This window comes from Butyrivibrio sp., from assembly GCF_017433805.1.
Classification (GTDB): Bacteria; Bacillota; Clostridia; order Lachnospirales; family Lachnospiraceae; genus Butyrivibrio.
This window is the reverse complement of record NZ_JAFRGN010000073.1, coordinates 1-43,679: the sequence shown is the minus strand read 5'-3', so window position 1 is coordinate 43,679 and position 43,679 is coordinate 1. Positions and strand designations below refer to the sequence as shown.

General features: G+C 42.2%; 29 protein-coding genes and 1 pseudogene. 6 read left to right on the top strand and 24 right to left on the bottom strand.

Translation table 11 applies throughout. The features are described from left to right. Positions 1-185: 185 nt before the first annotated feature. The 8 genes from IJI01_RS14640 to fliY form a co-directional block, all read right to left on the bottom strand. Positions 186-743 (bottom strand): GtrA family protein, encoded by a 558-nt coding sequence (locus tag IJI01_RS14640; protein ID WP_292192047.1) that lies wholly within the window; start codon positions 741-743, stop codon positions 186-188. 273 nt (positions 744-1,016) lie between these two features. Further along, positions 1,017-3,437, bottom strand: a complete 2,421-nt coding sequence (locus IJI01_RS14635; RefSeq protein WP_292192045.1) for a glycoside hydrolase family 3 C-terminal domain-containing protein — start codon at positions 3,435-3,437, stop codon at positions 1,017-1,019. Between the two features lie 111 nt (positions 3,438-3,548). Then, positions 3,549-6,497, bottom strand: coding sequence for a glycoside hydrolase family 3 N-terminal domain-containing protein (locus IJI01_RS14630; protein ID WP_292192044.1), 2,949 nt, complete (start codon positions 6,495-6,497; stop codon positions 3,549-3,551). A gap of 185 nt (positions 6,498-6,682) precedes the next feature. Then, positions 6,683-7,810: a GGDEF domain-containing protein gene (locus tag IJI01_RS14625; protein ID WP_292192043.1), complete on the bottom strand. Its 1,128-nt coding sequence runs from the start codon at positions 7,808-7,810 to the stop codon at positions 6,683-6,685. Beyond that, positions 7,807-9,117, bottom strand: coding sequence for an ATP-binding protein (locus tag IJI01_RS14620; protein WP_292192042.1), 1,311 nt, complete (start codon positions 9,115-9,117; stop codon positions 7,807-7,809). Before IJI01_RS14620 ends, IJI01_RS14625 begins: the two co-directional genes overlap by 4 nt. An 11-nt stretch (positions 9,118-9,128) precedes the next feature. Beyond that, complete coding sequence (locus tag IJI01_RS14615) at positions 9,129-9,836, bottom strand: LytR/AlgR family response regulator transcription factor (protein ID WP_292192040.1); 708 nt, start codon at positions 9,834-9,836, stop codon at positions 9,129-9,131. 14 nt (positions 9,837-9,850) lie between these two features. Next, positions 9,851-10,987 carry a DUF4317 domain-containing protein gene (locus IJI01_RS14610; protein WP_292192039.1) on the bottom strand — a complete coding sequence of 379 codons (1,137 nt, stop codon included), beginning with the start codon at positions 10,985-10,987 and terminating at the stop codon, positions 9,851-9,853. An 11-nt stretch (positions 10,988-10,998) separates the two neighbouring features. After that, the gene (gene fliY / locus IJI01_RS14605; RefSeq protein WP_292192038.1) at positions 10,999-11,601 is read right to left on the bottom strand and encodes a flagellar motor switch phosphatase FliY; all 603 of its coding nucleotides are present in this window, start codon (positions 11,599-11,601) and stop codon (positions 10,999-11,001) included. Between the two features lie 340 nt (positions 11,602-11,941). Here fliY and IJI01_RS14600 point away from each other — a divergent pair, with 340 nt between their 5' ends. From IJI01_RS14600 to ptsP, 5 genes are all read left to right on the top strand, one after another. Further along, the gene (locus tag IJI01_RS14600; RefSeq protein ID WP_292192037.1) at positions 11,942-12,703 is read left to right on the top strand and encodes a DeoR/GlpR family DNA-binding transcription regulator; all 762 of its coding nucleotides are present in this window, start codon (positions 11,942-11,944) and stop codon (positions 12,701-12,703) included. Next, positions 12,700-13,605: a 1-phosphofructokinase gene (gene pfkB / locus IJI01_RS14595; RefSeq protein ID WP_292192035.1), complete on the top strand. Its 906-nt coding sequence runs from the start codon at positions 12,700-12,702 to the stop codon at positions 13,603-13,605. Before IJI01_RS14600 ends, pfkB begins: the two co-directional genes overlap by 4 nt. A 93-nt stretch (positions 13,606-13,698) precedes the next feature. After that, on the top strand, positions 13,699-15,627 hold the full coding sequence (locus IJI01_RS14590) for a PTS fructose transporter subunit IIABC (RefSeq protein ID WP_292192033.1): 1,929 nt from the start codon (positions 13,699-13,701) through the stop codon (positions 15,625-15,627). A gap of 18 nt (positions 15,628-15,645) precedes the next feature. Next, complete coding sequence (locus tag IJI01_RS14585; protein WP_029233236.1) at positions 15,646-15,909, top strand: HPr family phosphocarrier protein; 264 nt, start codon at positions 15,646-15,648, stop codon at positions 15,907-15,909. A gap of 21 nt (positions 15,910-15,930) precedes the next feature. After that, positions 15,931-17,637, top strand: a complete 1,707-nt coding sequence (gene ptsP / locus IJI01_RS14580; protein WP_292192029.1) for a phosphoenolpyruvate--protein phosphotransferase — start codon at positions 15,931-15,933, stop codon at positions 17,635-17,637. A 74-nt stretch (positions 17,638-17,711) separates the two neighbouring features. Here the strand turns inward: ptsP and IJI01_RS14575 are convergent, their stop codons facing one another. The 3 genes from IJI01_RS14575 to IJI01_RS14565 form a co-directional block, all read right to left on the bottom strand. After that, the gene (locus tag IJI01_RS14575; protein ID WP_292192027.1) at positions 17,712-17,876 is read right to left on the bottom strand and encodes a hypothetical protein; all 165 of its coding nucleotides are present in this window, start codon (positions 17,874-17,876) and stop codon (positions 17,712-17,714) included. Positions 17,877-18,084: 208 nt separating this feature from the next. Next, positions 18,085-21,192, bottom strand: coding sequence for a hypothetical protein (locus IJI01_RS14570; RefSeq protein ID WP_292192025.1), 3,108 nt, complete (start codon positions 21,190-21,192; stop codon positions 18,085-18,087). A gap of 86 nt (positions 21,193-21,278) precedes the next feature. Beyond that, entirely contained in the window at positions 21,279-23,405 is a 2,127-nt protein-coding gene (locus tag IJI01_RS14565) for an efflux RND transporter permease subunit (protein ID WP_292192023.1), read from the bottom strand. Between the two features lie 251 nt (positions 23,406-23,656). Here IJI01_RS14565 and IJI01_RS14560 point away from each other — a divergent pair, with 251 nt between their 5' ends. Beyond that, positions 23,657-24,259 carry a TetR/AcrR family transcriptional regulator gene (locus tag IJI01_RS14560; protein WP_292192021.1) on the top strand — a complete coding sequence of 201 codons (603 nt, stop codon included), beginning with the start codon at positions 23,657-23,659 and terminating at the stop codon, positions 24,257-24,259. A 6-nt stretch (positions 24,260-24,265) separates the two neighbouring features. Here IJI01_RS14560 and IJI01_RS14555 read toward each other — a convergent pair whose 3' ends face one another. From IJI01_RS14555 to IJI01_RS14495, 13 genes and pseudogenes are all read right to left on the bottom strand, one after another. Next, positions 24,266-26,110: a CHASE2 domain-containing protein gene (locus IJI01_RS14555; RefSeq protein WP_292192019.1), complete on the bottom strand. Its 1,845-nt coding sequence runs from the start codon at positions 26,108-26,110 to the stop codon at positions 24,266-24,268. Between the two features lie 25 nt (positions 26,111-26,135). Further along, positions 26,136-27,602, bottom strand: a complete 1,467-nt coding sequence (locus tag IJI01_RS14550) for a FecR family protein (protein ID WP_292192017.1) — start codon at positions 27,600-27,602, stop codon at positions 26,136-26,138. A gap of 57 nt (positions 27,603-27,659) precedes the next feature. Continuing rightward, positions 27,660-29,105 carry an HD domain-containing phosphohydrolase gene (locus IJI01_RS14545; protein ID WP_292192015.1) on the bottom strand — a complete coding sequence of 482 codons (1,446 nt, stop codon included), beginning with the start codon at positions 29,103-29,105 and terminating at the stop codon, positions 27,660-27,662. Beyond that, the gene (locus IJI01_RS14540) at positions 29,102-29,911 is read right to left on the bottom strand and encodes an MBL fold metallo-hydrolase (RefSeq protein ID WP_292192013.1); all 810 of its coding nucleotides are present in this window, start codon (positions 29,909-29,911) and stop codon (positions 29,102-29,104) included. The genes IJI01_RS14545 and IJI01_RS14540 overlap by 4 nt, the downstream gene beginning before the upstream one ends. A gap of 335 nt (positions 29,912-30,246) precedes the next feature. After that, positions 30,247-31,254 carry a substrate-binding domain-containing protein gene (locus tag IJI01_RS14535; protein WP_292192011.1) on the bottom strand — a complete coding sequence of 336 codons (1,008 nt, stop codon included), beginning with the start codon at positions 31,252-31,254 and terminating at the stop codon, positions 30,247-30,249. 102 nt (positions 31,255-31,356) lie between these two features. After that, a complete protein-coding gene (locus IJI01_RS14530) occupies positions 31,357-33,375 on the bottom strand; it encodes a methyl-accepting chemotaxis protein (protein WP_292192009.1) in 2,019 nt (672 codons plus the stop codon). 217 nt (positions 33,376-33,592) lie between these two features. After that, the gene (locus tag IJI01_RS14525; RefSeq protein ID WP_292192007.1) at positions 33,593-35,902 is read right to left on the bottom strand and encodes a glycogen/starch/alpha-glucan phosphorylase; all 2,310 of its coding nucleotides are present in this window, start codon (positions 35,900-35,902) and stop codon (positions 33,593-33,595) included. Positions 35,903-36,037: 135 nt separating this feature from the next. Further along, a complete protein-coding gene (locus tag IJI01_RS14520; protein WP_292192005.1) occupies positions 36,038-37,027 on the bottom strand; it encodes a LacI family DNA-binding transcriptional regulator in 990 nt (329 codons plus the stop codon). A gap of 72 nt (positions 37,028-37,099) precedes the next feature. Beyond that, positions 37,100-38,557, bottom strand: coding sequence for a sensor domain-containing diguanylate cyclase (locus IJI01_RS14515; protein ID WP_292192003.1), 1,458 nt, complete (start codon positions 38,555-38,557; stop codon positions 37,100-37,102). A 249-nt stretch (positions 38,558-38,806) separates the two neighbouring features. Next, the gene (locus IJI01_RS14510; protein WP_292192001.1) at positions 38,807-39,736 is read right to left on the bottom strand and encodes an SGNH/GDSL hydrolase family protein; all 930 of its coding nucleotides are present in this window, start codon (positions 39,734-39,736) and stop codon (positions 38,807-38,809) included. 52 nt (positions 39,737-39,788) lie between these two features. Next, positions 39,789-40,733: an ABC transporter permease gene (locus IJI01_RS14505; protein WP_292191998.1), complete on the bottom strand. Its 945-nt coding sequence runs from the start codon at positions 40,731-40,733 to the stop codon at positions 39,789-39,791. Positions 40,734-40,738: 5 nt separating this feature from the next. Further along, on the bottom strand, positions 40,739-42,058 hold the full coding sequence (locus tag IJI01_RS14500) for an ATP-binding cassette domain-containing protein (protein ID WP_292191996.1): 1,320 nt from the start codon (positions 42,056-42,058) through the stop codon (positions 40,739-40,741). 118 nt (positions 42,059-42,176) lie between these two features. Beyond that, a pseudogene (locus IJI01_RS14495) lies at positions 42,177-43,679 on the bottom strand (hypothetical protein); the annotation flags it as partial.

Sequence of the window (43,679 nt, the reverse complement as noted above, 5' to 3'; positions counted from 1 at the left end):
TCGCTACCTCTAAATATAATCAGTAGCGAAAGCGGCCACACTTTTCAGCCCTACTGTCAACTGTTTTTTCAGAAAAAAAGACCCCTATACCATTTCTGGTATAAGAGTCTTATTGTCGTCGCCCTTAACTTAATGACATTGCTCATAAGCGAGCAATGGCTTTAAAGCTACCGAATTCGGTAAGTTTATTTTTCTTCCTTATTTACTGTCTCAGGGAAGATGATCTTATTAACAAAGAAGAATACAACCATGCTGACACCACCGTTAAGAACTGTTGTACCAATGTTATAAACAAAAGCAGGTACGAACTTGCCTGCAACTGCAACCCAGATGCAGTTGATTGAGTTAACGATGCAGGTGATCACGATGAATGCTACTACATACCAGGCAATCTGTTTGCCAGGCTTATCGTGGTTTCGGAATACGAAAAGCTTCTGAATTGGGAAGTTGATGCACTCACCAATTACCATAGCGATCATGTAAGCTGTGAAGTATGCAAGACCACCATGCGCCTGATCGTATCCAAGGATGTTCCAGTCAAAAGTCTCTCCTGCGATTGTAAGAGGGATTCCTGGCCATCCAAAAGATCTGTCTCCAAGGAAAGCAAAGGCTGCAGGAAGGAAAGTAAGAAGCAGGTACTTAAATACAGTAATCAAATTACTAACGATTACAAAAAGACCTCCTTCTCTCACCCACTTCGCAATAGCAGGGTGCTTTTCTGCAAAACTGTTCCACCATTTCATAATTAAAAATTCCTCCAATCAAATATCAAAATATATGTTTTAAGTCTATCTAGCCATAACCAGCCATAATTCATCTTATATGGCGTCCAGTTTGTCATATACAGATATCTTGCTTTGAATATACAAATAGGAGCGATTTTAGTTCTATGGAGATGAGACAATACCATTGTATTGGCTCATCGTAATGTCCAGAACTACGAGCGACGTTGTATATTCTATGCAAGATATCGTCCTATTACCAATGTACAGCCATATATAAATTATGGCGTCCTATTATTTCTTGATGCGACTTTCGTACTGCTTGTTCAGCTTACTATTACGGAAATAGCCGCCGATGATCTTACCAAGACCGCCGAAGAACTTACCATTAACAAGCTCTACGATTCCATCTACCATATCCATGCTCACAGCGCCGGCTGTCATCTTGGCCATTGCTCTAAATGGCATATTGTAGATGAACAGGATATTAAGATCTGGTTTGCCGCTCTCGTCAGCCTTTTTCTTCATAGCTGTAAGGCGCTTATATGCGAATCTTGCAAGACCGCTCCTAGCATAGTAGAGCTGGCAGATAGCGTCGTTACTTGTGAGCTGTCCGCTCCACTTTCCATCAGGAATAGGTCTTCCAAGGAGTTTCTCAAACTCTGCATCCTCTACACTCTGAATCTTGCCACTGTAATATGCAGGAAGCTCAGCCTCGTTATAAGGAAGCTCAGCTGTTGTAGCTTCTCTTGTAACCTTACCTTCAAGTCTGATATCTGCGCTGCTGGCGCCGATTCTGATCACGTACTCTCCGCCTTCAACTTCCCACTTATTAGTCTTAACATTCCAGTAACGGAAGGTCTTGTCGTCAAAAGCAATCTCAACCTTCTTGGTCTCGCCGGCTTTGAGTGATACCTTGGCAAAGCCCTTGAGCTCCTTCTTTGGTCTGAACACCTTAGCTCCAGGAAGTGAAACATAGAGCTGTGCTACTTCTTTTCCTTCCATCTCGCCAGTATTCTTAACATCGAAGCTTACGCCTGTATCTGTTACAGTCAGATTGCTGTACTCAAACTTGGTATAAGAAAGTCCGAAGCCAAATGGATAAAGGACAGGGATTTCAGCTGTATCGTAGTATCTATAGCCTACATAAAGGCTCTCTCTATACTCAGAGGTTCTCTGAGAGCTTGGATAATAACGGTATGCAGGAGTATCCTCGTGACGTCTTGGGATAGTCTCTGAAAGCTTACCGGATGGGTTAACTCCACCTGTGAGAATATCCATAGCAGCGCCTGCTCCAGCCTGTCCATTGAGGTAGCAGTGAAGGATTGCCTTGAAATAGTGATGCCATGGCATCTCAATAGCAGAACCTGCGCTGATAACACCTACAAGGTTCTTGTTAACCTGTCCAAGCTCCTGAAGGAGATTGATCTGATTCTGAGGAATTCTCATGTGTGTTCTGTCCATACCTTCAGACTCGCTGTCCTCATTAAGTCCGAAGAAGAAAAGAACTATATCAGCTCTTGATGCGATATCAAGGGCTTCCTTCTTGGTTGCAGCATCCTCTTCACCATTACGTGAATAGCCTCTGGAAGAACCAATAACCTGAAGATCATAGTTACCGATAACTTCAGATATTGTCTCTATCTTAGTAGGATTAACAAGTGATGAGCCTGCTCCCTGATATCTTGGAACAAATGCAAAATCACCAATAATAGCCACCTTTGAGCCTGGCTTAAGAGGAAGAATCTTATCTTCATTCTTGAGAAGTACTGTACTCTCTGCAGCAGCCTTTCTTGCAACAGCGTGATGCGCTGGCTTATCAAAGTCAGTTGGCTTATTCTGAGCGTTAACATAAAGAGTCATAACAGCATCAAGAAGCTCATCAACTCTTGCATCTACATCAGCCATACTGATCTTGCCACTCTCTACAGCTGCGATCAGCTCTCTCGCAGAGTCAAGACCAGGGTTAGGCATTTCAAGGTTAGAGCCTGCAGCCACACCAAGGGCATGGTCATTAGAAGCGCCCCAGTCAGTGATAACAATACCGTCAAAGCCCCAGTCGTCTCTCAGGATATCAGTCAAAAGATGCTTATTTTCGTTGGCATATGTGCCGTTGACCTCATTGTACGCAGACATGATAGTCTTGGCCTTACCTTCTTTTACAGCAATTTCAAAACCAGTCAGATATATCTCTCTTAAGGTACGTTCATCAAGAACTGAGTTCATAGCCATACGACGAAGCTCCTGAGAGTTCACCGCAAAGTGCTTGGGACATGCATAAACGCCCTGGGACTGAATACCCTTAACGTAAGATGCAGCCATTTTACCTGCAAGATATGGATCCTCTGAAAAATACTCAAAATTTCTTCCGCAAAGAGGACTTCTTTTGATATTAAGGCCAGGTCCAAGTAAAACATTGACACCCTCTGCCATAGCCTCTTCACCGAGAGTTTTACCTAGTTCTTCGCCAAGCTCTTTATTCCAGCTGTTGGCGATTGTTGCTGCTGTAGGGAAGCATGTTGCAGGAACTGACTCGTTAAGTCCAAGATGGTCTCCTGCTCCAGCCTGCTTTCTGATACCGTGAGGGCCATCAGAACAGAATATTGAAGGAATTCCAAGTCTCTCAAAATCCCTGGTCTGCCATTCACCCTTACCACTTAAAAAAGCAGCCTTCTCTTCGATTGTCATCTTCTCAATGATATCTTGATATTTCATTTTTTCCCTCGCATTACCTTTATTTACAATATGGAATCTTAGGCAGGCGAGAACCTTCCCACCGCCTAAGATTCCTGCATTAAATTTATTGTTTATTCAGTAGCTGAATAATTACTGCTGTGCTGTCTCAGCTGCTGCCTCTTTTTCTCTGTTCTTCTTGAAGTTCTTGCAGAATACAGCCATAAGGCAAACCATAAGTGCGCCGAATACAACATCAAGTACGATCATGAGAACCTTCCATGAAGCCATACCTTCCTTGAGATTCTCAGGTGCATAAGCACGGCTGTTAACTACAGTGTAGAGAATGTTCTTGGTAGCCTCACGCATAGCCTGCTGAGCTCCGTTTGTATCTCTGAACTGTACATTGTTTGTAGCTGTTGGATAGTTAACAAGCATACAGTCTGTACCATTTCTGATAGCCTGGTCAGATGACATGTAGCCATATACTCCGAAGTAGTCAGTAAGAACGAAGCCATTGAAGCCCCACTCATCTCTGAGGACTGTCTTAAGAAGTGAGCTGCTACCACCTGCCCAACGGTTTCCAATGTAGTTGAAGGAAGACATAACTGCTGTCATCTCAACATTCTTAACTGAGATTTCGAAAGGCTTGAGGTAAATCTCACGCATAGCCTGCTCATTTGTCCATGTGCAGAGCATGTCGCATCTGTTGCCTTCCTGATCGTTAAGAGCAAAGTGCTTAACATAAGCGTAAACTCCGTTAGCCCATGAGCCCTTAGTAGCCTCAGAAGCGATCTTACCAGAGAGAACACCGTCCTCTGAATAGTACTCGAAGTTACGTCCAGCAAATGCTGTTCTGTGAATGTTCATAGCTGGTGCATACCAACCAGATACATCCATCTCGTTAGCCATCTTACCGATGTAATCACCGAATGAATAAGCGAGATCCTTGTTGAATGTAGCTGCAATTGTAACACCTACAGGGAATCCAAGTGATCCAACGCCTGTGAAGTTATTGTTGATAGAAGCAGGGCCGTCACAGTCATTTGTACGAACCTTACCGATTGACTCAACTGAGTTTGTCTGGTATCCGCCAAGAGAAATAAGAGCATTCATATCATCAAGTGACATTGAGTTAAGAAGCTCATCCCACTTAGCATCATCCTTAGCTACGCCACGAAGATCCTTAAGTGTAAGGCTTGTAGCTGCACCTGTTGTAACTGCTGCTGCGTTTGCATCTTCATCAGCCGCTGTAACCTCAGGTGTGAGGTAGTTGCTGATGTTGTAGAATGTAGCCTTAGCATCTGCAGGCATATCATAGCTTGCTGGAGCTGCTGTAGCCTTAGCATAGTTAGCAAAACCATCTGCTCTTGAGAGGTACTCAAGACCACCGTTTGCATAATCAAATGCATTAGTAACAGTAACCTTATCGCTTGCTCTCTTGTTTGATCCGTCATAAGTAACAGTTGTTCCAACTGAGTATGTCTTAGAATCAATTACATTGTGAGAATCCTTGTTGATAGAAATCTCATAGTCACCAGCGTCAAGAACATAAGCCTTAGCGTTCTGATAATCATAGGAAGCCATATCTTCTACTGCAAAAGAGATTGTGATAGTCTCTGAAGCACCTGGCTCAAGCTTGGAAGTCTTAGCAAACTCTACAAGGTTAGCTGTTGCCTTCTCAATTCCACCGTTCTCATAAGGAGGATTGTAATAAACTTCTACAACGTCCTTACCAGCTACTGCGCCAGTGTTTGTAACTGTAACATCAAAAGTGATGTTTCCATCAGCCTCTGTGATGTCACCCATTGTCTGCTCAAATGTTGTGTATGATAGTCCATATCCAAATGGATACTGAACCATTTCATCATAGTTGATGAGACCTTCTACTGCTGCTGTCTCATAGAACTTGTAGCCAACGTAGATACCTTCTACATAGTTGATAAAACTTACGTCTGCTCTTGACTCAGCGCCTGTCATGAAGTTTGTTGAGATATAAGCAAACTCATCCATATTTGCATAGTTGAAGTCACCAAAGTTATTCCACCATGGTGTTTCCTTCATGTTGTAAACATAAGTGTCGATTGTCTTACCAGATGGGTTAACCTCACCAGTTACGATCTCGCCGAGAGCCTGCATACCTACATGGCCCATACCAGCAGCCCAAAGAACTGACTTGATCTGTGGGTGATCCTCAACAAAACCAAGCTCGAAAGCATTAGCGCCGTTGTAAACAAGGATAACCTTATCGAAATTAGCACAAACGAGGTCGATCATCTCTTCCTCTCTGTTTGTAAGCTGAAGATAGTGATCACCAGCATCCCAGTCATTACCCTCGTTAAGAGTATCATCGTAAACACCAGCTGTATAAGTTGTGCCATCCTGGAATGATCCGTCAACAACTGCAGGCATATTAGCTGGAAGGTCAGCACCCTCACCGCCTGAACGGCTGATAACGATCATAGCTGTATCAGAATAAGCTTTTGCATTTGAAATAAGTGAATCTGTATAAAGAGATACGTTAGGTTCTGGAAGTGTCCAGTCCTGATTCCACATTCCAACTACAGGTCTGTCTGCCTTGTAGTCTGTGTAGAACTTAGTAAGCTCTTCGTTTGTTTCGATTCCAGCACTCTTAAGTGACTGAAGAAGATCGATAGTAGCATAAGCCTCGTTAAGAGCACCTGAACCTGCACCACCGAGGATAGGATTTGTTGAAGCCCATCCAAAAACATTAAGTTTGCTTCCAGAAGCTACTGGAAGTGTATTACCTTCGTTTTCAAGAAGTACGATACCTTCTCTTGCGATGTCCTGAGCAAGAGTAGTTGCTTCATCTGAAGTAGCCTTAGAAATAGTTCCTTTTCCACTAACAAGATCAAGCATTGTGCTCATAGGTCCTGTAAGGATCATATTCACACAAACAACAATACCAGTAAGCATAGCAACAAGTGCTGTGCCTCTTACAAGCTTCTTGGTTGACTTCTTAAGCTTCATAACTGCGATCATGATTACGATAGCAACCGCAATTATCACACCAATAGCAATCAAGTAAGACTTGATAGAATTGATGACGTTCATAACGTCCGCCATGTTGATAGATAACATAGATTGAACCTCCCTTTTCATAATAGGAAATGGACTGGTCAGGACCATAACCCTTGTTTGACTGCCGCATGATACATTCGCAGCAGCGCTTACAATAAGAGGTTAACACGCAAAAATAAAGCGTGCCGTTTTTGTCATAAACGGTACGCTTTTTGTCATGAATGGTATGCAACTTAATCGTTTCACTATCGCTCAGAGTGTTTCTGTGTCTTTTCTTCGTACATGTTGTCATCCATGTGTCTGAAGAAACTATCCACGTCATCTTTTTCCGGATCAAAGAGTGTATAGCCTATAGAAAGAGAAAGCTTATAATGACGACCTTCCGTATCATTGAAAAGATCCAGCTCATCCCTGATGGCCTTGATAATCTTCTGCATTGATTCGTCTGTGCTGTCCTTCATAAGAAGAATAAACTCATCACCTGCAAATCTCACAACCAAAGCCTTGTCGGGCTTACTAAATCTAAGGACTCTTGCTACATCAATAAGAGCCTCGTCACCAACGGAATGTCCAAAGGTATCATTTATCTTTTTAAAATAATCCACGTCGATCATGATTCCACCAAGACGGCTGTTAGGATCCTTGGAATAGCCCTCCAGGATATAGTCCAGATAAGCTCTGTTATATAGCCCCGTCAAAGTGTCCAGATAAGAGAATTCATTCTGCATCGACATATATATAGAAGTAAGTCCGATCGCAAGAGATACCCAGATCAGTGACAGACCATAGAACATCAGCTGTAGAACACAGCCCAGAACTATAGGTCCCATCATCAACCAGATTGGGAAGAATCTCACCTTGCCATATCTTGATTCATAGGCCATAACTGTATAAATGCTATAAGCCATATAGAGGAATTCAAGAATAAAAAAAGCATAGCTAAGTGGAAGCCTGTGATATACATTAGATTCATCCAGATAAAAGGCCACTGGAACAAATAGATTCGCTAACGCAAGTATCATAAAGATGATACCTGGTATAGCAATATATCTGTATCTCTTCCTGATCCTGGAGCGGGACTTATAGAGTTTGAGTTCCGTGTACATGCACCAACCAATGGCAAAAAACGGATTGGTGAAAAAGCAGTAGGTATTGCCAACCAGATTGACAAACCTGAATACAGCCCCGCTCTTTCCGTCACAATAAAACATGAGCACGTCTACTACGCATGCTACTGCAGACATAAAGGCGATCACAGTAAATAACCTGTATTCATCTAACTTGGCAGATCTTCTTATATGGCTGCTGATAAGCATTGCTATCAGCAAGACAAAGCCAATATAATCAGCTACTGCTATGGCCAGCATGTTCATACATTGTTCCCCTTTGGAATCAACATCTTCAGCTCAAACCAGTTATCCTTCAAGTCAAAATTAAGTGTTCCATGATATTTTTCGACAGTATACCTGATACTCTTAAGTCCAAAGCCATGATTTCCTTTGTCAGCCTTGGTTGTAACAGGATAACCGTTCTTCATGGTGATTGTATTCTCGCAGTAATTATTTATCTGTATTAATATAAAGTTCTTTTTCTGAGAAAGAGATAAGTGGATCAGCCTCTTCTCAGGGTCATCTATAAGGGTAACGCTCTCAATGGCGTTATCAAGTGCGTTTCCAAAAATAGTACATATATCCGCAACATGCATGAAGTCCAAAATATCACCATCTGCAACGCAGGTAATCTTGATATTATTGGCTCTGCAGTTCATCATCTTACCTGCAATAAGTGTATCCAGAACGCTGTTGCCCGTCTCAAGCTCAGGGCTGTAGGATTCAAGCTCCTGCTCAAGTGAATCAATCCATCTCTTTCGCTCATCATCACTCATCTCTGCGCGAAGGCCTGCAATCTGGTGCTTGAGGTCATGGTACTTCATGTTGATGACTTCAAAGGTAGACTGGTAGTTCCTGTATTTGTCGTACTGAGCCTTGAGCATTGAGTGGATATTACGTAGCTCTTTTTCCGCAAGAAGCTCACAGATTCGGCTCTGGTACACATAAAGGATCATGATTCCTGCCAGATCCACGAGAGTTCTGATGTAAAAAATATCCGCAGCAATTCCACCGGAAAATGGCGTGTTACGAAATACAAAACTCAGATTACTAAAGGCAAACACCATAACCGCGATCAGAATCGCAGCCCACAGCTCGTGATTGTTGATCTCCAGCTGGAAGACGCCTCGCGTGATGCCGACTTCCATGTAATGAGCCCAGGTAAAGACAAGACCATATACTCCTATCAGGATCACAGCCTGAACCAGTATGGAATCTGTCATATTCCTAAAGAAGCAGGCAAGCTGCCACTCAAGTGATGCAGCAAGCTCCGCCAGAAGAAAGGCTCTTGCGCAGTAATATCCAATAACGTTTCTGCTGTTGTCGCAGGTAAATGCCATGTAGGCATACATTATTCCTACAGCAATCAGCATACAGGGAATCCAGAATACAACCGGAAGCCCTTTAGTCAGAACCAGAAACATGCTCTGCACTATAAGGCACAAAATGGTAACAAGAATAAAATCTTCATTCTTGATCTTGCGCTTCATGACCATACAGTAGGTCAGACACGCAAGCCATTCTGCAAGCGCAGTATATATTCTGGGAATATCCTGATAAATGTTCTCCATATTAAAACCATTTATGGCAACGAAGCCATATAATCCGTAAGCGCGCTCATGAAGTCGTTTTTCCTGGATCTGCTGATAAGAAGCTGCTTACCAGCTATAATACAGGAGCCATTTTCAACTCCATCAACATATTTAAGATTAACTAAATACCCTTTATTACTCCTGAAAAAAGAGTATGGTGAGAGCTGCTCTTCAAAATCGCCAATCTTGGCCCTGATAGTAAACTCTCCTCCTGTTGTATAGAAATTAAGGTTATGTCCTTCGCTTTCTATATAGAAGATATTGTCTATATCCAGCTTTTTGACTCCTGAAGGCATATCAACTGAAATAACCTTGGAAGAGGACTTCCTTATCTTGCTAATAGCCCTTCCAAGCTTCTGAGAGAAGGCAAAATAGCTGACTGGTTTGAGCACATAATCAAGCGCATCCACCTGATAGCCCCTTATAGCGTAATTAGTCATATTAGTAATGAACATTATGACCACTTCGCTATCAAGCTTCCTGATCTCCTCTGCGGCGGTCATACCATCCATAAGCTTCATCTCAATATCCATGAGGATAATATCGAACTGTCCCTTATAGCCATTGGTAATCTCATCACCATCAGTAAACCTGGTAATCTTGAAGTATTTACCACTCTCAGACTGGTACTGGTTAATATACTCCGTCAGCTGAGCTGCATATGAATCTTCATCCTCAACTATTGCCAGTTGGATCATCTTGTCTCCTTAATTTACTTGTTCATGAAAGTACGGACATTTATACCGTTGACTTCAATGTGATCATCAACCGCAATAACAAGGCACTGTCTGCCGTCTACGATTCTGGATTCTACAAGGTCTGTTCTGTCTGGCTTAACCTTGATCACAACATCAGGAGTCTCTATATCGAACTTCTTGGTGTTGGCAATATTGCTGGCTAAAAGAGGGAAATCCTCATTTCCAGCGCACTTCTCATAATTTGCATCAAAATACTCAAGACGTTCCTCTGCCACTCCGCTATCCTGAAGGAGCTGCTTAACATCCTTTTTGGTGAGCTCAAGTGGCTCAGGGTCGCCCTCGTGGTCCTCGATCATCTCGTTTAAGTTGTCATGAATATTCTTCATGATATCGTAATCAGCTTCCTCGCCGATTGTATTCTGAACTACCGCATCAAAAATGTCTTTCTGCTCAGGTGCGGAAATTGGAGCTCTTCCACCAAACATAGCCTCCACAAATTCAGGCTGCAGATCATCAGGCTTCTTGGTGAAATACAGCATGTTGTGAATATCCATATCTCTTTCTATGAAGGCTGGGAAAAGAAATCCCTTGGTAGGTCCTTCTACGATCCAGTCACGATATCTGTCCTCAATGGCATTCTTGGACTCGTTGTAGCCAAGGCCTGCTTTGGACAGCTTAACAGGACAGATACTGCAGAGAATATAGTCATAAATCTTCTCTGAAGCGTCCTCCATCTCAATACCGTCCTTGGTTATACCAGGAATATCGTATACTGCATGAACTACAATAATATAGTAGTTCTCTCCATTGATATAATTGGCGATGATCTTGTCGTAGAACTCATCCACAAGCTCATCGTCCTCAAGTCTGGAATCTCTTAAGGTCAAAAGAAAATCTTGAGTCCCTCCTGGCTGTTCCTGGTCTAGAGGGAACTCAAGACTAATTAGGTTCTTGCCAAAAGTACCTGCAAGTGTATGCTGGAAAATATCCAGATATTTGAACATTTCCTCCTCTGGAATCTGTCCAAAGGCTTTTCTAAATGTAAGTCTCTTGTTCTTTTCGTGATCAACATAGCATCCGCAAATGTGATCGATAGTGCATCTGTCTGGTGTAAACTGTTTCTTGATCTCTAATGTTTCTGCCTTATTCATTTTAAGTATTGTTATCCTTTGTTCATAAATTTTTGGCACATATCCACAGCGAACTGCACCGGATATAATTGTACCATGACGGAATCAATAAGGTCACCTATTGTCATCCTAAAAGCTATTTTAACAAACTTATCATAAGTAGTATCAAACATTTTTTCAAAAACTTTGATACTCTCTACATCAATCTGATTAACTATAGGAGTACTGATATCTGTAGGCACTCCAAGCATAGATGATAAAGATGTGGCACTAGTTCCCATCATCTGGTTCATGGCTTCTGAAGCAGCTGACAGATGAAGATCAGAAATATCACCTGCTGTATTTGTACCGTCTCCGCCCATCATAAGGTCGGTCATAACCTTAACGTCATGCTCCTTGAGCACCAACACGTTATTTCCCTCAAGTCCCTTAACATAATGAATCTGTACAAAGATACAGGTTTTCTCATAATCATCCAAGGCTTCACTTCTCTTAATCATCTTTACATTAGGAGTTGTGATATCAACCTTCTTGTTAACCATCATACTCAGAGTTGTTGCGGAATTACCCATACTAATATTAGCGATCTCACCGATGATATCTATATGCTCCTGGGTTAAGTTTAATTCTTCCAAAATCAGCACCTCCTAAGGCAATAATGTAGAAAAACTCTAATCTTATTTTAATATTCGAGTCGCCTTCTTGTAAAGAATATATACGCTATACAGATAAAGCTTTATTGTTTTTTAATACTTTTGTCGAATGGTTTATGAATAATTTGTGATTACTTAGTGTCCATTTCATGATTGATTATGATTGTTTTGTGAAGTATTGTGATTAATTGACAAATATCTCCGTGATTGTTTGTGATTATTTTTGATTGATTGTGAACCTTCATGATGTTATCATGCACTTAGATGGTCTACTATAATCATCTTTCTATTTTCTATTTCTTATGACAACGGGGTAACATACATGCTCACCAAAGAACGCCAGGATTTAATAGTTTCATATATAAATGAAAAAAATGCAGTTACAGTAGCTGAGCTCATGGAGGAATTCGGAGCTTCTGCAGCAACTATCAGAAGAGATCTTGCTGTGCTACATGACGAGAAGCGAATCATCAAGGTATTTGGAGGTGCTACTTCTATTTCAGACACTGACGTGAATACCTTTGAGCCTTCAGTATCAGCTAAGGCTGCTCTGAACATTCATGAAAAAGAGGCCATCAGCAAATATGCAGCTTCTCTCATCAATGATGATGATTTCGTATACATTGACTCAGGCACTACTACTCTGGAGATGATCAAATACATCACTAACACCAGAGCCAAGTACATCACAAACGGAATCGTTCACGCCAAGAAGCTGTTAGAAAAAGGCCTCAACACCATGATAATCGGCGGCAGATGCAAACCTACTACAGAGGCCATCATTGGTCCCGACTGCATTGAAGGCATCAGTAAATATCATTTCACCAAGGCATTCATGGGCACAAACGGAATATCACTCCACGCAGGCTACACTACTCCTGATGTGGATGAAGCTTTGGTCAAGCAGGAAGCAGTCAAACACGCTTATGTTTCATACATACTTGCTGACCACAGCAAATTTGGCAAGGTAAGTTCCGTAACCTTTGCCGAGATACCTAACTGCTGCATTATTACCGACAGTGAAGTTTCTAAGAACTACAGCAGTAAAACCATTATCAAAAATGTTAATGAGGAGAAAAAATGATCTACACAATTACCTTTAATCCCGCGATTGATTACGTTGTACGCATGGGAACAGAGCTTGCACCTGGAATGACTAATCGATCAGATTCCGAGGAGTGCTACTTTGGAGGAAAAGGAATCAATGTTTCTACCATCCTTCAGAATCTAGGCCTTGAGAATACTGCTCTTGGCTTTGTAGCCGGATTCACAGGAAAAGCCATTGCTGAAAGCGTTGACAAAAAGGGAATCAAGGCTGATTTCATTGAGCTTCCGGAAGGAATTTCAAGAATCAACGTCAAGATCAAGGGCGCTGCTGAGACAGAAATAAATGCCCAGGGACCAAATATCCCTCAGGAAGCCATCGACAAGCTCTTTAAACAGCTTGATGCTCTCAAGGATGGCGACACAATTATTCTGGCAGGAAGTATTCCAAACTCTCTTCCAAGTGACATCTATGAAAAGATACTTGAAAGACTGTCAGACAGAAAGATCAATACAGTTGTGGATGCAACCAAGGATCTACTTAAGAACGTATTAAAGTACCACCCATTCCTTATCAAGCCTAATAATCACGAACTTGGTGAGATGTTCGGAACAGTTCTTAAGACTGATGATGAAATTGAAGCACACGCCAAAAAGCTTCAGGAGATGGGTGCCAGAAACGTTCTGATCTCAATGGCAGGCGATGGCGCAATGCTCATTACAGAAACTGGTGAAAAACACAGAGTTGGCGTTCCTAAAGGTCAGGTTCGAAACTCAGTTGGAGCCGGCGATTCAATGGTTGCAGGTTTCGTGGCCGGATACATGAACAAGCACGACTACGCAGAAGCCCTCAAGATGGGAACTGCAGCAGGAAGTGCTACTGCTTTTTCAGATGATCTTGCTACAGGCGAAGCTATCAGAGAGTTATACGCCAGATTGTAAGGCACAGATATAAGTGAGTTTGTTTATCCAAGAACTCTTTATATATAGAAAAAAGGTACAAGTACTATGGGGCAATCCCGTAAAGGAGGGACTATGAAAATCACAGATTTACTCAAAAAAGACGGCATTAGTATCAATGCTTCAGCAGCTGACCAGAACGCTGTTATCGACGCTCTGATCGAGCTGCACGAGAAGGTTGGTAATCTCAACAACGCATCTGCCTTTAAGAAGGCAATCCTCGCAAGAGAGGAAAAAGGCTCTACAGCAATTGGAATGGGAATCGCTGTTCCACACGCTAAATCATTTGCTGTAGCAAATCCTGGTCTATCAGCTATGACAGTTCCAGCAGGTGTTGACTACAAGTCACTTGATGGCAACCCAAGTAAGTTATTCTTCATGATTGCTGCACCTGATACAGCTGCAGATACACATCTTGAAGTATTATCCAAGCTTATGACTCTTCTCATGGATCAGGCTTTTGCTTCTAAGCTTATCGCAGCTAAGACTCCAGAAGAGTTCCTTAGCATCATCGATGCCAAGGAAGCAGAAAAAGACAAGGAGGAAGCTGCTAAGAAAGCTGGCTCTGCTCCAGCAGCAAGTACAACTCCTAAAAAGCTTCTTGGCGTAACAGCTTGTCCTACAGGTATCGCTCATACCTTCATGGCTGCAGAAGCTCTTGAGCTCAAGGCTAAAGAGATGGGTCTTTCTATCAAGGTAGAAAAAGACGGCTCTGCAGGTGCAAAGGATGTTCTCACAGCATCTGAAATCGCAGAGGCTGATGCAATCATCATCGCGTGCGATAAGAATATCGATATGGGAAGATTTGATGGCAAGGAAGTAATCATTACTTCTACTAAGGAAGCCATCCACAATCCAGAAGACCTGATCAATAAGGCTGTTAAGGGCGAGACAAAGTCCTACAAGCACACAGGCGCTATCGCAAAAGCATCCGATGACTCTAACGAGACAGTTGGAAGAAAGCTTTACAAACACCTTATGAATGGTGTTTCACACATGCTTCCATTCGTTATTGGCGGCGGTATCCTCATTGCTATCGCATTCCTTTTGGATGACTATTCAATCGATCCTAGCAACTTCGGTTCTAACACACCAGTTGCTGCATGGTTTAAGACAATCGGCGGCGTTGCATTTGGATTCATGCTTCCTATCCTCGCCGGATTCATTGCTCAGAGTATTGCTGACCGTCCAGGTCTTGCAGTTGGTTTCGTAGGTGGTGCTCTTGCAAGCACTGGTGCAACCTTCGCTGCTCCTGGTGGAAACATTCCTTCAGCTTTCCTTGGTGCTCTCGTAGCCGGTTTTGCTGCAGGTTACATAGTTCTTTTCCTTGAGAGAATCTGTGACAAGCTTCCACAGGCCCTTGAAGGAATTAAGCCAGTTCTGATCTATCCTCTTTGCGGAATCCTGGTTATTGGTCTTGTAATGTGCGCTATCAACCCTATCGTTGGCGCTCTTAACGCATGGATCACAGGCATCCTTGAAGGCATGGGAACAGGCTCAATCGTAGCACTTGGTGTTCTCCTCGGCGCTATGATGGCAACAGATATGGGTGGCCCTCTTAACAAGGCTGCTTACGTATTTGGTACAGCTGCTCTTGCAAGCCAGAGCGAGACAGGCTACATGATCATGGCAGCTGTTATGGTAGGCGGAATGGTTCCTCCTATCGCTATTGCTCTTGCAACAATCTTCTTTAAGAATAAGTTCACACCAGCTGAGAGAAAGTCTGGCCCTGTTAACTTCATCATGGGTCTTTGCTTCATCACTGAGGGTGCTATCCCATTCGCAGCTGCTGATCCTATCAGAGTTATCCCATCACTTATGGTTGGCTCAGGACTTGCAGGCGCTCTTTCAATGGTATTCAGATGCACACTTATGGCTCCTCACGGCGGAATCTTCGTATTCCCTGTAGTTGGTAACGTAGCAATGTATCTCGTTGCTCTCCTTGCCGGATCAGCTGCTGGCTGTCTGATGCTTGGAATTCTTAAGAAAAAAGTAGACGATTAATGAAAGGAAATATAAAAAATGGTATCACAGAAAATTACAGTAACTAATGAACAGGGAATGCACATGCGTCCAGCAAGTCTCTTTTGCCAGACCGTTACCCCTTTTGCAAGCGATGTTAAGGTTGTATTCAATGGCACAACTTACGATGCTAAGAGCGTTATGATGCTCATGAGCGCTTGTATCAAGTGCGGAAGCGAAATCGAAATCGTATGCGATGGTCCAGATGAGGCAGATGCTCTCAAAAAGGCTATCGAGCTCGTTGAAAGTGGACTTGGCGACTGATATTAGCTGGAGGATTATTATATGTTCAAAGGAATAGCTGCATCCCGTGGTATTGGCATTGGAAGCATTTGTGTAATAGTCGAGCACGATCTAAGTTTCGAGAAGAAAAAGATTGAAGATACTGCTGCTGAAAAAGTGCGTTTTAGCGAGGCAGTAGAAGCTTTTAAGGCTGAAACTTCTGCTATGGCGGAGGACATCAGAAAGAGAATCGGTCCCAAAGAGGCTGAAATCCTCGAAGGTCACCTTGTGATGATTTCTGATCCTTCCATGGCTGGTGAAATGACCAAGATGATTGATGCAGGACAGTGCGCAGAAGCTGCTGTTGAAGCAGTCTGCGACATGTTCATCGGCATGTTCTCACAGATGGATGACGAGATGATGAAACAGCGTGCCTCTGATATCAGTGATATCAAGGTAAGCATGTTAAAGCTCCTTTTAGGCATCAAAGATATAGATATCAGCAAGGTTGAGCCTGGCACTATCCTTGTAGCCAGAGATCTCACACCTTCCATGACTTCTCAGATCAACAACAAAAATGTTGCCGGAATAATCACAGAGGTGGGAGGCAAAACATCCCACTCTGCCATCCTGGCAAGAGCGTTGGAAATTCCAGCTGTTCTGTCTGTTCCTGACATCACAACACTTGTGAAGGATAAGGATACAGCTATTGTTGATGGAACTGAGGGCATTGTCTACATCAATCCTGAAGGAGATATCTTATCCAAGTATCTTATTAAGCGCGAGGATTTTATCCGCAAACAGTCTGAGCTTAAGGGCTTTTTAGGAAAAGAAACTTTGACAGCAGATGGTGAAAGCGTTGAGCTTTTCTGTAACATCGGAACTCCCAAGGATGCCAAGAAGGCTCTTGAGTGCGACGGCGAAGGCATAGGTCTTTTCCGCTCAGAGTTCCTGTTCATGGACAGTGGTCACCTTCCTACTGAAGAAGAACAGTTTAATGCTTATAAGGAAGCTGCCGTAACTATGGGTGGCAAGCCAGTTATTATCAGAACTTTGGACATTGGCGGAGACAAGGATATTCCTTATCTTGGAATGAAGAAGGAGGAAAATCCATTCCTTGGCTATAGAGCTGTAAGATACTGTCTTGGAAATAAAGAAGCATATATGCTCCAGCTGCGCGCAATCATCAGAGCAAGCGCTTTTGGCAAGGTCAAGATCATGATTCCTCTTGTAACCTGTGTTGAAGAGCTTAGAGCTGTTAAGGAAATGGTTGCAGAGATCAAAAAAGATTTCGATGCAAATGGAACAGACTACGACAAGGATATAGAAGTTGGATGCATGATTGAGACACCAGCAGCTTCCCTTATTGCTGATATTCTTGCAAAAGAGGCTGATTTCTTCTCAATCGGAACTAACGATCTTACTCAGTATACAATGAGTGTAGACAGGGGAAATAGCGACGTAGCATACCTATATTCCACTTTCCAGCCATCAGTACTTCGTTCTATCAGACATATCATAGAATGTGGTAGAGAGGCAGGAATTCCTGTAGGAATGTGCGGAGAAGCTGCAGCTGATCCTCTTATGATCCCACTTCTCATCTCCTTTGGACTTACAGAGTTCTCAGTTAACCCTGTACTGGTGCTGACAGCGCGTTGCATCATTTCCAAATGGAGCAAAAAAGAAGCAGATGAGCTTGCTGACAAGATCATGGCTCTTACAACAGAGGCTGAAATTGTGGCAGCTTTAAAAGAAGCTTCTAAAGAATAATATAACTAATAACAAAAAGAGCTTAAGGCATCTTCAAATGATTGCCTTAAGCTCTTATTTTATCTAAATAATTATCATTCGCATCTCATGCTACGAAGCATTTCGATAGCTGTCTGAGGACGAGACTCTGAATTATTACTAGAAGTCTCATATTTAGCAAGAAGTCTTGCTCTCATCTCCTCTGGATGATTATATAATTGATCCATGATACGATCAAAGGCCTGTCTCCATTCGCCCATCACATTACCTCCGGCATAGTCCCCCCAGACTCGATGTAAGAAAGTCATCAATAACAATTAATCATAAAATCACTACTAAACAACGCTAGCGTTTAACATCGTAACTGATTAATCGTTTGTTGGCAATGTGAAAATGCACCAAAAAATGTGAAATTAATGTGAACCCCATAGCATAGATTACATCAGTATTTCAGGCCTTATCCAAGGCTCAGATATCCTGAGCCTTGACGCCTTCTGTTTTGATAATAAACTTAACACTGCTCTTCTCTTCAGCATTTGCACCACCAAATGATGTATAGTTGCTTCCAGCCTCCTGAATAGCTGTCATCTTGTCAGCAAACTCAGTAAGATCACCATCAAATGCTTCATACAACTTCTTAATGCCTTCTTCATCAAACTTGCAGATACCATCAAGAAGTTCCTGAACACCATCATCAAGCTTCTTAGCACCATCATTTAGTTCTCCAGCTCCATCGTAAAGCTTAACTGCTCCATCATTGAGCTGTCCTGCACCGTCCATAAGCTCTGCCGCTCCGTTATCAAGCTCGCCTGCTCCACTATTAAGCTCGCCTGCTCCGTTATCAAGCTCTGCAGCGCCATTATCAAGTTCACCTGCTCCGCTGTTGAGCTCATCTGCGCCACTCTTAAGTTCCTTAGTTCCGCTACTAAGCTGATAAGCGCCATCCTTAAGCTGTCCTGCGCCATTATTAAGATCGCCTGCGCCGCTCTTAAGCTGGCTAGCTCCACTCTTTAACTTATCGCTGCTTGCTGCAATTGTACCAATACCAGTTGCAAGCGAAGCTACTCCGTTGCTAAGATCTCCAAGACCTGAATCAAGGGCTTCTGCGCCTGCATCAAGTGTTTTAAGACCACCCTGTAAAGAATTTGCTCCAGCTGAAAGAGTATTTGTTCCATCTAATAAAGTCTTGATTGCAAGCTGCTGCTCTGGAGTCATACCTACATTGCCCATTTTTGAAAGAACAGTATCAAATACGTTTACAGCTGTACCAGTAGCTGAAAGAGCTGACATATAAAGAGTTACAAGCTGAGCATTTTGTACCTGGTTCTTAATTTCATCAGCCTTCTTCTGGAGTTCTTCTGCCTGCTTCTGAAGTTCCTGTGCTTTCTCAGCATATTCCTTCTCAGCCTGTTCTTTCTGCTCCTTAGCCTGATTCTCATATTCTTCTTGTGCCTTGGCAAGTGCCTTAGCTACTGCATCATCAATCAGAGCCTGAACCTGCTCTTTTGTATATGATGTCTGTCCGTCATCACTTACACCATTGCTGCCACTACCACCATTCTCTTCAGTAGAGTCTGCTGCTGATCTTACATTTTCATCACTCTGAGTACCAGCTGGTGTAGAAGCTGTAGGAACAGTCTCATCAGCAATTGTAGTAGTGTTTGTGTTTGTATCAGTGTTTGTATCTGTATTTGTATTGTTGTTTGCATCTGCTCCAGATTCTGCTCCCGTTTCTGTCCCAGCTTCTGAAGCTGAATCTGAAGTTGTCTCTTTACCATCCTCTGATTCTGTATCAGGATTCTGGAGATCTCCACCTGTTACGTCCAGATCAAGCTCAGAACCATTATCTTCCTGGTGTACATCGCCTGTCTGAGTGCCAGCCATCTGTGCAAGCCCTGCTGCCTTAACCGCCTCAACATTTGCAGCTGTTATCTTGCCATTTGTGCACTGATTTAATATTCCAAGTGTAGTATCTGAACAAGTAGTGCCAGGAGTTGTGAGATATGAATAAGCGTCAGCAAAAGCCTGTCTATTTGCCTGAAGTTCACTTGCTGAACCCTGAAGAGTTTCAACCATACCATTCATGGTAGATACAAGCTGCTGAACACCACCATCAACTTTCGCAGCGCCTGTGGCAAGATCACCAGCTCCTGCCTCAGCACTCTTAATGCCGTTTGAAATCTTTGCTGATCCAGCCTTGGCTGAAGCAGCGCCCTTAGCCAATTCACCAGCACCTGCATTTGCCTTGGCTACGCCATCTGTATAAGCTACGATGCCATCGTACAGACTTCCTGTTCCGTCATATAACTTTCCAGTACCTTCCTTGAGGCTGCTTGTTCCATCAGCGAGCTTACCAGCTCCGTCTACAAGCTGCCCTGCACCATCTGCAAGTTTTTCAGTTCCGTTTTTGAGCTTGCCTGTGCCGTCTTTGAGCTTACCTGTTCCGTCCTTAAGCTTACCGGTACCATCTACAAGCTTGCCTGTGCCGTCCTTAAGTTCCTTAGTTCCATCATAGAGCTTATCTGTTCCGTCCTTAAGCTCACCAGCTCCATCGTAAAGCTCTTTAGTTCCATCATAGAGCTTGCCTGTGCCATCCTTGAGCTCGCCTGCACCATCAACAAGCTTGTTTGAACCGTCATTAAGCTCGTTCATGTCATCCTTGAGATCATCGATCTTACCTGAATCTGTAAGATCAGATAAACCAAAATCTGAGAGAATATCTGAACTTGCCATTGTAACTGTCATACCAAGTTCAAAATCTGTTGTGTCTGCTGTAATCTCAAATCCATTTGAAAGCTTATCCTTGATTTCTTCTGAATCATCAAGTTCATCCCATTTATCATCAGAAATATCAAGACTCTCTTTTAATCCAGGAAGAGCAACTCCCATAACAATGTAGTTACCACCATCAGAAATGATCTTACCATTTGAAATCTCAACATTAGCAAACTTATCTGAATCAAGCATCATACCTGAAACAACTGCAAATGGTGTGTAAACCTCGATATCCTTGCCATCAACATCAACTGTCTGCTTAGCCTTGTTATCATACTCAAAGCGAATAGTAACTTTTCCGCTCTTGCCTGCAATATCTGCAGGAGAAATCTCTTTTCCATCAAGTGTGTAAGTAATCTTCATATCTACAGGAAGCTCTTTATCTGTAGTTCCCTGATAGTAGATATCTGAACCTTCAGCATCCCATGTAACTGTTCCGTCACCGTTGTCAGTGAAAGTCTCATCGCCCTTAACATTTACAATATCCTTGAGCTCTGTAGTATCTGAAAGCTCGCTGGAAGCTGTGGCATTCTTGAGCCACTCACTTACGATTACATCGTTAACAGATCCGTTTGCATCTGCTGTAACATATACAGTCTCAACCTTACCAGCCTCTCCAATAGAAGCTGCAATCTGTGAACCAGCCATGATACTCTTTTCAATCTGCTGTTCCTGCGCTGTCTCAACTGCATTTGCTGTATCAGCTGTACTTACGTTATTAGAGCCGCACGCTACTGTCATAACAGCCATCATGCATGCCATAATTACTGAAATTGATCTTAAAAGATTCTTCTTAACCATACTCTCCTCTTTTCTGCACCTAAAAGTGCTGGCTATATATTGTCTGCCCTGCATCAGCAGGACTTTGTATCCTTTTTTCCTAAATATCAAGCAACCTTGTGTATGTGAAGGTGATGTCCACTGTGATGGCCGCCATGATGTGGCTTGTTATCACTAACCTTCATACCAAAGGTCGTTCTCATGATCAGTCCATCAAAGATCATGTACATAGCAGGAAGTACCAGAATAACTGTGAACATACTGATAATGGCACCTCTTGCCATCAGGTTACAAAGTGAACCGATCATATCAATGCTGGAGATAAGTCCTACTCCGAAGGTTGCTGCAAAGAATGAAAGAGCACTTACGATAACTGATTTCATGCTGGTTGAAAGAGCTATTAATGTAGCTTCTTTCTTGTCATGACCTGCGTTCCTCTCATTTAAGTACCTTGTTGTCATAAGAATTGCATAGTCAACTGTAGCTCCCAACTGGATTGTTCCAATTACAACCGATGAAATGAAAGGTATTGTAGTCTGTGTGTAATAAGGAAGACCCATATTTACAAAGATCGCAAACTCAATAACTGCAACCAGGATAAATGGAAGTGATGCTGACTTAAGTACAAAGGCTATGATCAAAAATACCAAGCCAATAGAAACTGTATTAACAACCTGGAAGTCATGGTTTGTAATATTGATAAGGTCTTTTGTACAAGGAGCTTCACCTACTACCATGGCATTAGGATCATAACTCTTAACTATCTTGTCTACAGTAGTTATCTGATTATTGATCTCATCAGAAGCAATCTTGTAATCCGTTGTAAGAAGAACCATCTTCCACTGATCACTCTCAAGATCTGAAAGAAGGTCTTCCGGAATGAATTCTCTTGGGAAAGAAGGTCCCATAAGTGAATCTGTGCCGAGTACTGAAAGAATTCCATCCGTAGCTTTGAGCTCATGAATCATCTGATTCATCTGTGCTGTATCAAGATTCTTGTCTACAAGTAGCATATATGCGGAGTTCATATCAAACTCTTCATCAACCTTGTTGGCTCCCTGAACACTCTCAAGAGTATCTGGAAGAGTCTGTGTGAGGTCGTAGTATACACTTGTATGATTGTTACCATATATAGCTGGTGTAATAAGTGCCAAAAATACCAGGAAGAATGCAAGGTAGTGCTTAGACACAAACTTAGGTATCTTAACAAACTCAGGCATCAGTGGCTTGTGCTTGGTCTTCTCTATGAGCTTGTCAAAGACAAGGATCATACTAGGAAGAATTGTTACGCAGCCGATAACTCCGAATACAACGCCCTTAGCCATTACTACACCGAGGTCAAGACCAAGTGTAAAGCTCATGAAGCAAAGAGCTATAAAGCCTGCGATTGTTGTGATGGAGCTGCCAATAACTGATGTGAAGGTTGCTGAAATAGCCTTGGCCATGGCATCCTTTTTATCATCGTTATTCTCAAGCTCTTCCTGATAGCTGTGCCACAGGAAGATTGAGTAGTCCAGTGTAACTCCAAGCTGAAGTACCGCGCTCAGTGACTGAGTGATAAAAGAAATCTCTCCCTTAAATATGTTGGTTCCCATGTTGTAAACAATTGCCATTCCTATACTAAGCAGGAAGAACAAAGGAATAAGGTAAGAATCCATTGTAAGTGAAAGAACTATTACAGCGAGAAGTACTGCAATTCCTACATAAATAGGAGTTTCCTTCTCTGCCATGTTCTTGGTATCTGTAACAATGGCGCTCATGCCGCTCATGAAGCACTGTTTGTTAGAAACTTTTCTGATATCTTCAATGGCCTGCATTGTTCCGTCTGCTGATGTACCTTCATCAAAAATGATGAACATCATTGTTGCATTGTCACTGTTAAATGCTTCATATACTCTGTCCGGAAGCATCTCCATAGGAACTGATATATCCATAACTGAGTCATACCAGATGACATCAGATACATGATCAACTTTTTCTATTTCTGCTTTTAGATTTGAAACATCCTTCTCATCCATGCCTTCAGCTACATAAAGAACAAAAGCACCTGTTCCAAACTGATCCAGCAGAATATCCTGTCCTTTCATAGTCTCAATATCTTTGGGCAGATATGTCAGGATGTCGTAATTGACCCTTGTGTTGAAATATCCGATAGCTGACGGTATTAAAAGTGCAAAGGCTACGATCAGGATTACATATCTCAGCTTTACAATTATCTGTGAAAGCTTATTCATAACATTTCCTCCTCTGAATTTTTATATCCATCAGATGAATAATAATTGAAATTTATTATTGACCGATGGTCATTTTCTATAGTATGGTATAACATATAAATGACCACTGGTCAATAATTTTTAAAAAATATTTTCAATCCGAAAGTTTCCGCGTGAATTATAATTACTTTTTATTCGCTTTTTTGACACATAAAGTAATCTGCAGTTATTGCCGGAATATGATAAAATAGGGACAGAAAAGAGGATTATAAATGGGAAAAGCAGATGAGAACAAGAAACTTAAAATGGAAAATCTACTGAATGCTTCCTTTGAATTATTCACATCACAGGGAATAAATAAGACTTCCATTCAGGATATAGTAAATAAGGCAGAAGTTGCCAAGGGCACTTTCTACCTATATTTTAAAGACAAATATGATATAAGGAACAGACTGATCGCGCATAAATCCAGTCAGCTGTTCATGCAGGCTTACAACGCACTTCAGGAACAGGATATACACGATTTTGAAGGCAGGCTCATTTTCATTATGGACTATGTTCTTGATGAACTTGATGCCAACAAGGGCCTTCTTGCCTTCATATATAAAGACCTGTCCTGGGCAGTATTCAAAAAAGCCCTCACCACTCCTATGAGCAGTGAGGACGTTGACTTTGGCAAAGTATATCGCAATATGATTGAGGAATCCGGACTAAAATTCCGTGACCCTGAGGTCATGCTTTTTATGATAATTGAGCTTGTTGGTTCTACAGGTTATAGCTCTATCATGTACAACGATCCCATTACACTTGAGGACTTAAAGCCTCACTTGGAGCTTGCTGCCAGAAGTATCATCAATCAGTTTGTTGTTGAGTGATCTCTTTTACATAAGTTCATCAACCTTTAGTACTTCAAAACCCTCTGCTTTTCCTTTTAATTTGATCGTATCTCCGAGAGAAGTTACTTTTATTCTGCCCTCAAGGGCATCTGCTACAACGCGGCTGATATATACAGTTCCGCCAGGAGCATTTGCTTCAAGTCTTGCTGCGGTATTGACCGTATCTCCAATAGCTGTGTAGTCCATGTGCTTAACTGCGCCCATATTTCCTACAACTGCTGGTCCAAAGTTAACGCCAACGCCAACTCTTAGTTCTTCTCCGATTTCTTCCTTTAATTCATCTGAAACTCTTTTCGCACCATCTATGATGTCCATAGCAGTTCTGACTGCGTTGTAGATCGCATCATCCTGTGGAAGCGGAGCTCCCCAGAAGGCCATCATGGCATCGCCTACAAACTTATCAAGAGTTCCTTTGTTCTTTTCCACACAATCACTGGCCATTGTAAGGTATTTGTTGAGGATAAATACTACCTTTTCAGGAGATAATCTCTCTGACATAGTAGTAAAGCCTCTGACATCTACGAAAAGAACTGCTATATCGCAGGTCTTACCACCAAGTGACAGGTTCTCCATGCCCTCCTTCATGATCTCTTTAACGATCTCAGGAGCCACATATCTTTCAAAGGTCTTGGTGACTCTTCTCTTTTCAAGCGCTGCTCTAAGGTAATGAACTCCAAGAGAAGCAACATACATTATCAGTATTCCTAGTGGCATCCATATTACATGAACCAGCCAGCCTCTGACGTAGAGGATATAGGATACGCCAAAGGATACTACCATCATAAATATCATGATCACCGTAGCTGCCTTGACCGGAACCATGACAAAAACGGTAACTCCGACAAGTATAGCTATAAACAACAGGCCAGCCTGCAGGACGTCAGACATTTCTTTTTTATAATCGCCTCTTAGGAGTGCCTCTATAACATTGGCCTGATACTCTACTCCGTACATCTTCTGGGCTCTATCTATGGGAGCAAAGTACTCATCCTGAAGTCCTGCGGCATACGGGCCTATCAGTACTATCTTTCCAGCATAATAATCTGCCGGAACATCCCCGTTTATGAGCTTGTATAGATTCATTCCATCGTTGTAGGTTCCAGGTGTTGCGGTGTAGGACAGATAGAAGTGTCCTCTTTCATCAACTTCAGGATCATTTATTGTTATCCCATTCAGCTCACCGTACATGCTGGCTGCCTCGTGAGCCATGGAATAAATGCGTCTGGTATCACCCTTACTGTCCTGATAATCAAAGTACAAAAGCGAGTGTCTAAGAACACCATCCATATCGTACATGGCATTTATATGGCCCTGACGGGTTACGTTTTTAAGGCCCTCATAAGGCTCATCATAGCCATATACGAGATGCCCATGCATCTGAAACTTGCCATTTTCATCCTCTATGAAACCTGAGCCAAATACACCTGCTGACGCTACTATTACGTTTCCAAGTTTCTCCGCTGCATTAGCCAGTCTACTGTCAGCAGCCTTATCAGTATCGCCAATATACAGCGTATCAATTGCTACAACTGCGGGCTTATTATCAGGGTCACTTCCCAGAGCCTCCAGAGCACTGGCCATAATGTTCCTATCCCAGGTATTATATGGGCCAAAGTGCTCTATTGTCTCATTATCAATGCCAATTATCACTACTTCGCCAGAGACTGCCTGTGGCTTCTGGTAAAGAGAATCCTGAATCCATTTATCTGCACGGTTAACAACCTTAAAATACACAGCAAAGGTATACAAAACCGTCAGTATAAAGAATAGAATGGCTAAATTTCTATATTTAGGTCTTTTAAGATAGCTTCTGATTATCTTCTTTCTCATGGCAAACGCCTTTTATAATCTATGATCAAGGTCCACCAGTTCCATTACCGTTACCATTACCATTTCCAGGATCATTATTTGGATCTCCTGCATCAGGATCTATATAATTTGGATTATCAGGATTGGTATTATCAGGGTCATACAGTTCACTGTTAGGATCAGCGTATGGATTATAGTCATTATTTGGTTGCTGCTGAGTATTGTTTACCTGAGTGCTATTATTATCAACATAATTAGTATCATCCTGGCCGTTATCCTGATTCATATTATTTGCCTGATTCAGGGCATTCTGCATTGCCTGCTGATCAAGTCTTTGCTGCTGCTCCAATCTTTGCTGCTCAGCCTGTTCTTCCTGAGCTCTTGCAAGATCCTGCTGGAACTGCAAATATGCTTCTTCCTGAGAGCTATTCTGTTCCTGAGCTTCAGATGCTGTTGCTGCTCTTCCTTCATCCTCACCAAATTCCTGATAGTGCTGATAAAGAGCTTCCGGATCATTTCCATACTGATCTACAACATCCTGATTCTGTGATGCGTAGTAAGCAGGATCAAATTCTGATGTATCTGGAAGTACTACTGCAGGTTTTGTCTCTTCTACTACCTGCTGCGGCTCTTCAACTTCTTCTGTAGATGCCGTAGTAGCAGCTGCTTCTTCTACAACTTCCTCTGCGGAAGAACTTTCTGCTGCGCTGGCAACTTCCTCTTTTTCAGGCTCTTCTATAACATCGCCAGCATTGGTAGGAACTACATCTTCAGGGATCATTTCAATTCCAAGAATCTTATTCTTATCCCACCCTGTAGCATTACATACCTTAGCTAAAAGAGGGTCATTTTCTATAAGTCTGTCCTTGATTGCCTGTTTAAGATCATCTTCTGATACATCTTCAAGAGTGAACATAATGCTGTCCTTGGGCCTGTCATTGTACAGATATACTCTGATTCTCTGGCCAGCCTTTACTCTAATAACCTTCTGTTCGCCTGTTACAGGGTTGGTACCTATAACTTCAACCTCTCCATCTGTGATATAGAGAGTTTCATGTCCTTCTTCATCAACTGCCACATATCCTGATGTTCCTCTGATACCTACTACCATGGATGAGGTTCTGATATCAAAGGTCTCATCTGCAGCAAGCTTCTTACTTACTTCAAAGAAAAGGCTTCCGTCTGTAAGCTTGATATTAAGCTTTTTGCCCTTTTGCTCGAACTGTGCTCTACTCTCATCATTGATCGTTACAACCTTGGAATCATCAAGAGCAATAGCTGCAAGGGATGCTGCCTCTGTCTTGATTGAATTACCACTAGCAAGGCGAATGTTATCAATGATAGTTTTCTCTTTTTCCTTGTCGAATAGCTTAACTATTCCCTGCATCTTGAGGAGCCTCATAGTTGTAGCAGTCAGCCTTTGTGAATAGATAAATATAATAATTCCTGCTACAGAGGCCATGAGAATTGCAGCTATTACTGCAATTTTCTTAATACTAAAGGTCTTTTTCATGGTCACTCCTTTCCGGACAAGAGCCCATCTGTCCGAGGCGGTTTGTTAACTATGTATTTACCTCTCCCAAGCTTTACTTTCTTTGAATAGTTCCAGGATATTCCTGTCTATCTTCCCCTCCTGTGCCATGCTATCTAGTATTCCAAATGCCTTTTCCGTAGGCATCGGCGGTTTATATGGTCTGTCTTCCGCTGTCAGTGCATCATAGACATCTATAATCGTAAGGAATCTGACTTCCATCGGTATATCTTCGGCTTTCTTGTGCTGTGGATAGCCTGAACCATCCAGTAGTTCATGATGTGATGAAGCCCATCCGGGAACCTTTGCGTATATTCCTCTGAAATCCATCTTGTCCAGCATCTTGCCGGTATATACCACATGGGACTGCATTGTGTTTCGCTCTTCATCTGTAAGAGTCCCCTTTCTTACAGTGATTGCAACTGTCTCATCCTCTGTTAAAAGAGCTATTTCTTTTCCCGACTCATCCAGGATCTGAAGCTTTGCTGCTGCCCTTAAGTTATCCAGAACATCATCCGGTAAAAAACCTTTTGTATCGCTCTCATCTATGAGCTGATAGGCTTTTCTGATCTCCTCAATCTTAGCTTCGTGCTTGTCTTTATCAGCTGGATTTTTGAGTCCCTCGATTTCTTCCATAAGGCAGGCAACTGTTACTCTATTTTTGACAACTGCCTTTTTATCTCCAAGCCTTGTGGCTTTATCCATTACTTCAAGCGGAATAACCAGCTTGCCAATGTCGTGAAGCCACACACTCATAAGGAAGGAATCTGCCTCTTCATCGGTGAGAGGCCTGCTGTCGTGCTTTTGTCCGACATAATCAAGGAACTTCCTTGCGTAGCTCACCATACTCTTTGTGTGATTGGCGTTGTAGGAGCTTCTGGTATCAATAGCCTCTACCATTACTTCCACGAAGGAATGAAGTGTATCAAGAACCTGCTGTGAAAGTCTTCTGTTGGTCAGACTCACTGCTGCAAGAGATGCAAGCGCTGCGATTATGTCCTCTACTTCTACAGGGAAAGGAATAACCTCTCCGTTAGAGTCCTGAGCGTTTATGAGCTGGAGTACTCCTACCACTTCGCTCTTGTCATCCTCAAGTGGGATTACCAGCATTGACTTAGTTCTGTAGCCGTTCATGGCATCGTATTTCTTAGCGCCGGAGAAATCATATTCCTCTGATTCATACACATCAGCGATATTGATCTTCTTTTTATCAAGCACCGCACAGGCACTTACATATTCGCGGCTAAGGTTCAGAGGTGGCATTGATTTTTTCTTACTGGACATATCATCAGGAAAGCCTGCTGCCCCGGTGTAGGTATTATGGAAAAAGAGCTGCTCACCTTCCCTTACGTACACGGTCCCTGCATCGCAGTTACTGATCGTTATTGCTTCCTTGAGGATCATATCCAGAAGCTTATCTATGTTTTTTTCTGCGGATAAAGCAATCGCTATCTTTATCAGCTGGTCAATCTGAAATTCCTTCATAAAGTGATAACCTCCCCTTCGTAGCCGAAGGATATATCTTTACTTTCGCTATACTGCTTCTTTATGCTTTCTTCCTGGTCTTTTATAAAGCTATCTGTGTGAGCTGGCAGGTAGTGGATAAACACTAGCTTCTTAGCCTCTGCCATCTCTTTTAACTTAATTCCAGCTTCAGGAGTTGAATGGCCGTACCCCTTATGCCTTTCATACTCTTCCTGGGTGTACTGTGCATCGTAGAGAATCAAGTCTGCTTCCTTGGCAAAAGAGACAAGTTCCTTTGTTTTCTGTTCATCCCTGTGCTCGTGGTCAGTTACAAGGACAATCTTCTTATTGCCACTTTCTAACCTGTAGATTGTGGAGCCTCCAGGGTGATCTGCTTCCATGGAAAAGACCTTAATATCGCCAAATACCAACTCTTTTCCGGAAACCTTAAGCTCGTTTATTGCTACCTTCGCAGGATAATCATCAATTCTGCAGGGCCAAAGTGGATTTGAAATAAGCTTTTCTATCTGCTTTTTGGGTGATAAGCCTTCTCTTTTAGCAAGGTATATATCTATGTTTTTATGGGCATCCTTAAGCCCTTCAAAACTCATAAGTCCTATCAGATGATCTATGTGGGAATGTGTTATGAGAATAGGAATATTCTGCTGACTAAGCCCTTTTACGTTTATGATTCCTGTTCCGGCATCTACAATAAGTGCCATAGAGCTTGTTTCAATCAGATAACATGATGTAGAACCGCCATACTTCTCATATTCTTTTCCGAATACCGGGATGGATCCTCGTGTGCCGCAAATCGTTAGTTTCAATTTTTATCTCCTCGTGATATCAATCCAAAACTGTTTGCTGGTCTAGGTTTCTGTGGTTCATTTAGTAATAGATTTTTAGATATATGAATTATATTTTGGGGTAAATCATATTTTTAATCATATTTGACATCTATCTTGTCATTTTATATTCGTTTCATGATAGTTAATATTCAGTTTATAATGTTCATTTTTTCTATAGATATTTGGGGCTTTTTTGAGCGCAAAAAAAGATCCCTAATGGAAAATTTCCACTAGAGATCCTTTTTCAACATTTAGTTATGAAGTTCTAATATATTTTCATATTAGTAATTGAAGTCTTAGTTTTTGTTCTATCTTTAATTGATAGAAGCTGCATTGGATTTATCAACTGGTGCAAATGGAACCCACACATATTTTTTATCTTCAGATGTACCTTCCACGCTGCTGAGGTCTCCGCCGCTTCCAAGGACCTTGGCTGCTTCAACCGCTGCTGCTCCCTGTCCCTTGGCATCCTGAAGAACTGTGAAAGCCATTTCTCCTGCCAGGATAGAAGCACAGCCATCTGCTGTAGCATCAACTCCGGCTACAGGAATCTTGCTGTAGTCCAGTCCAAAATCCTTGAGCCCTTGAACTGCGCCCAAAGCCATAGTGTCATTATTACAGAAGATAGCATCAACATTCTGGCCAGTTTTCATGAATATAGCGAACTTGCTTCTGGCCTCTACATCAGACCAGTTAGCCGTATCCACGAATACATAATTAGCTGCACAACCATTTGCTCTAAGTGTCTCTTTTACCGATTTGGTTCTTCCAATAGTTCCTGAATGTCCAATTTCGCCCTCAAAAATAATAACATCAAGTGTCTTGGGATTTCCGAGTTGTTTGAGGACATATTCTGCCTGATACTGCCCGGCCTGATACTCATCGGAACCAACAAATATATACTTGCCGCCTTCAAGGTGCGAATCCGAAGGCTGATTGTTGACATATACAATTGGCAGATCATTGGAAGCAACATTCATCTGAAGTGCAGTACTGGCATCCCCGGGTCTTAGGATAATGGCTGTATATCCCGAAGCTTTGGCACTTGTAATAAGATTTGCTTCAGTTTCTGCATTTCCGCCAGTTTCTACATAATCAATTGCAACTCCCTGGCTCTTTGCAGCAGCCATGATGGCATCTGTAAGCGTTGCTCTGTAGTTGTCATCTACATCTGTCATCATAAAAAGTATCTTGGAACTGCCGGCTGATCCACCGCCTCCGGATGAAGCTGTATTTGATGAACATCCTATTATACTGCTCCCTACTAATACAGCAGTTAAAAGACATGTAGTTATTTTCCTGATCATATGGTTATTACCCATTACCTAACCTCCTTAGTTAATGGACATGACACGTAGTTGCTCCTGCTTGCATCGTGTCACGGTAACTATGTTTCCATAAATAGTCCAAATCAAATACGCTTCTTAGATCTTGAACTTCTGTACATAGGATGTAAGTGTCTGAGAAGTTCCCGCAAGTTCGTGTGAATTATTAGCCACATCCTGGCTGCTCTTTGTGATATTGTTAGCCATTTCAACCATATTCTCTGATGTAGCAAGGATTTCATCAGCACTTGCTGCCTGTTCCTCAGAAATAGCGGCAACATTTGTTGCTACGTCGTCAACCTTTTCTATATCAGTTATCATGGCTTCGATCAGGCCATTAGACTCCTGAATATTGTTATAAATGTGGTCGAAAGTATCTACCGCTACACCTATAAGCTCGCTGTTTTCTTTGATATTGTCAGCGCTTTCGTGAGCCTGCTCAACCGCGTCTTCAATCAGTTTATGCACTTCCTCGATAAGATTAGATATATTCTGGGCACTTTCAGCTGACGTCTGTGCCAGCTTACCAATCTGTGTGGCAACAACAGCAAAGCCCTTACCTGCTTCGCCGGCTCTTGCTGCCTCTATGCTTGCATTAAGTGATAAGAGATTCGTCTCTTCTGCAATTTCACCGATCATGCCGACAATATTAGTGATTTCTTCTGATGCAGTACCAACCTTATTGATTGACTCAACAAGCTTTTCATTGGACTGGGCGATACCTTCCATGGCAACATTTAGTTTCTCCATGTCATCTCTGCCCTTCTGTGATATTCCAACCGTTTCCTTCATGCTCTCATCAGCTTTTTCACTGTTTTCTCTGGTATCAGCAACTACCTGAGCAAGGACTGTAGCGTTCTGGGCAATATCATTGACAGCAGATGCAAGCTGATCTACAGTCTCGTTCAGCTGCTGCATTGCTTCTGCCTGTGACTGTGACGCTTCGTACATTGTCCTTGAAACCATATCAGAATTGTCTGATTCAGATTGAAGCTTGTCAGACTCTTCACTGATACTTGCGAGCATTTTTCTCATGCTCTTAACAAAGTCTGATACCTTACTGCCCATCACGCCGATTTCATCATCACTTGATGAATCAACTTCGATAGTAAAGTCGCCCTCAGACATTGCAGTAATGTTATTAGAAATATTAGATAGAGGAGCGATAACTTTTCTGACAACAAACAGGATAAGGATTGTTATTAGAATTATCGCTACTCCTCCAACTGCAAAGAGCAGCATTCCAATCTGGGAAACCGTGCTCATGATAACATTAGTCGGAATATAGGATACAAGAACCCAGTCAGTTCCTGATACTTCCTTAAAAGCCACAACATAGTCACCAATTTCCTTACTGCTATAGTCTTTACTTGTAATAGCCTTAGCTGCTCCTGCCAAAAGATCATCTGTACTGCTCTCAGAAAGAGTGGTATTTACTATGTTAAAATCTCTGTGGGCAAGGATCTTGTAATCGTTAGTATCTACAAGGAAGGAGCTTGCTTTGTTCATCTTAACGCCAGAGTTAACAATGATACTGATCTTGTTAAGTGAAACGTCAGCACCTATTACTTTGATTTCATCAGAACCATCATCTATGATACCTGTTGCACTTATAACTGTTTCGCCCTCAGCATTTGTATAGGCTGTTCCATAGGCCATCTGCACCCTTGAAATTCCCTGCTTGTACCAGGTACTTCCAAGAACATCTTTTTCATCCAGATCAGCTTCCCCTGCCTTATAGAATTTGCCACTAGCAGTTCCAATATAAAAGCCCTTAGGGGAATTGGAATTATAGCCATAGTACGAGTCAAGGAAAGATACATAATCAGCCTCTTGTATTTTCTGACTCTCTATTGTGTGCTTGACCGTATTAAAATAGCGCAGGTTCTCATCAAGCCATGACTCAATATTGTCAGACTGATTGGAAATAGATGATTCCAGAGTTTCAGTTGCCATCTCAGACATTCTGTTCTTGGATAAAGAAGCAGCAATGTTAACCAGAATAAGAACAGTTATGATAACAACAGGCAAGATGTACATAAGCAGTTTGGAACTTATCTTCTTGTTCTTTTTGCGTATTACACATTCTTTTCCTTTTGCTGATCCATTAGTATTCATTTCTACCCTCCGACAAGGTTAAAAGTGCATTTTGCGCACAAAAATTGCACATTGGAAAAAGAAATTCTCTTCCAATGTGCAATAATTATATCATTATATCGTATATAATAACCTTTATTTCGTATTATTTCACGATTATTTAAGAAATTTTAAAGTAACTAAACCACGATATAACATTTATTAACCTACACCTATCCTCCGCCTTAGAAACCAAAGATCAATTCAAATGCCAGATGTCACGATTGTACTCAGCGATAGTACGATCTGATGAGAAATAACCAGCCTTGGCAATATTAGTAAGCATCATCTTCTTCCACTTATCACGCTTCTCGTAATCTGCGAAGATTTCATCCTTCTTGGCAATGTAGCTCTCAAGATCGATAAGAGTCATGAACCAGTCTTTGTTAAGAAGCTCGTTGTAGAGTCTCTCAAGATTCTCCTTGTGACCTACCTTGAGGCACTCCTTGCTGACGATGAAGTCAACAGCCTCCTTGATAACCTTGCTCTTCTTGTAGTAATCCTTGGATACGTAATCAGCCTTCTGATAGTGCTTGATTACTTCATCAGCCTTAACACCAAAGATGTAGATATTGTCATCACCTACAAGCTCGTGGATCTCAACGTTAGCACCGTCATCAGTTCCAAGAGTAATAGCACCGTTGAGCATGAACTTCATGTTACTTGTTCCAGATGCCTCTTTAGATGCAAGTGAGATCTGCTCAGAAACATCACATGCAGGGATGAGCTTCTCAGCGTAGCTTACGTTGTAGTTCTCAACCATGATAACCTTCATGTACTTGTTAACATCAGGATCATTGTTGATGATCTCCTGAAGTACCAGAAGAAGGTGGATGATATCCTTAGCAATTACATAAGCAGGAGCAGCCTTAGCACCAAAGATAAATGTAAGAGGTCTTGTTGGCTTCTTGCCACCCTTGATCTCAAGATATTTATGGATGATGTAAAGAGCATTCATCTGCTGTCTCTTGTACTCGTGAAGTCTCTTAACCTGAATATCAAAGATAGAATCAGGATCAACCTCTACATTCTCATGTTCCTTGAGATAAGCAGCAAGCTCTTTTTTCTTGCCCATCTTGATTGCCTCGAGCTCATCAAGAACTTCCTGGTCATCAATGTGATCAAGGAGCTTCTCAAGCTTATTAGCATCCTTCTTAAATCCATCGCCGATTGTCTGTGAAAGGAAATCAGCAAGTGGATGGTTACATGAAAGAAGCCATCTACGGAATGTGATACCGTTTGTCTTATTATTGAACTTCTCAGGATAGATCTTGTAGAAATCGTTAAGCTCACTATCCTTGAGGATATCTGTATGAATAGCTGCAACACCATTTATTGAGAAGCCATAGTGGATGTCAATAAATGCCATGTGCACTCTCTTATCCTTGTCGATGATCTGAACCTTAGGGTTCTTGTGCTTAGCACGAACTCTCTTGTCGAGCTCCTTGATGTAAGGAACGAGCTGAGGAACAACCTTCTCAAGATACTTAAGAGGCCATGTCTCAAGAGCTTCAGCAAGGATTGTGTGGTTAGTATATGCACAGGTCTTGCTAACTACATCAATAGCATCATCCATGCTAAATGCCTTCTCCTCAACGAGGATTCTAATAAGCTCAGGAATGATCATTGTAGGATGTGTATCGTTGATCTGAATTACTGCATGGTTATTGAGCTCGTGAAGGTCATACTGACGCTCCTTCTGCTCTCTTAAGATGAGCTGAGCTGCGTTTGAAACAAGGAAATACTCCTGGTAGATTCTAAGAAGGTTTCCTGCCTCATCAGAGTCATCTGGATAAAGGAAAAGAGTAAGGTTCTTGTCGATCTTGGTCTTATCGAAATCAATACCCTTCTTAACAAGACTCTCATCAATTGACTCGATGTCAAAGAGACGAAGCTTGTTAACGCCTGTATCATAACCAACTACACTCATGTTATAAAGGCGTGATACAACCTTCTTGTCACCAAAAGCTACCTCAAAGGTTGTGTCTGTCTTCTCAAGCCATGACTGATCCTCGATCCAGTCATTCTTCTCAGCATTCTGAAGGTGATCCTTGAATACCTGCTTGAAAAGTCCGAAGTGGTAGTTAAGACCAATTCCTTCTCCTGCAAGACCAAGAGTTGCAATTGAATCAAGGAAGCATGCTGCAAGTCTTCCAAGACCGCCGTTACCAAGTGATGGCTCTGGCTCGCACTCTTCGATAACTGCAAGGTCCTTGCCGTTCTTCTCAAGAATAGCCTTAACTCTGTCGTATACTCTCAAATTGATAAGGTTGTTAGAAAGGAGCTTACCAATAAGGAATTCCATTGAAATATAGTAAACCTTCTTCTCCCCGTTATATACCTCTGCTACGTCCATGAGACGTGTTGTCATATCAAGAAGTACAAAATATGTTTCACGATCTGTGCACTCCTTAAGTGTCTTGCCGTACTTCTCGTCAGCAATTCCCTCAAGCTGTTCCTCAAGATTAAGTACAAGTACGTCACGCTGCATGTTTGTGTGCTTGGACATGATTGATTCTCCTCTCGCTTCATTACAAAGATGTATTTCGTGTTCCTTTATGTAATATGGAAAACGTTTTCTTAAACCGATGCAATAACCTTAACACAGGAAAACGTTTTCCGCAAGTGTTTTTTACAAAAGCTTTTACCTGATGATATCCTCGTACTTCATTCTAACAAGTGTGTGTGGCATTACCACATTTCGACCTGTTTCACCAGAAAGAAGCCTGTTAAGTTCCTCAATGGCTGTCTCTGATATCTGAACAAAATCCTGTTTGACTGTATTCATCTGCTTACCCACATAGCCCATGAGAATAATGCCATCAAAACCGCAAACAGGTCTGAAAATATCCATATCTATAAGAGCCTTCATCGCTCCAATAGCCATAAGGTCAGAAGCGCATACAACGCAGTCATTATTCTTGGAAAAGCGCATTGTAAGCTCTCTTGCACGAAGTTCTGAAAAGCCCCCGTTTCGTACAGTGAGCTTAAGCTTTTTCTCCTCACAGAGCTTCTTGATTCCTTCAAGTCTCTGTGCTGTTACATAGCCATTTTCTTCGCCTGAAATGTACAAAATCTTTTTGCACTTATTCTCAGTTATGGTCTTTTTGGCTATATCATACTGGGCCTTTACGTGATCTACACCCACACAGGAAGTACTCTCGTTAACCATAGGTGCATCTATTACTACTATCTTAAATCTGCCACTGTCAATAAGCTTGTGAAGTACCTTGTCCCTGGTAGTGAGTCCGTAGATTATGATTCCTCTGATACCCTGAGATTCAAAGTAATTAGTAACCTCATCAACGTTCATATCCTCGATCATGGAAGTGAATACAGTGATAACATCCATCTGCAGTTCCTTGGCCTTGTGAATGGCACCAGAAATATACTGCATGTTGATCTCATCACTTGCTGAGGTATCAAGGTTGAGCTTGAGTAAAAGAGCTACTCTTCCAGTCTTCTTGGAGGAAAGGCTTGCTGCCACTGTATTGGGCACAAAACCAAGTCTTTCTACAACCTCATTGACCTTCTGTCTGGTAGTCTCACTTACGTTTGGATAATTATTTAAAACCTTGGAAACTGTGGAGATAGCTACACCCGCTTCTCTGGCTACATCTTTTATCGAAACCATTTTCCCCTCGCATACAATATTAATGTGCTTGGAAATCGTTTTCCAAACACATTAATCTTACATTCACAACACTTATTTGTCTAGAAATAATAGCGGGTATTTATCATACCACATGGTGTAGAAGGTCACAGCGCAGACAGTTGTCTTCTTGCTCTCATATGCACAGCTATCAGCTCTTTTATATAATTCATCAAAGCCGTAGTTGTCATCTTCCTGATAGAACGCCACGCCAATGCTTATGCATATCTTTCTGCCTTCAATTTCCGTAAGATTTATGCTTTCAATGGCTTCTATGAAGCGCTGAATGATCGGCTCTCCCTCTTCTTTGTCACAAACGCCGGGAACAAAAGCTGCAAATTCATCACCGCCAAGTCTCATAATAATATCTTTTTCACGGAAGGAATGTTTCATCTTATCAGCAATTGATATCAGAACCAAATCTCCAGCTTCATGACCGTAGGTGTCATTGATGCTCTTAAACTTATCAGCATCGAACAGCACAAACATTCCACCTTTTCCAAGTGCCATTAGCTGTTTGATCTTCTTTTCGCCGCTTCCTCTGTTAGTTATACCTGTTAGCTGATCAGTTTCTGCCAGGTACTGAAGCTCATCTCTATATCTCTTTTCATCATCGATGAGCTCTGAAGCAAATAATACTGTTTTGAGAGTTCCATCCTGATGTCTGTCCACAACGATGAATCTTGCCCTGTGCCATAGGTGCTCATAGCCAAGGAATTCCATTGCTATCGCATCCTTTTGACCGATTCTTTCGTCAAGAGTCTTAAGATCTACAAATTCAAGCATCTCCTGTAATGACCTCTGATCCGCAACTGCATTTACAATCTCTGTCATTACTTTACCTGGTTCTGTGCGTTTTTCTCCAATAATAGTGCTGGCCTTGTAGTTGTGGCACATTATCTGCTCAAAGGTATCATTATCAAGATCAATTTTGTGAAGGGAAATATATATCCTGGACAGGGCACTGAGGCTCTCGTTATCGTTATCTGCCTTAACTCTTCTGGATGCAATTACAAGAATGAGTAAGGTCAGGAGAATTGCAAAAATGATAATGCTAATAACACTGAACACTGCGTAGTTGTCCAGCGTGGTAAAGAGTGCGTCAACATCTGTGAAGGTAAAGGCAGTCCATCCAAACTTGATTGTCTGTGGTGAAACAAGATATCTTTTACCATCAAAAACAGTTACAAAGGAGTTTTTCTCATTTTTCTTCCAGTTCTCGTAAAAGGTCTTCCTGTCGGGATGTGGATCTGTGGCAAAGTTAACACCAAGTTCCTCAGGAAAAGAGCAGGTAATAACATTTCCGTCTATATCCACCACCATAACTTCATGGTCCCCTGACTCTCTTGCTATATCCTCAGTAAGCCTCTGGAAGGTAGTAAGATCAATATCAGCAGCCACAACGTCAACACCATCTGCTGCCGCCTCTACAAGAATGTCCGCACTGTCAAGATATGGCATAAAATCAGCGGATAGATCAGAAGATCTGATGGTATCCTCGTAATGTATCATTTGATATTGCTTTTTAAGAAACGCGTTAACGACTGCTACCGCGAAGACACAAAAAAGCAAAGGCACTATTATCATGAGGATAACAGGCCTTGCTCCTGCTTTTTTAACATTTTGTTTTATTATCTTAAGCTTGTCGTCCATAGATATCCATCATAATCTTTGCGGTTATGGTTCTATAACATTATATGATAAACGAAAAGACGATATCTTGATAAACGATTATTATTTTATTAAAAATAGATAAAGTGATTACCTAAGGCAACTCAGGATATAATTCCAGATTTCGGTTGTAGGCTGAGGCATGTAATGAATACCGTCAGCAGGATTGATATATAAGTTGCCATTTCCTGCTATATAAGAATAAAGATCTATGACCTTGACGCCATTACTATTGGCCCAGCTGACCAGAGAATTGTTGAATGCTACCTGTCTTTCATTAGTATAGTATTCCCTGTCAAAATCATTTGCCAGAGTGTTGTTATCTGTAGGTCCAACTGTGCACACTACGATATTTTTGCCTTGGGCAAGAAGGGTGTTATAGTAGGATTCATATGGACTAAAATTGCCATAGTCATTACAGCCCATCCAGGTTACAAGAGTATCAAAATTATCCATTCCAAAGGAATTAATGGCATTGATCATGTAGTCACTCTGACAGGCATCTCTGCAGTACACAGGGATTCCATCGTGATACTCACCCCATATCTCGCCTCTGTCGCCATAGAACATGTCTACAGTTCTGGAATCTCCGGTGAAAATGATCCTGCCATAGTCAAGTGGCTGAGGCGCTGGCGCTGAATCATCAAATACTATAACTTCTTCTGCCGCAGCTTGTGTTGTGGCCTCTGTGGCTGCTTCTGCTTTTTTCTCTTTAGATGCTTCTGCTGAAGCTCCTGATGAGGCATCTGCTGAAGCCTTTGCTGTAGCTTCTGTGGTTGAATCTTTAGAAGCTTCTACTGTTGCTTCTACGGTAGCTTCTGTTGTAGCTTCCAGTGTAGCCTCTACTATGGCTTCTACTGTTGCTTCTAATGAGGCCTCTGATGCCACTTCTGAGGCTGCTTCCACTGAAATCTCAGCAGCTGCCTCATTATTATCCCCTTTATTTGCCGATAAACCTGTCGCACCGCAGCCTGCAATGAGCGCCACAGTCAGCAGTATAGGCAACAATCTCTTTTTCATATCCAATCTCCTCGCAAATCCAGTAAAATACAAGTTTGTATCTAGTATAATACTATCTCTTGTCTTTATCTATGCGTTCTAAGACAATTATGGTGATCAAAATGTACAGAACTGTCCAGATTATAAGCCAAGTCCAGCAGTTCATCACAATATCAATATCAAAATTGTACTCCGGCTTCTGGTTCTGCTTGCCTGATTCAAGAAGTACATCGTCGCGCATATCATTTCTTTCAATATACTGCAGAACTTCCAATAATGGCTTTTCTCCTTCCACCTCAATATCTTTCATATTTACGGCGCTATTCCATACACTGACCATAGGAAGCGAGTTATAGTCGCCCTGAGCGCAAAGAGCTGTAAGTCCCCACTTGGTGGCTGTAAAATTAGTAAATATCATTGCCTCCTGTGGCAGGTTAAAAAATCCACCTGAAAACAGGAGCTGAACAATCAGCATAAATGGCATTATAGTCATTGCTGCTGTTGTAGTCTTGGCAATTGATGAGATTAAAAGAGCCAGCATATCTGCACAGTAGGTAATAAGAAAGAGCGTTAGACCTACATCTACGATTGGGAATGGTGTAACCAGGCTATCTTTGGGCATAGCTACTCCCATACTCATGCAGACAAAAATCATTATCACAACCTGCAAAACACAGAGGATAGCCTGATATATCATGTGGGCTACGATGTAGGAGCTGATGTGAAGGCCTGATCTGTGCTCTCTTTTGACGATAGCTCTTTCTCTGCAGATTACCTGGATCGAGTTAAAAAAGCCGTTCCATATGCATACGCAGGCAAGAGCAAAGGCTCCTGTGAGCGTTCCTTCCATTGTAACGTAAAGATTAGACCCTACGGCAAAAGCCACAAGTCCCGCGATGATAGCCGACATAGGCAGAACCTTCCAGTCATTTTGGAACAGGAACATTCTAAAGAGCTTGCCCAGGTAAATAAAGGTCTGTGTAATTCGTCCTCTATGTCTTTTCACATTTGTATTCATGTAACTTACCCCACCAATTCTCTCAAGTAGTCCGCATATTTCTCCACAAACTCATCAGCACGGCCTTCTCCGCCTTCATCCTTCTGATTGATGGAAAGAAGTATCTCTTCCATGGAGGATTTGCCGAAGAACTCATAGGAGTCTTTTACCGGGCCATAATAGGCAAGGCGTCCAGTTCTGGAAGCATCCTTGGCAAGAACAATGACGTCATCAAAAAGATCTATGACTCTGTCAGGAGTGTGAGTAATTACCACCACAATCTTGCCCTGATCCGCGATGGCTCTTAGCTTTTCAAAAAGGCTCCTTGCCACAACTCCGTCAAGGCCCGAATCCGGCTCATCCAATATAAAAAGAAATGGATCAGAAATAAACTCCATGGCTATGGAAAGTCTTTTCCTCTGGCCTCCGGAGAGCTTCTCAACAAGATTATTCTTGACAGCAGTAAGTCCAAACTGCTCAAGAACTGCAGCAATACGCTTATTTCTCTCTTCAATGGATACACTCGATGGAAGTCTTAAGGTCGCAGCATCATGAAGTGTCATAGCAACAGTATCATTACCGCGCATCAGATCCTGCTGGGGAACAAAGCCAATGTCGTAGATCATCTTGGCGTAGTCCTGATAAACATCGTTCTCTCCCAGCTGTATTGACGCTTTTGCTTTTTCATAGCCTGTTACAGCATTAAGATAGGTGGTTTTTCCGGCACCTGAACCTCCCAAAAGAAGCACCATGTGGCCCTTTGGAATGCACATGTGAATATCCTTAAGGAGTACTTTTTTCCTGAAGAAATCAATTGCTGTTCTTTCCTTGATGTTGACAGTCAGTCCATCCTTGATGCTCTCTATATCTGTGCCGAGAACCTTGGCCTGCTTATCAAGTGAATAAATGTCTGGCTTTTTGTTTGGAATAAACTTGGAAGAAAGTCCCCAATATATGGTCACAAAACCCTCGAAAAATACAAACAGAGCTACCCACTTTTTGGGCTTTCCAAATACGCCTGTGAGTCCTGTGTAGATTCTGACAAGGTAAATTAGCTTTGCTATAGAAAGTGACACCAATACGATCAGTGATATAGATGCAATTAGCAATTGCTTCGTATCAACGAATATCATTGCGAAATCCGCAATCGCCGAAATAACTGCAAGAATGGTATAGACACGACCTTCTTTTTCCCTGTCGGCGCAGATTCCTATATGGTATTCTCTTGCAAATGGAATAAGAGCCCAATATCTTTTTACGCCGCACTTTTTAAAGAGCAGCATATATCCGATTGTGGTGGTTATCAGTGTGATGACTTGCCATACACTAAGGAATAAATTTCTCATAATGCCTCTTTTCCGCGAGTTGCTCATCCATAGCGGAGCAATTTCCTATTACACAAAATTAGGCTACCACTCATAGCAAGTAGTAGCCTATTATTAAGCTTTATTTTTGTTTGTCTGCTTATTTAGCTACAACCTTGGATCCCTTATGACGATTGATACCACTGCATCCGCCTGTCTTAATGATCTCTTTTACGAAGACATTCATAATATCGCCGTAGCTTGTCTTGCCGTCCTTGTCATAGCTGGATTCAAGAGATACAAACTCATCGTCCTCATATACAATGGCCATTGAATTGCCATCCTCTGTCTTGAGAAGAACGAGCGTATTCTGCGCTGTCTTTATTTCTGTATATTCATAATCCTCACCATCAAGGAAGGCCTTAATATCCTGAACAGCTCCGGAAAGAACATCTGCTGCCTGTGCCATGTCAAATTCCATAGGAATCTGCTCTGTCTCTTCCATCGCAGGAATTTCTTCAGCCATAGCTGTCTCTTCGATAACTGGTGGCTCCTCGGCTACTGGTGGCTCTTCAAGAGCGAGCATCTCTTCTGCAGGGATTTCCTCTGTGAGGGCCATTTCTTCTACCGGAATCTCCTCTGTAAGAACTGGTTCCTCTGTTGGAATGTCCATAGGAATCTCTTCTGTAAGAACTGATTCCTCAGCTGGGATTTCCATAGGAATCTCTTCTGTAAGAACTGGTTCTTCAACCAAAGCTTCCTCAGGTGCTGATTCTGCAACTGGTTGCTCTGCAAGGGCATCTACTTCTGCACTAAGGATTGCATCAAGATTCTCTGCTGGTGTCTCTGGAATATCTACTGGTGTCTCTGGAATATCTGCTGGTGTCTCTGGAATATCTGCTGGAATGTCCATAGCAGGAGCTTCCTCTGATACTGGAATATCTATCGGCATATCTGTTGGGATATCTGTTGGGATGTCCATAGCAGGAGCTTCCTCTGCTACTGGAATATCCATCGGCATATCTGTTGGGATATCTGTTGGAGTATCTGTTGGGATGTCTGTTGGCATCTCCACAGGAGCCTCCTCTACAGGGGCTTCTGCCGCTGCCAGATCAGGCATTGGTGCATCTCCTGCAGCTATCATAGCTGCCATAACTGGATCTATATCTGCATCAGCAGGAATTTCTGCTGCTGCTTCCTCTGTAGGCATAACAACGAGGATTTCCTGCTCCTGTGGTGGGATTTCTACAGGGACTTCCTCTGCTGGCGCTTCTGGAGCTACCTCAGCTACCGGCACATCTGCTGGGATGTCTGCAGGTATATCTGCTGGCATTTCAACTGGAACTTCCTCTGCTGGGATATCTACCGGCATCTCTACTGGAGCTTCGGCTGCTGGTGCCGCTTCTCCTGCTGCCATTGCTGCCATCATTGCATCTAATTCTGCCGGTGCCTCTGTTTCCGATGCTACTTCTGCTGGCATTTCCGCTGGCATTGCATCTATTTCTGCTGGTGCTTCTGTTCCCGATGCTTCTGGTGCTACCATTGCCGCCATCATTGCATCTATATCCGCTGGTGCTTCTGTTCCCGATGCTTCTGGCGCTGCCATTGCCGCCATCATTGCATCTATATCCGCTGGTGCTTCTGTTTCCGATGCTTCTGATGC

What these genes read in the sequence shown, in the direction of transcription:
- IJI01_RS14640 (WP_292192047.1), bottom strand. Translation starts at nt 743, where the DNA reads ATGAAATGGTGGAACAGTTTTGCAGAAAAGCACCCTGCTATTGCGAAG.
- IJI01_RS14635 (WP_292192045.1), bottom strand. Translation starts at nt 3,437, where the DNA reads ATGAAATATCAAGATATCATTGAGAAGATGACAATCGAAGAGAAGGCT.
- IJI01_RS14630 (WP_292192044.1), bottom strand. Translation starts at nt 6,497, where the DNA reads ATGTTATCTATCAACATGGCGGACGTTATGAACGTCATCAATTCTATC.
- IJI01_RS14625 (WP_292192043.1), bottom strand. Translation starts at nt 7,810, where the DNA reads ATGAACATGCTGGCCATAGCAGTAGCTGATTATATTGGCTTTGTCTTG.
- IJI01_RS14620 (WP_292192042.1), bottom strand. Translation starts at nt 9,117, where the DNA reads ATGGAGAACATTTATCAGGATATTCCCAGAATATATACTGCGCTTGCA.
- IJI01_RS14615 (WP_292192040.1), bottom strand. Translation starts at nt 9,836, where the DNA reads ATGATCCAACTGGCAATAGTTGAGGATGAAGATTCATATGCAGCTCAG.
- IJI01_RS14610 (WP_292192039.1), bottom strand. Translation starts at nt 10,987, where the DNA reads ATGAATAAGGCAGAAACATTAGAGATCAAGAAACAGTTTACACCAGAC.
- IJI01_RS14600 (WP_292192037.1), top strand. Translation starts at nt 11,942, where the DNA reads ATGCTCACCAAAGAACGCCAGGATTTAATAGTTTCATATATAAATGAA.
- pfkB (WP_292192035.1), top strand. Translation starts at nt 12,700, where the DNA reads ATGATCTACACAATTACCTTTAATCCCGCGATTGATTACGTTGTACGC.
- IJI01_RS14590 (WP_292192033.1), top strand. Translation starts at nt 13,699, where the DNA reads ATGAAAATCACAGATTTACTCAAAAAAGACGGCATTAGTATCAATGCT.
- IJI01_RS14585 (WP_029233236.1), top strand. Translation starts at nt 15,646, where the DNA reads ATGGTATCACAGAAAATTACAGTAACTAATGAACAGGGAATGCACATG.
- ptsP (WP_292192029.1), top strand. Translation starts at nt 15,931, where the DNA reads ATGTTCAAAGGAATAGCTGCATCCCGTGGTATTGGCATTGGAAGCATT.
- IJI01_RS14575 (WP_292192027.1), bottom strand. Translation starts at nt 17,876, where the DNA reads ATGGGCGAATGGAGACAGGCCTTTGATCGTATCATGGATCAATTATAT.
- IJI01_RS14570 (WP_292192025.1), bottom strand. Translation starts at nt 21,192, where the DNA reads ATGGTTAAGAAGAATCTTTTAAGATCAATTTCAGTAATTATGGCATGC.
- IJI01_RS14565 (WP_292192023.1), bottom strand. Translation starts at nt 23,405, where the DNA reads ATGAATAAGCTTTCACAGATAATTGTAAAGCTGAGATATGTAATCCTG.
- IJI01_RS14560 (WP_292192021.1), top strand. Translation starts at nt 23,657, where the DNA reads ATGGGAAAAGCAGATGAGAACAAGAAACTTAAAATGGAAAATCTACTG.
- IJI01_RS14555 (WP_292192019.1), bottom strand. Translation starts at nt 26,110, where the DNA reads ATGAGAAAGAAGATAATCAGAAGCTATCTTAAAAGACCTAAATATAGA.
- IJI01_RS14550 (WP_292192017.1), bottom strand. Translation starts at nt 27,602, where the DNA reads ATGAAAAAGACCTTTAGTATTAAGAAAATTGCAGTAATAGCTGCAATT.
- IJI01_RS14545 (WP_292192015.1), bottom strand. Translation starts at nt 29,105, where the DNA reads ATGAAGGAATTTCAGATTGACCAGCTGATAAAGATAGCGATTGCTTTA.
- IJI01_RS14535 (WP_292192011.1), bottom strand. Translation starts at nt 31,254, where the DNA reads ATGGGTAATAACCATATGATCAGGAAAATAACTACATGTCTTTTAACT.
- IJI01_RS14530 (WP_292192009.1), bottom strand. Translation starts at nt 33,375, where the DNA reads ATGAATACTAATGGATCAGCAAAAGGAAAAGAATGTGTAATACGCAAA.
- IJI01_RS14525 (WP_292192007.1), bottom strand. Translation starts at nt 35,902, where the DNA reads ATGTCCAAGCACACAAACATGCAGCGTGACGTACTTGTACTTAATCTT.
- IJI01_RS14520 (WP_292192005.1), bottom strand. Translation starts at nt 37,027, where the DNA reads ATGGTTTCGATAAAAGATGTAGCCAGAGAAGCGGGTGTAGCTATCTCC.
- IJI01_RS14515 (WP_292192003.1), bottom strand. Translation starts at nt 38,557, where the DNA reads ATGATACATTACGAGGATACCATCAGATCTTCTGATCTATCCGCTGAT.
- IJI01_RS14510 (WP_292192001.1), bottom strand. Translation starts at nt 39,736, where the DNA reads ATGAAAAAGAGATTGTTGCCTATACTGCTGACTGTGGCGCTCATTGCA.
- IJI01_RS14505 (WP_292191998.1), bottom strand. Translation starts at nt 40,733, where the DNA reads ATGAATACAAATGTGAAAAGACATAGAGGACGAATTACACAGACCTTT.
- IJI01_RS14500 (WP_292191996.1), bottom strand. Translation starts at nt 42,058, where the DNA reads ATGAGAAATTTATTCCTTAGTGTATGGCAAGTCATCACACTGATAACC.